This is a genomic window from Desulfurobacterium crinifex (assembly GCF_054656775.1).
This window is the reverse complement of the sequence record NZ_BAAHXO010000004.1, coordinates 1,296,445-1,354,115: the sequence shown is the minus strand read 5'-3', so window position 1 is coordinate 1,354,115 and position 57,671 is coordinate 1,296,445. Positions and strand designations below refer to the sequence as shown.

57 protein-coding genes and 2 pseudogenes (2 of these 59 only partly in view) are annotated in these 57,671 nt (G+C 39.3%); 31 read left to right on the top strand and 28 right to left on the bottom strand.

Annotated elements, in window-relative coordinates; translation table 11 throughout:
- From ACYQ3A_RS08930 to ACYQ3A_RS08905, 6 genes are all read right to left on the bottom strand, one after another.
- Positions 1–242, bottom strand: the start of a protein-coding gene (locus tag ACYQ3A_RS08930; protein WP_459896965.1) for a phosphatidate cytidylyltransferase. The gene continues 511 nt to the left of window position 1, outside the view; the window shows 242 of its 753 coding nt (coding positions 1–242); its start codon is at positions 240–242; its stop codon lies off the left edge, out of view.
- On the bottom strand, positions 239–922 hold the full coding sequence (gene uppS, locus ACYQ3A_RS08925; RefSeq protein ID WP_459896964.1) for an undecaprenyl pyrophosphate synthase: 684 nt from the start codon (positions 920–922) through the stop codon (positions 239–241). Before uppS ends, ACYQ3A_RS08930 begins: the two co-directional genes overlap by 4 nt.
- 8 nt (positions 923–930) lie before the next feature.
- Positions 931–1,818: a methylenetetrahydrofolate reductase gene (locus ACYQ3A_RS08920; RefSeq protein WP_459896963.1), complete on the bottom strand. Its 888-nt coding sequence runs from the start codon at positions 1,816–1,818 to the stop codon at positions 931–933.
- Between the two features lie 2 nt (positions 1,819–1,820).
- Entirely contained in the window at positions 1,821–2,471 is a 651-nt protein-coding gene (locus ACYQ3A_RS08915; RefSeq protein WP_459896962.1) for a methylenetetrahydrofolate reductase C-terminal domain-containing protein, read from the bottom strand.
- 126 nt (positions 2,472–2,597) lie between these two features.
- Positions 2,598–3,449: a peptidylprolyl isomerase gene (locus tag ACYQ3A_RS08910; RefSeq protein ID WP_459896961.1), complete on the bottom strand. Its 852-nt coding sequence runs from the start codon at positions 3,447–3,449 to the stop codon at positions 2,598–2,600.
- Positions 3,450–3,569: 120 nt separating this feature from the next.
- Positions 3,570–4,118 carry a SurA N-terminal domain-containing protein gene (locus ACYQ3A_RS08905; RefSeq protein ID WP_459896960.1) on the bottom strand — a complete coding sequence of 183 codons (549 nt, stop codon included), beginning with the start codon at positions 4,116–4,118 and terminating at the stop codon, positions 3,570–3,572.
- A 124-nt stretch (positions 4,119–4,242) separates the two neighbouring features.
- On the opposite strand from ACYQ3A_RS08905, the gene ACYQ3A_RS08900 reads away from it, so the two are divergent.
- The 20 genes from ACYQ3A_RS08900 (at position 4,243) to ACYQ3A_RS08805 (ending at position 23,161) form a co-directional block, all read left to right on the top strand.
- Entirely contained in the window at positions 4,243–4,761 is a 519-nt protein-coding gene (locus ACYQ3A_RS08900) for a YceD family protein (RefSeq protein ID WP_459896959.1), read from the top strand.
- A gap of 1 nt (position 4,762) precedes the next feature.
- A complete protein-coding gene (gene rpmF, locus ACYQ3A_RS08895; protein WP_459896958.1) occupies positions 4,763–4,942 on the top strand; it encodes a 50S ribosomal protein L32 in 180 nt (59 codons plus the stop codon).
- Positions 4,943–5,956, top strand: coding sequence for a phosphate acyltransferase PlsX (gene plsX / locus ACYQ3A_RS08890; protein WP_459896957.1), 1,014 nt, complete (start codon positions 4,943–4,945; stop codon positions 5,954–5,956). It abuts the gene before it with no gap.
- Positions 5,946–6,887 (top strand): beta-ketoacyl-ACP synthase III, encoded by a 942-nt coding sequence (locus ACYQ3A_RS08885; RefSeq protein ID WP_459896955.1) that lies wholly within the window; start codon positions 5,946–5,948, stop codon positions 6,885–6,887. Before plsX ends, ACYQ3A_RS08885 begins: the two co-directional genes overlap by 11 nt.
- A gap of 27 nt (positions 6,888–6,914) precedes the next feature.
- Positions 6,915–7,883 (top strand): enoyl-[acyl-carrier-protein] reductase FabK, encoded by a 969-nt coding sequence (gene fabK / locus ACYQ3A_RS08880; RefSeq protein ID WP_459896954.1) that lies wholly within the window; start codon positions 6,915–6,917, stop codon positions 7,881–7,883.
- Between the two features lie 8 nt (positions 7,884–7,891).
- Positions 7,892–8,353, top strand: coding sequence for a 6,7-dimethyl-8-ribityllumazine synthase (gene ribH, locus ACYQ3A_RS08875; RefSeq protein WP_459896952.1), 462 nt, complete (start codon positions 7,892–7,894; stop codon positions 8,351–8,353).
- A complete protein-coding gene (gene nusB, locus ACYQ3A_RS08870; protein ID WP_459896951.1) occupies positions 8,350–8,772 on the top strand; it encodes a transcription antitermination factor NusB in 423 nt (140 codons plus the stop codon). Before ribH ends, nusB begins: the two co-directional genes overlap by 4 nt.
- Positions 8,769–9,563, top strand: a complete 795-nt coding sequence (locus ACYQ3A_RS08865; RefSeq protein WP_459896950.1) for an LpxI family protein — start codon at positions 8,769–8,771, stop codon at positions 9,561–9,563. The genes nusB and ACYQ3A_RS08865 overlap by 4 nt, the downstream gene beginning before the upstream one ends.
- A 169-nt stretch (positions 9,564–9,732) precedes the next feature.
- Positions 9,733–10,776: a nitrate- and nitrite sensing domain-containing protein gene (locus ACYQ3A_RS08860; protein ID WP_459896949.1), complete on the top strand. Its 1,044-nt coding sequence runs from the start codon at positions 9,733–9,735 to the stop codon at positions 10,774–10,776.
- Between the two features lie 44 nt (positions 10,777–10,820).
- A complete protein-coding gene (locus ACYQ3A_RS08855; protein WP_459896947.1) occupies positions 10,821–12,134 on the top strand; it encodes a sigma-54-dependent transcriptional regulator in 1,314 nt (437 codons plus the stop codon).
- The gene (locus ACYQ3A_RS08850; RefSeq protein ID WP_459896946.1) at positions 12,131–13,246 is read left to right on the top strand and encodes an ATP-binding protein; all 1,116 of its coding nucleotides are present in this window, start codon (positions 12,131–12,133) and stop codon (positions 13,244–13,246) included. The genes ACYQ3A_RS08855 and ACYQ3A_RS08850 overlap by 4 nt, the downstream gene beginning before the upstream one ends.
- A gap of 163 nt (positions 13,247–13,409) precedes the next feature.
- Positions 13,410–14,462, top strand: coding sequence for a hypothetical protein (locus ACYQ3A_RS08845; protein WP_459896945.1), 1,053 nt, complete (start codon positions 13,410–13,412; stop codon positions 14,460–14,462).
- Between the two features lie 271 nt (positions 14,463–14,733).
- Positions 14,734–16,050 carry a DUF2202 domain-containing protein gene (locus tag ACYQ3A_RS08840; RefSeq protein ID WP_459896943.1) on the top strand — a complete coding sequence of 439 codons (1,317 nt, stop codon included), beginning with the start codon at positions 14,734–14,736 and terminating at the stop codon, positions 16,048–16,050.
- 11 nt (positions 16,051–16,061) lie between these two features.
- Entirely contained in the window at positions 16,062–16,868 is an 807-nt protein-coding gene (locus ACYQ3A_RS08835) for a DUF4405 domain-containing protein (protein WP_459896942.1), read from the top strand.
- Positions 16,868–17,119 (top strand): HPr-rel-A system PqqD family peptide chaperone, encoded by a 252-nt coding sequence (locus tag ACYQ3A_RS08830; RefSeq protein WP_459896940.1) that lies wholly within the window; start codon positions 16,868–16,870, stop codon positions 17,117–17,119. The genes ACYQ3A_RS08835 and ACYQ3A_RS08830 overlap by 1 nt, the downstream gene beginning before the upstream one ends.
- Positions 17,112–18,140: an ATP-grasp domain-containing protein gene (locus ACYQ3A_RS08825; protein ID WP_459896939.1), complete on the top strand. Its 1,029-nt coding sequence runs from the start codon at positions 17,112–17,114 to the stop codon at positions 18,138–18,140. The genes ACYQ3A_RS08830 and ACYQ3A_RS08825 overlap by 8 nt, the downstream gene beginning before the upstream one ends.
- A 48-nt stretch (positions 18,141–18,188) precedes the next feature.
- On the top strand, positions 18,189–19,544 hold the full coding sequence (locus ACYQ3A_RS08820) for an alanine racemase (protein WP_459896938.1): 1,356 nt from the start codon (positions 18,189–18,191) through the stop codon (positions 19,542–19,544).
- Positions 19,541–21,637 carry an urea transporter gene (locus ACYQ3A_RS08815; RefSeq protein WP_459896936.1) on the top strand — a complete coding sequence of 699 codons (2,097 nt, stop codon included), beginning with the start codon at positions 19,541–19,543 and terminating at the stop codon, positions 21,635–21,637. The genes ACYQ3A_RS08820 and ACYQ3A_RS08815 overlap by 4 nt, the downstream gene beginning before the upstream one ends.
- Complete coding sequence (locus ACYQ3A_RS08810; protein ID WP_459896935.1) at positions 21,612–22,496, top strand: hypothetical protein; 885 nt, start codon at positions 21,612–21,614, stop codon at positions 22,494–22,496. The genes ACYQ3A_RS08815 and ACYQ3A_RS08810 overlap by 26 nt, the downstream gene beginning before the upstream one ends.
- Before the next feature lie 35 nt (positions 22,497–22,531).
- A complete protein-coding gene (locus ACYQ3A_RS08805) occupies positions 22,532–23,161 on the top strand; it encodes a tetratricopeptide repeat protein (RefSeq protein WP_459896934.1) in 630 nt (209 codons plus the stop codon).
- A gap of 28 nt (positions 23,162–23,189) precedes the next feature.
- Here ACYQ3A_RS08805 and ACYQ3A_RS08800 read toward each other — a convergent pair whose 3' ends face one another.
- From ACYQ3A_RS08800 to ACYQ3A_RS08765, 8 genes are read right to left on the bottom strand one after another with little or no spacing between them, the layout of a single operon-like run.
- Positions 23,190–23,912 carry a glycerophosphodiester phosphodiesterase gene (locus ACYQ3A_RS08800; protein ID WP_459896933.1) on the bottom strand — a complete coding sequence of 241 codons (723 nt, stop codon included), beginning with the start codon at positions 23,910–23,912 and terminating at the stop codon, positions 23,190–23,192.
- 2 nt (positions 23,913–23,914) lie between these two features.
- On the bottom strand, positions 23,915–25,198 hold the full coding sequence (purD, locus tag ACYQ3A_RS08795; RefSeq protein ID WP_459896932.1) for a phosphoribosylamine--glycine ligase: 1,284 nt from the start codon (positions 25,196–25,198) through the stop codon (positions 23,915–23,917).
- Positions 25,199–25,208: 10 nt separating this feature from the next.
- Entirely contained in the window at positions 25,209–25,817 is a 609-nt protein-coding gene (locus ACYQ3A_RS08790) for a lytic transglycosylase domain-containing protein (RefSeq protein ID WP_459896930.1), read from the bottom strand.
- Positions 25,774–26,652, bottom strand: a complete 879-nt coding sequence (gene sppA / locus ACYQ3A_RS08785; protein ID WP_459896929.1) for a signal peptide peptidase SppA — start codon at positions 26,650–26,652, stop codon at positions 25,774–25,776. Before sppA ends, ACYQ3A_RS08790 begins: the two co-directional genes overlap by 44 nt.
- Positions 26,649–27,464, bottom strand: a complete 816-nt coding sequence (gene rnhC, locus ACYQ3A_RS08780; RefSeq protein WP_459896928.1) for a ribonuclease HIII — start codon at positions 27,462–27,464, stop codon at positions 26,649–26,651. The genes sppA and rnhC overlap by 4 nt, the downstream gene beginning before the upstream one ends.
- Positions 27,454–31,395, bottom strand: coding sequence for a translocation/assembly module TamB domain-containing protein (locus ACYQ3A_RS08775; RefSeq protein ID WP_459896926.1), 3,942 nt, complete (start codon positions 31,393–31,395; stop codon positions 27,454–27,456). The genes rnhC and ACYQ3A_RS08775 overlap by 11 nt, the downstream gene beginning before the upstream one ends.
- Positions 31,385–32,440, bottom strand: a complete 1,056-nt coding sequence (locus ACYQ3A_RS08770) for a tetratricopeptide repeat protein (RefSeq protein ID WP_459896925.1) — start codon at positions 32,438–32,440, stop codon at positions 31,385–31,387. The genes ACYQ3A_RS08775 and ACYQ3A_RS08770 overlap by 11 nt, the downstream gene beginning before the upstream one ends.
- A 2-nt stretch (positions 32,441–32,442) precedes the next feature.
- A complete protein-coding gene (locus ACYQ3A_RS08765; RefSeq protein ID WP_459896924.1) occupies positions 32,443–32,934 on the bottom strand; it encodes an HIT family protein in 492 nt (163 codons plus the stop codon).
- Between the two features lie 237 nt (positions 32,935–33,171).
- Here ACYQ3A_RS08765 and ACYQ3A_RS08760 point away from each other — a divergent pair, with 237 nt between their 5' ends.
- Positions 33,172–33,975 carry a motility protein A gene (locus ACYQ3A_RS08760; protein ID WP_459896923.1) on the top strand — a complete coding sequence of 268 codons (804 nt, stop codon included), beginning with the start codon at positions 33,172–33,174 and terminating at the stop codon, positions 33,973–33,975.
- Between the two features lie 502 nt (positions 33,976–34,477).
- Positions 34,478–34,978, top strand: a pseudogene (locus ACYQ3A_RS08755) (transposase); the annotation flags it as partial.
- A gap of 162 nt (positions 34,979–35,140) precedes the next feature.
- On the opposite strand, the pseudogene ACYQ3A_RS08750 reads toward ACYQ3A_RS08755, so the two are convergent.
- From ACYQ3A_RS08750 to ACYQ3A_RS08725, 6 genes and pseudogenes are all read right to left on the bottom strand, one after another.
- Positions 35,141–35,615, bottom strand: a pseudogene (locus ACYQ3A_RS08750) (AAA family ATPase); the annotation flags it as partial.
- A gap of 11 nt (positions 35,616–35,626) precedes the next feature.
- Positions 35,627–37,678 carry a CHASE2 domain-containing protein gene (locus ACYQ3A_RS08745; RefSeq protein ID WP_459896922.1) on the bottom strand — a complete coding sequence of 684 codons (2,052 nt, stop codon included), beginning with the start codon at positions 37,676–37,678 and terminating at the stop codon, positions 35,627–35,629.
- Positions 37,675–38,745 (bottom strand): FecR family protein, encoded by a 1,071-nt coding sequence (locus tag ACYQ3A_RS08740; RefSeq protein WP_459897449.1) that lies wholly within the window; start codon positions 38,743–38,745, stop codon positions 37,675–37,677. Before ACYQ3A_RS08740 ends, ACYQ3A_RS08745 begins: the two co-directional genes overlap by 4 nt.
- Positions 38,726–40,153: an SPOR domain-containing protein gene (locus ACYQ3A_RS08735; protein ID WP_459896921.1), complete on the bottom strand. Its 1,428-nt coding sequence runs from the start codon at positions 40,151–40,153 to the stop codon at positions 38,726–38,728. Before ACYQ3A_RS08735 ends, ACYQ3A_RS08740 begins: the two co-directional genes overlap by 20 nt.
- Before the next feature lie 6 nt (positions 40,154–40,159).
- Positions 40,160–40,825 (bottom strand): hypothetical protein, encoded by a 666-nt coding sequence (locus tag ACYQ3A_RS08730; protein WP_459896920.1) that lies wholly within the window; start codon positions 40,823–40,825, stop codon positions 40,160–40,162.
- Between the two features lie 304 nt (positions 40,826–41,129).
- Positions 41,130–42,653 (bottom strand): hypothetical protein, encoded by a 1,524-nt coding sequence (locus ACYQ3A_RS08725; protein ID WP_459896919.1) that lies wholly within the window; start codon positions 42,651–42,653, stop codon positions 41,130–41,132.
- Positions 42,654–42,794: 141 nt separating this feature from the next.
- On the opposite strand from ACYQ3A_RS08725, the gene ACYQ3A_RS08720 reads away from it, so the two are divergent.
- Positions 42,795–43,586 (top strand): MBL fold metallo-hydrolase, encoded by a 792-nt coding sequence (locus tag ACYQ3A_RS08720; RefSeq protein ID WP_459896918.1) that lies wholly within the window; start codon positions 42,795–42,797, stop codon positions 43,584–43,586.
- Position 43,587: 1 nt separating this feature from the next.
- Positions 43,588–44,682 (top strand): HD domain-containing phosphohydrolase, encoded by a 1,095-nt coding sequence (locus ACYQ3A_RS08715; protein WP_459896917.1) that lies wholly within the window; start codon positions 43,588–43,590, stop codon positions 44,680–44,682.
- 177 nt (positions 44,683–44,859) lie between these two features.
- On the opposite strand, the gene ACYQ3A_RS08710 is transcribed toward ACYQ3A_RS08715, so the two are convergent.
- Positions 44,860–45,048, bottom strand: a complete 189-nt coding sequence (locus ACYQ3A_RS08710) for a hypothetical protein (protein ID WP_459896916.1) — start codon at positions 45,046–45,048, stop codon at positions 44,860–44,862.
- Positions 45,049–45,134: 86 nt separating this feature from the next.
- On the opposite strand from ACYQ3A_RS08710, the gene ACYQ3A_RS08705 reads away from it, so the two are divergent.
- From ACYQ3A_RS08705 to ftsZ, 6 genes are all read left to right on the top strand, one after another.
- Positions 45,135–46,268: an IS256 family transposase gene (locus ACYQ3A_RS08705; RefSeq protein ID WP_459896914.1), complete on the top strand. Its 1,134-nt coding sequence runs from the start codon at positions 45,135–45,137 to the stop codon at positions 46,266–46,268.
- A 17-nt stretch (positions 46,269–46,285) separates the two neighbouring features.
- A complete protein-coding gene (locus ACYQ3A_RS08700) occupies positions 46,286–46,462 on the top strand; it encodes a transposase (RefSeq protein WP_459896913.1) in 177 nt (58 codons plus the stop codon).
- A gap of 67 nt (positions 46,463–46,529) precedes the next feature.
- The gene (locus ACYQ3A_RS08695) at positions 46,530–46,997 is read left to right on the top strand and encodes a hypothetical protein (protein WP_459896912.1); all 468 of its coding nucleotides are present in this window, start codon (positions 46,530–46,532) and stop codon (positions 46,995–46,997) included.
- Positions 46,998–47,271: 274 nt separating this feature from the next.
- Positions 47,272–48,090, top strand: a complete 819-nt coding sequence (locus tag ACYQ3A_RS08690; RefSeq protein ID WP_459896911.1) for a tyrosine-type recombinase/integrase — start codon at positions 47,272–47,274, stop codon at positions 48,088–48,090.
- A 30-nt stretch (positions 48,091–48,120) separates the two neighbouring features.
- Positions 48,121–49,125: a DUF1786 domain-containing protein gene (locus ACYQ3A_RS08685; RefSeq protein WP_459896910.1), complete on the top strand. Its 1,005-nt coding sequence runs from the start codon at positions 48,121–48,123 to the stop codon at positions 49,123–49,125.
- Between the two features lie 114 nt (positions 49,126–49,239).
- Positions 49,240–50,346, top strand: coding sequence for a cell division protein FtsZ (gene ftsZ / locus ACYQ3A_RS08680; RefSeq protein WP_459896908.1), 1,107 nt, complete (start codon positions 49,240–49,242; stop codon positions 50,344–50,346).
- A gap of 28 nt (positions 50,347–50,374) precedes the next feature.
- Here ftsZ and pncA read toward each other — a convergent pair whose 3' ends face one another.
- Genes pncA through murD form a run of 6 tightly spaced genes read right to left on the bottom strand, consistent with a single transcriptional unit; the run spans position 50,375 to position 55,798 of the window.
- Positions 50,375–50,956, bottom strand: coding sequence for a bifunctional nicotinamidase/pyrazinamidase (pncA, locus tag ACYQ3A_RS08675; RefSeq protein ID WP_459896907.1), 582 nt, complete (start codon positions 50,954–50,956; stop codon positions 50,375–50,377).
- A gap of 1 nt (position 50,957) precedes the next feature.
- Entirely contained in the window at positions 50,958–51,818 is an 861-nt protein-coding gene (locus ACYQ3A_RS08670) for a cytidylate kinase-like family protein (protein ID WP_459896906.1), read from the bottom strand.
- Positions 51,811–52,323: an SMC-Scp complex subunit ScpB gene (gene scpB / locus ACYQ3A_RS08665; RefSeq protein WP_459896904.1), complete on the bottom strand. Its 513-nt coding sequence runs from the start codon at positions 52,321–52,323 to the stop codon at positions 51,811–51,813. The genes ACYQ3A_RS08670 and scpB overlap by 8 nt, the downstream gene beginning before the upstream one ends.
- Positions 52,316–53,410 carry an undecaprenyldiphospho-muramoylpentapeptide beta-N-acetylglucosaminyltransferase gene (murG, locus tag ACYQ3A_RS08660; protein ID WP_459896903.1) on the bottom strand — a complete coding sequence of 365 codons (1,095 nt, stop codon included), beginning with the start codon at positions 53,408–53,410 and terminating at the stop codon, positions 52,316–52,318. Before murG ends, scpB begins: the two co-directional genes overlap by 8 nt.
- Positions 53,407–54,570, bottom strand: coding sequence for an FtsW/RodA/SpoVE family cell cycle protein (locus ACYQ3A_RS08655; RefSeq protein ID WP_459896902.1), 1,164 nt, complete (start codon positions 54,568–54,570; stop codon positions 53,407–53,409). Before ACYQ3A_RS08655 ends, murG begins: the two co-directional genes overlap by 4 nt.
- On the bottom strand, positions 54,560–55,798 hold the full coding sequence (murD, locus tag ACYQ3A_RS08650; protein WP_459896901.1) for a UDP-N-acetylmuramoyl-L-alanine--D-glutamate ligase: 1,239 nt from the start codon (positions 55,796–55,798) through the stop codon (positions 54,560–54,562). Before murD ends, ACYQ3A_RS08655 begins: the two co-directional genes overlap by 11 nt.
- Positions 55,799–55,877: 79 nt before the next feature.
- Between murD and ACYQ3A_RS08645 the strand changes: the two genes are divergently transcribed.
- A complete protein-coding gene (locus ACYQ3A_RS08645) occupies positions 55,878–57,080 on the top strand; it encodes a M16 family metallopeptidase (RefSeq protein WP_459896900.1) in 1,203 nt (400 codons plus the stop codon).
- A gap of 10 nt (positions 57,081–57,090) precedes the next feature.
- On the opposite strand, the gene ACYQ3A_RS08640 is transcribed toward ACYQ3A_RS08645, so the two are convergent.
- A protein-coding gene (locus ACYQ3A_RS08640; RefSeq protein WP_459896899.1) for a peptidyl-prolyl cis-trans isomerase crosses the window boundary here: on the bottom strand, positions 57,091–57,671 show its final stretch. Its footprint extends 703 nt past the window's final position; 581 of the gene's 1,284 nt are visible here — the last part of the coding sequence; its start codon lies off the right edge, out of view; its stop codon occupies positions 57,091–57,093.

Here is a 57,671-nt window from a genome sequence, read left to right as displayed (position 1 = left end):
ATCATGGCTGCTGTAGGGAGAAGAAATGAAAGGTGTGAAACATGAACACCAACAAAGAAAAGAATCGAGAAGATGATTATTACAGAAGTTTTGCTGTCTCTGAGCCCTGTGAAGTTACAGAGCTCCGAAACCATCCCAACGCCAAGAAGATAAACGAGAGAGACATAAAAGTTGTAGGGAGAGACAACCATGAAGATAGCGTAAAGAACGACAAGAATTGCTCCAATTATTCTTTCTCTCATTTGATACCACCAAACCGTCTTTCTCTTCTCTTAAAGTCTTCTATAGCTTTTTTAAACTCTTCTTCTGTGAAATCTGGCCACAAGGTTTCTGTGAACCAGAGCTCCGTGTATGCAGATTGCCAGAGGAGAAAGTTTGAAATTCTCAACTCTCCACTTGTCCTTATAAGGAGATCAATATCAGGTAACTCGGGTATGTAGAAATATTTCCTCAGGACTTCTTCAGTAATCTCTTTCTCTCCGGCCTTTATTGCCCTATTGACAGCATCAAGAATTTCCTGCTTTCCACCGTAGTTAACCGCAAAGACTGCGACCATTCCATCGCAATGGGCAGTCCTTTCCTCTATCTCTTTAAATCCTTCCTGAAGGTAATCAGGAAGCTCCCATAACCTCCCCATTGCTCTGAAACGTACGTTGTTTTCAAGAAAAAGAGAAAGCTTACTTTTAACGTATTCATACATAAGGTGGAATAGGAAGTTAACCTCTTCTTTGGGTCTTTTCCAGTTTTCTGTGGAAAAGGCATATAGAGAAAGGTACTTTATTCCCATTTCACTTGCAGCAATGACAATTTCCTCAGTTACTTTTGCCCCCTCTCTGTGCCCTTCTATTCTGGGAAGACCTCTCCTTTGGGCCCACCTACCATTTCCATCCATTATTATGCCAACGTGAACAGGAACGTTCATAACTTCTCCTAAAACTTGTGGTTATATGGACTATCGTTTCGTAGGTAGTCGATAAATGCTGCAAGTTCAGCAGTCTTCCCGACCAGCATAAAGTGTATGCCTCTTCCAAACTCTGCAATCGCGTGGGCAATATCTATGACATAATCCCAGCCATACTGGGCTGGATCGTTTGCCTTTTCAAGACCTTCAATCAGCTTATCAGGAACAGAGGTTGGATTAAGCTTTTTCATGAAGTTTGCCATCTTAAGACTTTTTACAGGAAGGAGACCTATTATGGGAACTGCTCCCAGAGCTTCAATTAAATCGTTTACCTCTTCTGCAACACGTATGTCGTAAACCGGCTGGGTCTGGATGAACTCTGCTCCCGCTTCCACTTTCTTTCTAAGTTTCCACTCCTGCAAAGTTTTGGGACCTGCAAAGGGATTATAGACTGCTCCTACTGTAAACTCCACACTTCCTTTAATTTCCTTACCATTGAGGAGTTTTCCACTTTCAAGTTTCTTTGCAAGCTCTATAAGTTGGACGGAATCGATGTCAAAAACAGGTTTTGCGTCTGGCTGATCTCCAAGGGTTGTAAAATCACCAGTCATCAGGCAGATATTTCTTATTCCGAGTGCTGCCGCACCGAGGAGTTCCGACTGAAGCGCAATTCTGTTTCTATCTCTGCAGGTAAGCTGAAATATCGGGTCAAACCCTGAATCGAGAAGGAGCTTCGACATTACAAGAGAAGACATCCGGACCATTGAACGCTGGTTATCTGTAACGTTAAAAGCATCAACTTTTCCTTTCAAAGGTTCAATGCCTTCAATAACAGATTTCCAGTCGGTTCCCCTTGGTGGAGCAACTTCAGCCGTTATTATGAACTTTCCGTTCCTCAGTTTCTTAGAAAAGCTCAAAGTTATTCCTCCACAACAAGACTCCTTGGATAGACAGATTTCCTGTAATCCTTAAAAGGAGCTCTAATTTTAAGCTTTCTCAGTGTTCCAATTTTCTCCATTCTATCTGCAATTAGATACCAAATACAAGGAATGGATGGATCAACTTCACACTTTCCATCTATAGCACCACCACAGGGACCATTGGTAAGAGATTTTGGACACCTTGCTATAGGACATATCCCACCAGTTTCGGATATGATACAGTCTCCACAGGCAATACAGTACTCGTCAAAGTATTTTCCTTCTCTCTCTGCACCTATAAAAAGGGTGGTAACTCCTGTCAAAACAGGTATATCAACATTCTCGGCAATAAGTTGAGTTCCAGCTCCACAGGCTAAGGAGATAATTACTTCTGAGCTCTTTTCCGCTTCTTTTACAAGCTCCCTTCCGGGAAACGAAATCCTTTCTAAGATACATGTTCCTCCAGGACTTTTGATTCCTGTTATCTCAAAGCCCTGTTCTTTTAGCTTTTTTCCAAGCTCTACTGCTTCCCACAGCCCACCGTTTTTACACCTTCCAGAGCCAAGTTCACAGCCAAAGATAAATACCTTTTTGAATCCTTCTAAAACCTTTAATATCTCTTCGAGAGGTTTGAGTTTTACTACAACCAATTTCCACCCCTGGTCTAAAAATCTAAAACCTAAAATTTATGGTGTTTGCCAATCGAAAAGAAGTTACTGCTTTGTGACAAAAATAAAGGGTGCCCACAGACCCCATTAGTTAAAAGATTAAAAATTTTAGAAATAAACTTTTACACTCGCTTTCGCTTTCAATGAATCTACGTAATCTTTAAGAGCTTTCTGGAATTTCTGTGTGTAAAGCTCTTCCCTTATTCTATTTCTATCACACCCTTCAACCTTCTCACTTTTCACATAGATGATGTAGTAACCGTTCTTTCCTTGAACGAGTTTGTAATTTCCCGGCTTTGTTGACCAGACGGCTATATCGAGGGGCTTTATGAGAACTCCCCTTGTTACTTTTCCAATATAACCTCCTTTCTCGGCAGTTGCTCTGTCTTCAGAGTACTCTTTTGCAACTTTCTCAAAAGGAACGCCGGAGTTGAGGAACTCCATAACCTTATCTGCTTTTACCTTGTCCTTAACAAATATGTAGTAAACTTCCCTGACAGGTTTGCTCTGTCTTTCTCTGCAGACTTTTTCAATCTCAATATCTGTGATATGAATCTTAGACTTAACGTTTCTTCCTATGAGTTTTGCGACAATGAGCTGTTCCTTTAGCTTCTCCTTCACGTCATCGAGAGTTAAACCTTCTTTTTCAAGGGCTTTTTCAAATTCCTCTCTCGACCTGAAACCGCTGTTCTTTATAAAGTTCTCAAGAGCAGTCTTGATCTCTTTATCTGAAACAGTTAGACCTTCAGTTTCGGCTTCTGTGAGAAGTATTTTCTTCTCTATGAGAGAATCTCTGGCAACCCTTAAATCTCTTATCCTGTTGTTTCTTGCGTACTCTAAGAGTTCGCTATAAAGGATTGGCTGACCGTTGACCACTGCAACAATATAATCAACCACCTTTCCATAAGATGGAGCAGAAAAGGAGATCAGCATCAAAATAAGGATAAGAAGCCTCTTCATCAGCTCCTCCACATTATTTTAACTTGCTACCTTTTATGTTCTCCCATTTTCAAAGGGAATTTTCAACAAACCCCTTACATTCCCCTTAAAAAGGGGAAATTTTCATAGGTGGCAAGTAAATTATTTTACTATTTCTATTTTGCTTTTCTTTCTGAGTTCATTAATATACTTGTTGAAAGCTGCCATAAAAGCTTCCTTCCTCTTCTGCTGTTCCAAGGTCTGAACTATAAACGGTTTTACAACATCAAATGGAACCTGCTTACCATTTGCATCTGTAAACTGAGCTTTGTTCTTTTCGTAAAAAGCTTTTGCTTCTTCATCTGAAACTTTTACATCTTTTGTTTTCAGGTGTTTCTCAAGGAGAGCATTGATAATTATTTGTTTTTTTGCTTCTTCAATCTGCTTCTGAACTTTTTTGTCCTTTTCTATCTTCTCTTTTTCAGCCTCCTGGTAAAGAAGCTCCTGATTTATGAGGGTGTTCAATATCTGTTCCCTGAATTGAGGATTATTCTTGACAGAGTTGTAGTTTGCTGGTAATCTGTTCAAGACTTCTTCAAGCTGGGATTCTGTGATTGACTTTTCGTTTACTTTTGCCAAGACTTTATCTGCTGCACTGGCGCAAGTAAAGGTAACTGCCACAATTGATAGAGCTAAAAGAGTTTTCTTCATAAAATCCTCCAAAGCTTTAGGTTTGAGCATAAACTTATTAGCACTCTCGACAATTTGCAAAGTGAGGATTCTCTGCATAACTTTACCAAACAAATTTTGGAGCAATCTTATCACAGGTGTTATGATGAAAAGGAGAATTAACCTTAACGAAGTTACACAGAGAGAGCCTATAAAAGTTGATACGGAGATTCAGCCGTCTATCTTAGAGCTTCCGGAAGAGGAAGTAGTGTCTTCTACTCCATTTAAGCTTCACATAGAGGTTTACAGGAAGCCAGTTGGATATGACGTCTACGGCAAGATAGAGGGTGAGGTTGAGCTCATCTGTAGTAGATGCAATAAGAAGTTTAAAGAGAAGATAAAGAAAAACTTCTATTACCAGCTGATGCCAACTTCAGAAATATCCGGTGGTGAGATAAAAGCTGCCGATCTTGATATAAAATTCTCCGACAACGATGTCCTTGACCTTGCAGAAGTGGTAAAGGAGCAGATACTTCTCAACCTTCCGGTAAAGCCTTTGTGTGACGAGCTTTGTGAGGTACCGGAAATCTCTGTTGAGAAGGAAGAAGTTATAGAGAAAAAGACAGATAAACGCTGGGAAAAGTTGAAAGCACTTAGAGATAAACTTAAAGAAAAGGAGAAGTGAGATGGCAGTTCCAAAGAGGAAAGTTTCAAGGACAAGGAGAGACAAGAGAAGAACTCACTGGAAAGCCAAGAACCCAGCTATTTCTGTATGTCCAAACTGCTTGAATCCTAAGCTTCCTCACAGGGTTTGTAAGTACTGCGGGTATTACAAAGGAGAGACTGTAGTTGAGGTAGAAGAGTAAATGAAAGTGGTTCTGGATGCTATGGGGGGAGACCATGCCCCCCATGTTCCAGTTATGGGCGCAGTTCAGGCTGCAAAAGATTATGGAATTAACGTCATTTTGGTTGGTGATGAATCCAGAATAAAAAAGGAGCTTTCAAAATACTCTTTCCCGGCTGAAAGGATTGAAGTAGTACATGCCGATGAATCGGTTTCAATGGATGAGCAGCCGTCCAGAGCTCTGAAAAAGAGAAATTCCTCCATTCACATTGGTACAAGACTTTTAAAAGAAGGATTGGCAGATGCTTTTGTAAGTGCCGGAAATACCGGTGCTGTAATGGCAATCTCTCTTTTTACCCTCGGTAGATTGAAAGGTGTTGAAAGACCTGCCATATCCACAATTCTTCCAAACCTTAAAAGTAAAACTTTCCTTCTTGATGTTGGTGCAAACGTTGACTGTAAACCCATTCACCTTCTCCAGTTTGCGATTATGGGAGAGGCTTACGCAAAATATGTTTTAAAAGAAGAAAATCCTAAGGTTGGTCTTCTCAACATTGGAGAAGAAGAAGGAAAAGGAAACGACTTAACGAAAGAGACCTATCAGCTTTTGAAAGCTGCTAAGGAAAAAGGGCTAAACTTTGTTGGAAATGCAGAAGGTAGAGACATCTACTCTGGAAAGTTTGATGTTATCGTCTGCGATGGCTTTGTTGGAAACGTTGCTCTCAAGCTCAGCGAAAGTCTTGCCAAAATCCTTGCAGAAATTTTAAAAGAGGAGATAGAGAGTCACTTTGTCTCAAGGATTGGAGCGATTACTCTAAAACCGGCCATAAAAAGTTTTAAAAAGAGAATAGATTACGCAGAGTGGGGTGGAGCTCCCCTTTTAGGTGTAAAAGCGCCTGTTATAATTTCTCACGGAAGTTCAAATGCAAAAGCAATTAAAAATGCCATAAAAGTGGCCTCACAGTTTGCTGAATCTCATCTGAATGAGCACATTGAAGAAAACATCGGAAAGTACGGGAAGATAAATGGGAATTAAAGTTGTTTCAACAGGTTCTTTTCTGCCGGATAGGGTTCTTACAAATTTTGATCTTGAAAAGATGGTAGAAACCTCTGATGAATGGATAACAACGAGGACAGGGATAAGAGAGAGGCGGATAAGCGAAGGAGAAACAACCTCAGACCTTGCAACAGAAGCAGCTGTAAGAGCCCTTGAAGGAAGAGATCCCAAAGATATAGATCTCATAGTCGTTGCCACAGCAACACCAGATGCATTTTTCCCATCAACAGCCTGCAAGGTCCAGGCAAAGATAGAGAACAAAAGGGCTATTGCTTTTGATATATCCGCTGCATGCACAGGTTTCATTTACGCTCTTTACGTTGCAGATTCCATAATGAGAGCTAAAGAAATTGACAAAGCCCTTGTTATCGGAGCTGAAAGATTTTCAAAGATAATCAACTGGAAAGATAGAACCACGTGTATCCTGTTTGGCGACGGTGCTGGTGCTGTTTTGCTGAAAAGGGAAGAGGATGAAGGTATTTTAGGTTTTGACTTGGGAGCGGATGGTTCCTATGGAGACCTTCTCTATGTTCCGTCTGTTGGTTCAAATGAGGAGTATCCTTTTTATGTGAGAATGAAGGGAAATGAAGTTTTTAAGGTGGCAGTCAGAACAATGGTTGAGTCTGCAAGGCAAGTGCTGGATAAATCGGGTATTCTTGCAGAAGAGATCAAACTTCTCATTCCTCATCAGGCAAACGTCAGGATAATAAAGGCTGTAGCAGAAAGGCTTGGAATTAATGAAGAAAAGATCTTTATCAATCTTGATAGGTATGGAAATACAAGTGCTGCTTCTATTCCGATAGCTCTGGATGAAGCGGTAAAAGAGGGCAGACTGAAAAAGGGAGATCTTGTACTTTTGGTTGCTTTTGGTGGAGGGTTTACTTGGGGTTCATGTATTTTGAGGATTTAGAAAGCTCACAGAGGGGAGGACTAACTGATGATTAAAACAAGAATCTGTGAAATACTTGGAATTGAATATCCAATACTTCAGGGTGGAATGGCATGGATAGCCGATGCAGAGCTTGCCGCTGCTGTCTCAAATGCAGGAGGACTTGGGATAATTGCAGGAGGAAATAGAAGTGCTGATGAGCTGAGAGAGGAAATAAGGAAATGCAAAGAACTAACGGACAAGCCATTTGGTGTTAACATAATGCTTATGATGCCTAACGCAGAAGAGATAATTCAGGTCTGCTTGGATGAAGAAGTTCCTGTTGTAACAACAGGTGCTGGTAATCCTGGTAAGTACATTCCTGCCTTTAAAGAAAAGGGGATAAAGGTTATTCCTGTTGTTGCAAGTGATGCCCTTGCAAAGAGAATGGAGAGGATTGGTTGTGACGCAGTAATTGCTGAAGGAATGGAAGCAGGAGGGCACATAGGAAAGCTAACAACAATGGTACTAATACCTTCAATTGTTAGAGCTGTAAACATTCCAGTTATTGCTGCTGGTGGAATTGCCCTCGGCGAGCAGGCTGCTGCTGTATTTGCTCTCGGAGCTGAAGGAATTCAGGTCGGAACAAGATTCTTAGCTGCAAAGGAGTGTAATGTTCATCCTAAGTATAAAGAGAAAATTCTGAAGGCAAGGTTCAATCAGGTAACTGTTACCGGAATCACAACAGGCCATCCTGTTAGACTTATTGAAAACAAACTTACACGTAAGTTCGCAGAGCTCGAATTCTCTGGAGCTCCAAAGGAAGAGCTCGAGGAGCTCGGAAGAGGCCGTCTAAGACTTGCAGCAGAGCAAGGAGACGTTGAGTGGGGTTCCGTAATGGCTGGTCAGGTTGTTGGATATGTTAATAAAGAGGAAACCGCTGAGGAGATTATCAAAGATATTATGGAAGGAGCTGAGAAGAGATTGAAGGAGCTCTGTGAAAAGTTTTTTGGTGGAGAAAAAGGAATAAAAGCTTGAGGTAAAAGATGAGGATTGTTGAAGGTAAGCTAAAAGCTGAAGGGATAAAGTTCGCGATAGCTGTAAGCAGGTTTAACTCTTTTATAACAGAGAGACTCCTTGAGGGAGCGATTGATTGCATCGTAAGGCATGGAGGAAGAGAAGAGGACATAACTGTAGTGAAAGTTCCAGGCGCTTTTGAACTTCCTCTTGTTGCAAAGAAGCTTGCAAAGATGGATTTTGATGCTGTTATTGCTCTCGGTGCTGTGATAAGAGGAGAAACTCCTCATTTTGACTACGTTGCTGCTGAAGTCAGCAAAGGAATTGCCAATGTCTCCCTCGAAGCTGAAAAGCCCATTGCCTTTGGTGTTCTCACAACGGACACTGTGGAGCAGGCAATAGATAGAGCCGGAACAAAGGCTGGTAATAAAGGCTGGGAAGCTGCCCTTTCTGCAATTGAAATGGTCAATCTCCTGAGGGAGATCAAATGACAAACAGGGACAAGAAAAAAGCAAGAGAACACGCCTACCTGATGATGTACCAGTATGACATCGGAGGACTTCCTCCAGAAGAGATCGCTCTCAACTACTGGGAAGATAACAAAGAGAGCGAAGAGATTAGACAGATGGCAACATACCTTCTCAAAAAGACCGTTGAAAATATTAAAAACGTTGATATGGAGATTTCAAAATACCTGAAAAAGGGGTGGCTAATCTCAAGGCTTATGCCAATGGATAGATCTATTCTACGAGTTGCCACCTACGAGATCCTGAAAGAAAATTTCTCTCCAGTAGAAGCGGTTATCAACGATGCTGTAGATCTTGCGAAAGTTTACGGTGAAGATGAAAAATCTCCAAAGTTCATAAACGCCATTCTTGACAAAGTGGCAAAGAGTAAGGAAACTTCATGAAAGTTGGACTCCTTGCCGGGAAGGGAGAGCTTCCTTTAGAATTTCTGAAATCTGCAAGAAATAAAGGTATAGAGACTGTAACCTTTGCCCTTGAAGGAATCGCAAATCCTGAAGTGGAGAAATATTCCGACAAAGTTATTTGGATAAAGCCATTCAAACTCGGTAAATTTCTAAAGGTACTAAAAAAAAAGGAGATAAGAGAAATAGCAATTCTTGGGAAAGTTGAGCACAGAAGTGCAATTTCCCTGAGTGGATTTGATTTAAAGGCTTTAACCTTTCTGGCCTCTCTAAGGGATAGAAAGCCTGAAACAATAATAAATGGGATAATCTCAGAAATTGAAAAAGTGGGAGTAAAGGTTATCGATCCAACTGAATACCTGTCCCATCTTCTTCCTGAATCTAGTGTAATCTCCGGAAAATTTACAGACGAGCTCAGGAAGGAAGCAGAATTCGGAATGAAAATAGCAAAGGAGATTGCATCTCTTGATATTGGTCAAACTGTGGTTGTAAAGGATAAAACAGTTATTGCCGTTGAAGGAATAGAAGGGACAAACAGGTGCATAGAGAGAGGTGCAGAGCTCTCTGGAAGAGGTTTTGTTGTCTGTAAAGCTGCAAGAAAAAATCAGGATATGAGAGTTGACGTTCCCACGGTTGGACCTGAGACAGTTGAACTAATTGGCAGACTTGGAGGAAAGGCTCTCTTCTTCGAGGCAGGGAAAACCTATCTCTTAAGCGAAGAACAGGTTAAAAGAATTGCCGAAAAATATAAAATAACTGTAGTGGCAGTTTAAGTTGGCTAATCTAACTTGAACTATAAACTCCTGTTGAGAGGAATAGTACTCTAAGTATCCCACTATACTATCATGTATTGAATCAGGATAATTATTGGTTAATCTAATAATCTTAAAAATTGTAAAATTTGCATTGCTCAATTTCAAAATCTCTACCAGGAGGTTGACGGTGGAATCTGCTTCAACATCTTCCTTGAGAAGAAAAGTTTTAGTTTTGTCAATTGTACCTCTAATAGCTATATGTATGTTTGCAGCTATTCTGATTATTAACAGCTATAAACAATACAAAAAGGCAGAATCTCTCGAAAGGAGCATCTACTTATCCACGAAGATTTCCGCTGTTATCCATGAGTTGCAAAAAGAAAGGGGAAGAACAGCAGGTTTTCTTGGAAGTGGTGGAAGAGAATTTAAGCGTGAGCTTCAGGAACAGAGAATTTTAACTGATAAAAAGATAGCAGACTTGGAAGATTTTGTTGGTAAAACGTATTTAGCCTCACTACCTGAAAAATCCAGAGATCTGATAAAAAATGTTATCTCGTCTGACCTGAATTCTATTATTGAAGTAAGAAATAAGGTTGATAAACTGAAAATATCTATGGATGAAGCAGTAAAGTTCTATACAAAGCTTAACGATGACCTAATTGAAGTTATAGGTTCTATTGCTAAACTCAGTTCCAAAGCGGAAATAACCAGAGAACTTACAGCATATGCTGATCTTATTCTGGCAAAGGAAAAAATGGGACTTGAAAGAGCTATTTTGTCTGTTGCTTTTGCAGAAGATAAGTTCACGAAGGAGTTATTTGAAAAATATGTTACTTTGAAAGCTGAGCAGAAAGCCTTTATAAAAGCATTTAAACTTATAGCTCCTGACAAGATTATTAGGTTCTATGATCACACATTGAAAGGACAGGTAGTGGAGGAAGTTGAAAGGATGGAAAGCATAGCTTCTAATAATCCTTTTGAAGGTGGATTTAACATCAATCCAGATTACTGGTTTAGCACGATTACGGAAAAGATTAATCTGATGAAGAAAGTAGAAGACTACATATCAAAGACTCTTATATCAGACATAGAAACTGTAAAGGCTGAGGCTAAGAAGAGCTTGATACTAACTCTAACCTTTTCTATTATTGTAATTGTTCTAATTCTGATAGTGAGCTTTGTTATTTATAGATCCGTAAACTTAAAAAATAAGGAAACTATAGTCAAGTAAAAGTTTATTGGATTTCAATGTAAAAAAATCGAGTTTATGGTTAGATGGAAAAGTGCAAAGTTTTAATAATTGAAGATGATGATATTCAGAGAGAGCTCCTAAAGGAGATACTTAAAGAGTCTGGATTTGAGGTTTTTACTTCTTCTACTGCTGAAAAGGGACTACAAACGGTTGCGAAAAATTCTCCTGCTGTTGTTGTTACAGATGTAAGACTTCCAGGTATGGATGGACTAACTTTTCTTAAAAAGCTAAAACAGGAACATTCTGAAATTGAAGTAATAGTCATAACTGCCTTTAGCAACGTTGAAGATGCTGTCAGTGCAATAAAGGCAGGAGCTTTTCACTATGTTACCAAGCCTTTTGATCCACAAGTTCTAATAAATCTTATAGATAAAGCCTGTCAGCTTGCAAGTCTGAGAAAGATTCCCAAAAAGGATGGGGAAATAATTTACGCTTCTAAGTTAATGGAGGAGCTCCTCGAAAAGGCTTCTCTCTTTGCTAAAACAGAAGCTCCTGTCTTGATATTGGGAGAAAGTGGAGTAGGTAAAGAACTGATAGCAAGATTTATCCACAAAGAAAGTGGTAGAAAAGGAAAGTTTGTTTCCGTTAACTGTGCTGCAATCCCTTCCGAACTCTTTGAAAGTGAACTTTTTGGTTATGAGAAAGGTGCTTTTACTGGAGCTCTTCGCTCGAAACCCGGACTTTTTGAAGAAGCAGACGGAGGAACAATATTTCTTGATGAAGTGGGAGAATTGCCTCTGAATTTACAGGCAAAGTTTTTAAGAGTTCTTCAGGAAAACGAAGTTCGGCGTGTTGGAGGAACGGAGACAAAAAAAGTTGATGTGAAAGTAGTTGCAGCTACAAACAGAGATTTGGGGGAGTTAGTCAAAAAAGGAGATTTTCGGGAAGACCTTTACTATCGGCTTAATGTTTTAACGTTAAGAATTCCTCCCTTAAGAGAACGTCCTGAAGATATCTTGGAACTAACTGGATTTTTTCTTCGGAAGTTTTCGAAAAAGTACAATAAAAAAGTAGAAATAACCCCAGAAGCTCTTCATATACTTCTTAGCTATTCCTTTCCTGGAAATATTAGAGAGCTTGAAAATCTCATTCACAGGCTTGTTATAACAAGTATGGATAAAATAAGACCGGAAGACCTTACAGATCTAAAAGAGAAAGAGAATCACTGCAATGAGATAGATTTCTCAAAACCTCTGCCTGAGAAATTGGCTGAATTCGAGAAAAAAATGATAGAAGAAGCTTTAAAGAGGAGTGATTACGTTCAAGTTAAAGCAGCTAAACTTCTTGGTATAGACGAAAAATCCTTGAGGTATAAAAGGAAAAAGTACGGGATATGAGAAAACTGATTTTTCCAGCCTCTTTATTAACAATTCTCTTTGTTGCCATTATTTCAAACATCTATTTTCTTCGTAATGAACTTAACGGGTTTTACTTGTTTGTAATAAAAGAAGAAACTTCTCGTGTTAAGTCTGTGGTTGAAGGAACAATAGCAGGAGGAGGTGATCCTGTAGAAGCTCTGACTTCATATATGGAAAACTCAAAATTATTGAAAGGAGCTACTTTTAAACTTGAAGGTAGAGAAATAATAATTCCTGGTTCAGATATTTCTCAAGAGTATTTTAAAGAATCCTTTAAAGTTCAACCTTTTTCCTTTACTCTATACTTTGATTTTTCTTATGTTAGAGAGTTCAACAAACATCTTTCCTACGTTTTAATATCTCTTCTTTTCTTCAGCCTTCTGTTTACAGCTGTTACAGTATGGTTGGTAAGAGAATACTTTAAGGAAAGAATTCTTTATGAAAGAGAAAAACAGGAAAAAGAAAAGCTTGAAAGTATAAATTTAGTGATACACTCTCTTATCCATGAAGTCAAAAATCGTCTTAATGTTCTAAGACTTCTGGTGTACAGATTGGGGAGCTCCTTTGACGAAACCTATCTTCAAAAGCTCCGTGAAGAAATAGACAAATTAGGAAAATACGTGGAAGAGACAGCGAACTTAAGAAAACCGATAACTCTTTCCAAGGAAAAAACAGATATCTTCTTTCTTATAAAAGATGTTGTTTCAAAGTTTGATGAACTTCTAAAAACTAAGGGAATAGATGTTGAAACAAAAGTTGAGAAAACAGAAGTTGAACTTGACCCTGAAAAATTTTCCTCTCTCCTTATAGACCTTATAAAAAATGGAATTGAAGCCCTTGAAGATAGTGAAAAGAAGGCGTTAAAAATTTTAGGAAAGAAAGAAGGAAACCATTACACCTTCTACATAATGGACAGTGGGGGGAAGTTACCTTCAACAAAGCTTTTTGAACCTTTCCGTTCAACAAAGGAAAAAGGATTTGGTCTTGGACTTTATAATGCTAAAAGAGTTGCAGAAGCTCATGGGGGAGAGATAGAAGCCTTTGTCAGAGACGGCTGGACAGTTTTCAAAGTCTCCATTCCCATCTCTTAGGATATTCGGAAACTTTTCCGACTATATAGAGTAGATTCGGAAATTTTTCCGAGTGTGTCCGAACTAAATCTGAGTTACCGAGCTTCCTTTCGTTTTCTCAAATTTGGCACATGAATTGCTTAATATCAAAGTTGAGAGAAAACTGAATGGAGGAGATTTTATTATGAAAAAGCTTTTTGCTGTAGTATCTGTTATGGCTATTTCAATTGCAATGTCAGGCTGTGGAGGTGGAGGAACCTCAGGAAGTGCAGATGTCAGTTCAGAGTATCGGAGTGTAGATGGTGGTGTTTATGCAAGCATTGTAGCCAACGCAACAGTTTGTCTTGAAGACGCAGAGGGTAATATACTAACAAATAACGATGGAGAAAAGATTTGTGCTCAGTCAGATGCCAATGGAACTTTCTCTCTCCAGGTTCCTCCAAGTATAGATCTGAGTATTACTCAAGTTGCTCTCTATGTTAAAGACCAGAATGGAGATGAGATCAAAATTGGTGAGACGGACTATAACACTGCTCTTGCCGATAATACGACGGACGTAATTGTTGTTACTCCTCTGGCTTTGGCAGATAACAATGAAACTCTTGCTGATGATATTGGGGCTTTAATTCATGCTCTTGGAGGAGATATTAACGGGAATGCTACGGAAATTGATCTTGGAAATGTAGATATTGAGAATGTTACTGTTGTTGACACAAACGGGACAGAACTATATCTCACAGATGATGATAAATCACTGGAAGAACTGATAAAAGAAAAGCACAAAATCAGGATGAGAATCCACCACGATGAAGTTGGAACTGTAGAAGTTGATATGGATCCGACAAACTCCACTGCTTCTGTTTCCTGTAAACTTGATAATGATGAAGACAACGAGTTTGAAGAAGAAAAGATAGTTTCTTATAATGCTACGGAAAAAGAAGAAGAATGGAAAGAGCATCTACAGGAGCTCTTAGAAAAGTTCAATTCCCATGAAGAGGAAAATGAACACCAAGAAGAGATAGAGAATGCTACGGAAGAAGAGCAGTTGGAATACAACGAAAATTCAACTGAACATCAAGAAACAGAAACAGAGGAGTTTGAACACAGTAGTGCTGAGAACACAACCGCCGTGGAGACGCAACAAAGTGTAGAACAAAGCGAGAATTCAACAATACACCAGGAAACAGAAGAAACAGAACAAACAGAGCATTCTGAGGAGAATGCAACGCTAACATAGTGATAGTAGAAGATGGAACAACTTGAGAACATTGGGTGTGGGCGGATTGAGCCCACCCTTTTCCGCAGGTTATTTCTAACTCTACTTGCTGGCTATACATTAGCCACATTCTTCTGAAAATTAAAAACTCTCTGTGTTTTCCTTTAAAAAGGGAAATTTGCTTGGAAAAAATTCTCAAGATGTGGGTAATGCAGACCTTACAAATGGAGAATTTATCTCGGTATTGATGTAAGTTCTTCAATTAAGGAAAACTTAATAAAGGAGGTAGAACATGAGAAAGGTACTGAAACTTTCTTCAGTATTGCTGCTTTTTCTTACTTCACCGGTAGCTGGAGCCACACCGCAAACATACGGTGCTTACTACATTCAAAACCTTCCAAAGCAGTCTCTTAGCCAGGAAGAGATAAAAGACCTGCTTTACATGAGAGAAGAGGAAAAACTTGCAAGGGATGTTTATCTAACCCTATCAAAGTACTATCCACTTCCAGTATTTAGAAACATCGCTAAATCTGAAGAGCAGCATATGAAAATGGTTGGTCTTCTTCTCAAAAAGTATAACCTTTCAGATCCTGTTTCAGAGACCGGTAATAAAGTAGGAGTGTTTAAGGATGGAAAGCTTCAGGAGCTCTACAAACAGCTTGTGGAGAAGGGAAAGAAGTCTCTGATAGACGCATTGAAAGTGGGAGCTACAATAGAAGATCTTGACATTAAAGACCTTGAAGAAGCTCTTAGAAGAACTGATAACGAGGATATCAGGGTTGTTTATCAGAACTTAATGAAAGGCTCAAGAAACCACATGAGAGCTTTTGTCAGAGTTTTAAGAAGGTACGGTAGCGACTATACCCCTCAGTACATTTCAACCTCTGAATTCAATCAGATACTTTCGGTTAAGCATGAAGCAGGATTTTACGATTCATCAGGAACTCAGATGAGTATGGGTAACGAAATATCAGGAACTGTTGTCAACGTCAGGAAAGTACCAGGATTCAGGAGACAGAACATTACCTGGTGGGCAATAGATGTTCAAACAGACAGCGGAACAGTTGAAGTAAGAATTGCTCCTACCTGGTGGTACCCAACAATAAACATAAATAAAGGGGATGAGATAAGGGTTACAGGTTTTACCCCTCCCTATTGGGTAGTGAAAGGTATAAACGGATTGATGGCGTGCAGAGTTGAGGATAAAACAACAGGAGCAGTTTACGACTTCTCAAGTTTGAGAAGATGGTGCAGGAGAATGACCATTAAGGGCAAAACTTCTTCAGCTTCTACAACTTCCAGCGTGCTTTTCAGGAAAAGTCAGGTCATGACGGGAAAAGTTATTTCTATTAACCAGGAACCAGGAATCAGAAGAAAGAACATAACCTGGTGGGTGGCCGAGCTTGAAACCCAGAACGGGAAAATTAAGGTCTATCTTGCTCCTGCTTTCAGATTTCCAGAGTTGAACATTTCAGTGGGGGACACTCTTGAAGTTACAGTATTTACCCCTCCAACCTGGAAGAGATTAAACCTTTCCAATACTTACATGGCTTGTCAGATTAAAAATCTTTCTAAAGGCTTGGAATATAAAATCAGAAGATGCCCATAAAGGAGGGAGTGATGCTACGAAAATATGTTAGCCTGTTTCTACTCTACACTCTTATAGCAATGACGATCAGTGGAATCGTTCTCTACATCATGCCCCATGGAAGGGTTGCTTACTGGACTGGCTGGAGATTCTTAGGACTGGACAAGGATCAGTGGGATAGTCTTCATACGATCTTTGGGTTCCTGATGATTTTCTTTGGTATCTGGCACGTCATTCTAAACTGGAATAGCATTGTTAACTACCTGAAAGGAAAAGTTGGAACCCTCACCTCAAGGGAGTTTTTCATAACAACCATTATTACTCTTATTGTTGTTGTCGGAACTATTGCCAACGTTCCTCCTTTCAGAACGGTTATGGATGTTGGGGATAGGATAAAGAATAGTTGGCCCAAACCAAAAACCATGCCACCAGCACCCCATGCTGAGCTATTCCCTCTTAAGAAAGTTGCTAAAGTAGTTGGATTGTCCCCCCAAAAGGCAATTGATGTTCTTAAGTCAAAAGGAATAAAGGTTGAGTCTCCAGATGAGATCCTCAAAGAAATTGCAGCAAAGAATAACACTACTCCAGCAAGGATCTACGAAATTCTTTCAGTAGCATCAAAGAAAGCAAAGGAACTCCGCTTCCAGCCCGGCTCAGGAATGGGAAGATTGACTTTGAGAGAGGTTTGTCAGGAGCTCCAGATTTCTCCTCAGGAGTGTCTTGAAATATTGAAAAAGCATGGAATTGTTGCAGACCTTAACCAGCAGTTGAGAGATATAGCCTTCAAAAACGGCAAGTATCCCTATCAAATACTTGAAATTCTTCAAGGGGGTAAATAATGGGAAAACTTGAAAGGTTAGCAATCAACGATGAAGGGTTCATATTTGATCCAGAAACGGGAAATAGTTATACAGTAAACAAAACAGGGATCTTCATAATCCAACTCCTCAAGGAAGGGAAAAACGAAGAAGAGATAGTAAAAGCGCTCACAGAAGAGTTTGAAATTGGTGAAGATGAAGCAAAAAGGGATCTGGTGGACTTTTTAGAACAGCTCAGGCTTTACGGATTGGTGGAGGCACAAAATGTATAGGGTTGCAGTTTCTGGAATAAACGCAGTCGATAATCCCGGTCCCGGAGTTGGAATTGCAAAGGGATTAAAAGAGAGTGGTCTTGAGGTTTCTATCTTTGGACTTGCCTATGATGCTATGGAGCCCGGGATATACATGAAGTGGCTTATAGATAAGAGTTTTATCATGCCCTATCCTTCTGAGGGGGAAGAGCCTTTTATCGAAAGGCTTCTCTACATAAAGACAACCTATGGTCTTGATGCTGTAATTCCAGCCCTTGATGCCGAGCTTCCCCTTTTTATTAAAGGTGCTTCACTTCTTGAAAGCTACGGAATTAAAACATTTCTTCCCACAGAGGAACAGTTTAAGCTGAGGGGAAAGGACAGATTACCTGAGATTGCAGAAAGAATAGAGGTAAAAGTCCCCGAAACGAGGATTGTTACCTCGTACGAAGAATTGACTAAAGCAGTAGAAGAGATTGGTTTTCCCGTTATGATAAAGGGAATTTTTTACAAAGCTTACAAGGCTTTTAACATTGCCCAGGCTACGTCTTACTTCAACTCGATAGTTGCTGAGTGGGGCTATCCAATAATTGTCCAGCAGGTTGTCACCGGTGAGGAGATGAACGTTGTAGGAGTAGGAGATGGAGAAGGAAGCCACTTTGGCCTTGTAGGAATAAAGAAGCTCTGGATTACAAGCCTTGGAAAAATCTGGACGGGAGTTACTGTTAGAAATGAGAGGCTTCTTTCTGCCACTGAAAGGTTTGTTTCAGAATTTAAATGGAGAGGGGCATTTGAATTTGAGTGTATAGTTAACGATAGAGACATTTACCTCATAGAAGTGAATCCAAGGTTCCCTGCATGGGTCTACTTTGCAACTGGCGTTGGAGTAAACCTTCCGGGAAGGCTTCTGAAGGTAGCACTTGGAATTGAACCTGAAAGGAATTGGGACTATGAAGCTGGAAAGCTCTATATAAGGTTTACAGACGATTTTGTAACGGACATGTCTGAATTTCAAAAGGTTGTGACAAGAGGCGAAGGGTGATGCTGGATGGTTAGAAGATTAGGAGATTGATTAATGGAGGTTAAGACAATGAAAAAAACATACGAAAAGCCTGTAATCTTTAAATTGAGAACGGGATTGATGAATAAGTTTGGAAAATTTGCGCCAGCCTACAGAAAGAAAGTGAGAAAGGAGATTGAAGGAGTACCTATTGAAGAACTCGTTGAGAGGTTTGGCTCTCCCCTCTTTGTCTTTTCTGAGAGAAAACTCCGTCAGAAGTTCAGGGAGATCAAGAATGCATTTACTCTAAGGTATCCAAACGTTGAATTTAGCTGGTCCTATAAAACAAACTACCTTGACGCAATCTGTGCAATTCTTCACAGCGAAGGAGAAACTGCAGAGGTTGTTTCAGAGTTCGAGTATGAGAAAGCAAGGAAACTAGGGGTTGAGGGAAATCAGATAATCTACAACGGTCCCTACAAGCCAATTGAGTCTCTGAGAGTTGCTGCTGCTGAAGGAGCAAGGATAAACATTGACCACTTTGAGGAGATAGCAGACCTTGAACAAGTTGCTGACGAGCTTGGGGTAAAGGTTAAGGCTGGGATAAGGCTCAATATGGATACAGGAATTCATCCTCAATGGACCAGATTTGGCTTTAATCTTGAAAACGGTCAGGCATGGGATGCTGTAAAGAGAATCGCCTCAGGTGGAAAAATTGAACTTAACGGTCTTCACTGCCACATAGGAACGTTTATTTTGGAACCGAGAGCTTATGAGAACGAAGCCAGAAAAATGGTTGAATTTGCTTACAAAATTGAAGATGAGTTTGGCTTTAAGATTGAATACATTGACATTGGAGGAGGTTTCCCTTCAAAAAACAGGCTAAAGGGAATATATCTTCCACCGGATGTTGCGGTCCCCTCAATTGATGAGTTTGCAGAAAGAGTTTGTAATGCTCTTCTTTCCAGTTTAAGACCTGGAGACTATCCAAAACTCATAATTGAAAGTGGACGGGCTATAGTTGACGAAGCTGGCTATTTGATCACAACCGTTCATGCTGCTAAGAGAATGCCAGATGGGAGGAAAGCTTATGTCCTTGATGCTGGAGTAAACATCCTCTTTACAGCCTTCTGGTACCACTTCAACATAGAGATAGACAGAGACGTTCAGGGACCAACAGAGCCGTGCATTCTCTATGGTCCTCTGTGTATGAACATAGATGTGGTTGATGATTTAGCCTACCTTCCACCTCTTCCAAGGGGAACAAGACTGATCCTTTCACCAGTTGGAGCTTACAACGTTACACAGTGGATGCAGTTCATTCGCTACAGACCTGCTGTAGTTTTGATTGGAGAAAACAGAGAGATTGACCTCATTCGTGAGGCTGAAGACCTGTCAGACATTGTTAGAAGAGAAAAACTTCCGGAGAGGCTGAAGTTGCAATGAGTGTCAAAAGGTATGCTCTTCCAATTTTAAAGAGTTACTCTGCAGTTCTGTTTAACTCAAATTTTGTGGGAGGAGCTATTCTCCTCCTGCTCACCTTTATAAATCCAAATCTTGGAATTGGTGGCTTTACGGCGGTAGTTTCAGCCTACATTTTTGCAAGGCTTATCGGTTTTAAAGATGAGTTCTTAAGGCTTGACTACTATATTTACAATCCACTTCTTGTAGGACTTTCTCTTGGTTATCTATTTAAGGTTAACCTCTTGAGCCTTTTCTTCTTTTCAATAGCCGGAATTCTTACCTTCCTGCTTACCTACACTCTCTCGAGTCTATTCTCTTACTACCTAAAACTCCCTGTTCTTAGCGTTCCTTTCGTCATAGTAAGTTCTCTTCTTTACTTAGCTTCTTTGAAATTTTCTAACCTTTTTGTAGGTAGTCTCTATCCACACTATCCACACTTTCAAAGTCTAATTTCTGTAAACCTACCTTTAGTGCTTGATGGTTACTTTAAATCGTTGGGTGCTATTTTCTTTATGCCTACTGCATTTGAAGGAATTGTCATTTTCCTTCTTCTACTTTCAGTTTCAAGGATTCTCGCTCTTCTTTCAGTAATGGGTTATCTATCTGGAGTTATAACTAAAGCTCTTTTCTCTGGGTCTCTCTATCAGGCTTTTACCGACACTGCTGCTTTTAACTACATTCTAACATCAATGGCGATAGGTGGAGTTTTTCTCATTCCCTCTTTGAGAAGTTATAAGTTTGCCATCATTTCAGCAGTTCTTTCAGTTCCTGTTGTTGAGGGAGCAAAAGTCTTCTGGGAAAGCTATGGACTTCCAGTTTTTGCACTTCCATTCAATGCAACAACACATCTTCTTCTCTATGTTCTCCTTTCGGTAAGTTACTTTTACGTTACAAAGATTTATAAGGGGACGCCTGAAAGGACTCTTGACTACTATCTGACGGTTTCTAAAAGGTTTCCCTTCACTGGAAGAGAGATAAATCTTCCTTTCTCCGGGAAATGGACAGTCTGGCAGTCCCTTGATGGAGAATGGACCCATAAGGGAGCATGGAAATATGCAGTTGACTTTGTGATAACAGACGAAAAAGGGAAAACCCACAAGAACAATGGTTACTATCTCACAGACTACTATGCCTTTGGGAAACCGGTTCTTTCTCCCGTTGAGGGTCAGGTTGTGGCAGTAGTTAACTCTCTTCCAGATAATCCCCCTGGCCTGGCAGATAGAGAAAATAACTGGGGGAATTACGTTCTCATCTATGATAAGAGAGGCTTTTACGTACTTCTGTGCCACTTTAAGCAGAATTCAATAAAGGTAAAAGCTGGAGATTATGTTGTTAAGGGAACTCTTTTAGGACTTTGCGGAAACTCTGGTTATTCTCCTCAACCTCACATCCATGTTCACGTTCAGCTTCTTCCAAATATTGGAGCTCCCACAGTTCCTTTTAGTTTCTCCTCTTACATTTCCAGGAATCTATTCAAGGACGTTGGAACCCCGAGAGAGAAAGAGATAGTTGAACCTGTTTTTCCTGATAAAAGCCTTTACAACAGGCTAAACCTTCTTATAGATCAGAGTATGGAATTTGTAGTGAGAGAAGGAGAAAAAGTAAAAGAGCTAAAAACTGTTGTAAAGATGGCATCAGATGGAACTTTCTACCTGACGGATGGAAGTGCAAAGCTGTACTTTGGGATAAAGAATTCCACTTTCTACTTCTATCACTTGGAAGGAGATCTAAACTCTCCTCTGAAGTACATTTTCTTTGCAGCTCCAAAGATTCCTCTTATTTGCAGGGAAAATATTTTCTGGGAAGACTATCTACCATTGATAACAGTTTCTTCTAAGTTGAAAAGGGAAATTTACCTCTTTTTATCCTCTTTTAATCATGATCTCTTCGAGGTAAAAGTAAAAAGCATGTGTACCTCTCAGGAAATAATTAAATCTGATATAGTTTTGCCTTCAAAAAAGTTAAGAGCTTGGGTAAAGATTTCAAACGATTTTGGATTTGAGAAAATATTCTTAGGAGAAAAGATAATTATTGAAAGGAGGAGGAATCATGAAAAAACTGCTTCTGGTGTGTAGTGTCTTTGCTCTTGGTACCTTAGGAGCTGAGGCTCAAGATTTAAAAGTCACCGGTTATGAAGCTCTCTACGGAAGCTACATCAACTATAGCGGTTCAGATGTTAAGGACTACGGTTATTCAACAACAGGTTACCTTAGCATTGGTGATGGGATTGAAAACAACGTACAGCTCGGAGTGGGCTACACATACATAAAGTACAAGAATAAGTCTAACCTCAATCAGACCGATTTTACAGCAGTCTATTCCAACACAAATGGAATCGTGAAAAACCACACGTTTACCTTTGGTGGTCACTACATAAATAGTGATGACGACTTAACAGATGGTGGTTATACCCTCTTTTTTGATGGAACTTATTTCCAGACAGAAAAGCACTATCCTTATGCTCTTAAGTGGAATGCAGGTATTGGTGTTTACTATTCAGACTATGACAATACTATAGACTTTTACGTTCTCCAGTTAAATCCCCACACTACAGTTAAGCTTTTCTCAGACTCTCAAAACGGTGCCCTCTACTGCGATGTTACGGGTTACTACATCCACGTTGATGAAGCAGATAAGATCGGAATCGGAAACGATAACTATTACTCCTTAGATGCAGCTCTCAGATACTACTACGGTAACTATGATGTCAAAGTTGGTGGATGGGCAGGGCAACAGATTTTTGCAGTTAAAAACGGAGGTTTTGTAGTCTATAACCTGGCGGAGAAGTACAAAGGGGGTGTTTACGGAGAAGTCGGTTATACTTTCAACAACGGTTTAAGAGTAGCCTTAGATGTTAGCGTAAACAAGTACAGCGAAGAAGGGGATGACGTTACTCAAACTGTTGGAACAATATCCATCGGTTATAGATTTTAGTTTTAATGGGGCTTCTGCCCCATTTAGGAGGGAATATGAAGCATATCGTATTTTTAATTCTATTAGCATTTTCTTTTACCTCTTTTGCCCATTCTATGACTTACAAGGAAATAAAGGAAGCTTACGAAAAATCCTACCTTTATGAAAAGAGTAGAGATTACGAAGATGCTATAAAGGCCTTAATGCCTGTTTATCAAAACTACCCTGATGGCTATACAGTTAATCTGAGATTGGGCTGGCTTTATTATCTGATGCAAAAGTATGCAAATTCAGAATACCACTATGAGAAAGCTCTTAAAGCTATACCTTCATCTGTTGAAGCAATGCTGGGGTTATCTCTTCCTTTTATGGCACAGAATAGATGGAGTGATGTTGAACCGCTGATGTATCGAGTATTAAAGATTGACTACTATAATTACTATGGTAATCTGAGACTTTGCATCGCTTTGAGAAACCTGAAGAAATTTTCCATTTCAGAAGCTGTGGCAAGAAAGATGCTCTCGATCTACCCAACGGATGTTAACTTTCTGAATGAACTTGCAATTTCGCTTTATTATCAGGACAAAAAATCCTATGCCAAATCGTTGTTTGAAGATGTTCTCATTCTCGATCCAGAAAATACAGTTGCCAAAAATTATCTAAAATTAATTGAAAGTACAAAATGACCTGTAGATTCGATGTTGTTTTGACTGACTACTGAATTAAGGATTTTCTAAACTCAACAAGCAAATCTGGAAGATCTGTTGCCATTGCGTCAGCTTTTCTTGAAAGAACTTCCTTAGCTGTTTTTTCGTCGTTTATCACCCAGGATACAACCTTTAAACCCAGTTTGTGGGCAAAGGCTATGGCTTTTTCTGTACCCAGTTTCCACTGAGGAAGAACTATTTGGCTTCTTAGCTTCTTTGCTTCAACAATCTTTCCGTGCGGTCTCACATAGATGAGTCCGGTAACAGCGTCGGGAAGGAACGATTTAATTTTAACCAAGGCTTCTTCATAAAAACTGACAAAGGCTATCCAGTAGTAATTCCCGAAATTTTTAACTGTTTCTGCTATCTTTTCAGAAATTTCAGGTTCTTTTATTTCGATGAAGAGACCTACTCTTCCATTTGTGAGTTCTATAACTTCTTCAAGCGTTGGGACCTCCTCAGTTCCCCCAACCCTCACCTCTTTTTTTATCTCCTCAAGTGTCATTTCTGATGGAGATTTCTTTATCCCTGCAACCCTTTTAAAGTCCTTATCGTGAAGAACAATTGGCTTTCCATCCTTTGTTCTTCTTACATCACACTCTACAACATCGGCTCCAGCTTCTATAGCAAACTGAAAAGCCCGTAGAGTATTTTCGGGCAGCCTGCCCGCTGCCCCTCTGTGACCAACAATAGAAAAGGGCTTTATCGAAAGCTTTTCAAGGATTTCCACAATTAATTACCGCTATTTAGTCTCTTCAATGCTTTGAGTCCTATATCCTTTCTGTAGTGCATTCCGTCGAAGTGAATCTTTTCTATGGCTTTATAGACGTTTTCTCTTGCTTTAACAATATCTTTGCCAAGTGCTGTAACGTTAAGAACTCTTCCACCGTTTGTTACAAGTTTTCCATCTTTTATTGCCGTTCCAGCGTGGAAGACAACAACGTTATCGATTTTCTCAGCTTCTTCTATGCCGGTTATGACTTTACCTTTTTCATACTTTCCGGGATATCCTTTTGATGCAAGAACAACACAGATTGCTGTTTCAGGTATCCACTCAAGGCTATCAATTAACTTTCCTTCAATAACGCTCTGGCAGACGTCCACAAGATCTGTTTTAAGCCTTCTCAGGATAATCTGAGCTTCTGGATCTCCAAATCTCACATTAAACTCGAGAACCTTTGGACCTTCTTCCGTTATCATAAGACCAGCATAAAGAATTCCTTTGAAAGGATGACCTTCCTCTCTCATTCCTCTAAGTATCGGTTTTATAACCTTTTCTTGAACCTCTTTCTCCATCTCTTCCGAAAGAACCGGTGCTGGTGAATAGGCTCCCATTCCTCCTGTATTTGGACCCTTATCTCCGTCAAACACTGCTTTGTGATCCTGAGCAGTTGCAAGGGGGATAAAGTTTTCTCCGTCTGTCACAACCAGATAGGAAGCTTCCTCTCCAACTAAACAGTCTTCTACAACCACCCTGTTTCCAGCATCTCCAAAAACTTTCTCTATCATTATCTTGTCAATGGCTTCAAGTGCCTCTTCAACGTTCTGCGCAACAACGACTCCCTTTCCAGCTGCAAGACCATCGGCTTTTACGACTATTGGAGCCCCCTTCTCTTTTATGTACTCTTTTGCTTTTTCTGGATTGTCAAAAACTTCAAAATCTGCAGTTGGAACTCCATACTTTTTCATCATCTCTTTTGAGAAGGCCTTGCTACCCTCGAGCTTTGCTGCCTCTTTTGAAGGTCCAAAGATTTTGAGACCTCTACTTTCAAATTCATCAACTATTCCGACGACAAGGGGAGCTTCCGGTCCCACAACCGTAAGATCAATCCCTTCTTTTTCTGCAAAGTCGACAAGTCCTTTTATGTCAGTAGGAGATATATTAACGCACTCACCAATTTGGGCTATTCCTGGGTTGCCAGGAGCACCGTAGACCTTTTCAACTTTTGGACTCTGTGCAAGTTTCCATACGAGGGCGTGTTCTCTTCCACCTGAACCTATAACAAGGACTTTCATCTTTCATCTCCTACTCTATGTATTGCTGGGAAATTATAACAGTATTGCCAACTTTTTTCATGACGATTCTGTATTTTTTCCTGATTCTGTTGTAGTTCTCTCTCTTTTCAAGAATTCTCCTGACGTAATTCTGAGTTTCCTTGTACGGGGGGACTGAGCCGTATCTATCAACAGCTCCTGAACCTGCATTGTAGGCTGCAAGAGCAAGTTTCCAGTCTTTGTACTTTTCGTACAACATTCTGAGGTATCTTGCTCCGGCTTCAAGATTTTCATCTACATCAAAAACATTCTTTACACCAAGCATTCTGGCTGTATCTGGCATGAGCTGGCAAAGCCCTTTGGCTCCTTTGGAAGAAACAGCCTTTGGATTGAAGTTGGACTCAGCTTTAACAAGTTTTAGGAAGAGATTTTCAGGAATTCCATACTTTCTGGCGTAGTAGCGAGCTCTCTCTTTTATATAGTTAACTTCTTTTACTTTTGGCTTCTTAAATCTTTTTTCTCCCTCCCCAACAATATAGACAATTCCATTCTTCTCATAGACCTTTATCCATCCAAATGCTGGCAGAGAAAAGAGGTTAATCAAGGAGATACATAACGTAAAAACTTTCCACTTCTCCATTTATTACTCGCGATAAGTTGTTTAACAACTCTTCTGTTCGTTCACCGAAAAGTTTTTGAATAAAAGTTTTCCTTGGTTTTGCTTCAAAAATCCTCGCATCAGGGGATTTTGAAAGTTCCCTTGCAACTTCAATTGCTCTATCAAAGTTACCCAGTTCATCAACAAGGCCGAGCTCCTTTGCCTGTCTTCCTGTAAAGATCCTTCCATCTGCAAATTTCTTAACCTTTTCAACGGAAAGTTTTCTGCCTTCTGCAACTGCTTCAACAAATTGGTTGTACGAATCATCTATAAGAGTCTGAAGAATCTGAAGAGTTTTTTTGTCCGGTTCTCTAAAAGGATTCAGCAGATCCTTAAACTTCCCGCTTTTTACAGTTATTACTTTTATTCCTATCTTGTCAGCGAGCTGTTTGACGTTGTAGGATTGAAGTATAACTCCTATGCTGCCAGTTATCGTTCCAGGGTTTGCAACAATCTTTGTTGCAGGAACCGATATGTACAGTCCTCCAGAAGCTGCAATAGATCCCATTGAAACAACCACAGGCTTCTTTTGTGAAATCTCTTTAATCTTATCGTGAATTTCCTGACAGGCACCTACAACTCCTCCAGGAGAATCAACCCTTAAAACTATTGCCTTAACATCTTCGTCCCCTTCCAATTTATCCAGAAGCTTCAGGTAGGTATCAGAACTTTTTATAACTCCCTCGACCTTTACAAGTCCTATTTTATCCCCGGGGACTGAAACCTCAGGCAAGAAGATACCTTTTAAAATAGAAATAACTATCAGGAAGAAAAAGACCACCCCCAATGCTGTAAAGAAAGTTTTGAGTTTTTTCATCTCTTACTCCTATCTGTTTTAAAGTGCATCTTTACAAATTTATGACGAAATTCTGAAGGTATTAGTTGAAGGATCTTCTGGTTATCCAGGTTCCCTTCTGGGAGTTCAACTCCCAACTCCTTTCTCAACTTATCCATAGCTTTTAGCCTTTCCGCTTTTGCAACGATTGAAGCAGCAGCTACCACAGGATCCCTTTCTGCTTTGGGAACAATTTCGAACTGGGTTTCTTTAAATCTTTCTTCAAGAATTTCTTCAAGCTTAGAACTAAACTTATCGACAATTACTTTTTCTGGATGATACTTTTCTATCAACTTCTCCAGTATTTCAACGTAAACGGCTTCTAAAAGCCTGTTGAGATTTTTGTACTTCTCATACAGTCTGTTGTACTGAGATGGCATAATAACCTTTACCTGTCCACGGCAATGTTTCTTTATTTCTTCTGTCATTTTCAGGATTCTCGCTTTTGAGAGGTTTTTTGAATCTTTTACTCCTAACTCTACAAGTTTTTTTAAGCACTTTTCATCAGCGTACACGCAGGCAACCACTAAAGGTCCTATAAACTCCCCTTTCCCAGCTTCATCACAACCTATTCTGAGAGTTTTACCTATGTTTTGCAAATAGAACTTCACCACTTCTTCTTTGAAAAATGATGGATCCTTACCTCCAAAGGTTATGCTGCCCGTTTTATAAATGGTCAGAATCCCTTTGTCCTTTTTCAATTTGTAAAGGGCATATGCAGGAGGTGCTTCTTCTTTTGCTCCTTTTCCTTTCAATTTCTTTACCAGAAGTTCAATCTGTTCTCTACTTAACATTTAATTCAAACCCCACACCAAATTCTGGTCCATAATAGCTGTTGTACTTTGTCTCAAAATAGGATCTATTTGTCAGGAAGTACTGGATACTTCCTCCGTATTCTGGTCTTTGTCCGGTTGTCTCATATCCTATTATTCTAATCCTTCCTGAAAGTCTCTTCACAAGCGTTATCTTTGCAACAGTTTCACCGTATTTCGTGATGTATGGCTCTATTGAAAAGTTTTCGAGTCTCAAGACTTCCCTGAACTGCTTTTCTATCGGCTTGAATAGGTACGCTGTTGCATAGTATGCAACCTGAACAGCTGGAAAGAGTTCCGAACTCTCCTCCACCTGCTCTGGAGATGCTCCAGTCATTATAAGGTTCAAAATCTGCTCCCTGGTTAGAGGAGGATCAGAAGAGAGGTAGAGCTTAGGAGACTTGAAAGGACCTTTTATGTGCATGTAGATGTAGTATCCTGAAATGTAAGAACTTGCCAGTATGTCAATAGTTCCTCTTTGTTCAATGATATTATCAATGACTCCTGTACCGTAGAGGATTTTAAATTTTTTACCCATATAGTCTATTTCTCCATCTACAACGTAGAAGCTGCCAGAGATAACCAATTTTTCATTTATAGACTGAAGCTTCAATTTGGGCAGGATTCTCAAGGAGAAGAGAGATCCCTTTATTGTGACAGTATCGGTGAAGTAAAGGTCAAGAGAAAGATCAACAGGAATTTTACCCAGTTCCTGTTTTTCTTCTTTTTCTTTCTTTTCGTTAAAGAAAAGTCTTGTTTTTGCAAGATTTAGTTTTCCGGTTAATCTGTTTTCTTTGAAGATAGCATTTCCTGAGATAATGCTCTTCCACGATCCAGACTGACCCACAGGAATCTCTGAAATTGAAATAACGATCTCCTTTTCGTTGCCATTAACGACAACATTGCCATCTCCTGCATTTATTTCAGCAAAGAGAGAAGTTAATTTTCCGTTCTCGAACTTTCCTTTTAAATTGATAACAGAAATTTTCTCCAGAATGTAATTAACACGTGCATCGATTCCAGTGGAAGAGAACGTTAATGAATAACTTAATTCCTTTCCATAATCAAAAGAACCAGAAATTTCTGTATTGCCTCTCACATACCTTACTTCCTTTTTAAAATCAGTAAGATAGATAAGTCCTTTTACTCCAGCCAGTGCAAGGAAGTTACCCTTTAAGCTGTTCTCTTTAACTTTTAGACCATTGAATTCAATCCAGCCATCTATATAGGAAAATCTACAACCAGAAATCTCTGGTTTACCCCTATTTAGTTTAATGTAGAGACCGGAAACTGAATAGAGTTTGTAGAATCTATCCGGCTTAACGTCAAAAGCAGGAATGGTTATATCTCCGGAGAGACTTTTAAGGTCAAGATTTACAAAAGCCATCTTTATGTGAACCGTTCCGTCCGGAAACTTGAGATTAGCGTGCCTGAGGACTCCTACCAGATTTATCCTATCACCAAAGAGGAGTATTCTTACTGTATTGCCACCCCTCCTTAGAGCTATGTTACCTATATTCTTTGGTTCTTCTATGGTTCCAGATATTTTGAAATCCAGTGGTTTTTCAAGGTAGGAATAGTTAATGGTAAGGTTACCACCAACTTTGACCATCAAGGACTCAAAATTTCCATCTATATTGAGATTCAATTTAAGTTTTGACGTGATTTCGCCTTTCTCAAAAGTGCCATCTACTTTTACGTTTCCGCTAATTTCCCTTTCATTGAGATCAACGTTAAAGCTTCCAGAGATATCACTCTTCTTTAACATTTCAGAAGAAAGACCGGTAAACAACAAGAGAAGTTTTTTATCTTTCAGAATTAGCTTGAATCCTCCATCTTTTAGAGATAATTCCCCTACTTTTAGGGTCTTTCCACTTCCTGAAAGCTCAAAGTTCAGTTTGTCATAACTGTTGTAAATTATAGATCCTGCAACGTCTTTAACAGTTCCAGATATTCTATCTATGGAAAATTCTCCGTTATAAGAGGATACATTTACAGAGACAGATAGATCTTTTAGCTTTTTTATATCTGAAGAGTAAATTAAAAAGTTTCCTGTTATGTCTCCCGTAAGGGTAGTTGGAATTTCAACCTTAAGGCTTTTCAGTATCTTTTCTACTGACGCCACATCTATTGATTCTACTTTTCCATCAAGGAGGAATTCCATAGGTTTTCTTAGGTGCAGACGAAGACTATTAAGTACGACATTCTCTTTCTTCGTTTTACCGGTTATTGAAAGATAGAAGTTTTGAAGATCTACATTTCCTCTGACACTTCCTAAGTTTACACCTCTAAATGAAAGGTTTTCCGAACTATAAACGAATGCCCCTTCAGGATTTTTAAGCTTTCCCCACAGTTTTCCTCCTCCAATTACTCTTCCTTCAAGTCCTATCTTCTTAAGGAAGTCTAAGGAAGAAACTTCAAGATTTTCTCCTGAAAAAGAGGCGTTTATAGTGAACTGCTTCAGATCAATAATTCCTTTGGAGATTAGTCTTTCTTTATCTGAAGAGAGAAGAAGAGAGTAAGAAACGTTTTTTGGAGTTCCTTTCAGTGTTAGAGCTCCAGAGGATGAAAATCCTCTGAAGAAAAATTTGCCAACTGTAAAGCTGCCAGAATAAGAAACAAGTTTAAGGTCTTCAAGTTTGAATTTTCCATCACCTGATATAGTGACTGAAGGAATCCATCTACCGTATTTTTTCCTCTTTAAGGAAACAGGTTTCAAGTTATCGATGTTGAACTTCTTGAGTTTAAAACTGCCCTTTCCTTCCTTTTCGTTAAGGTTCAAGAATAGATCTATTGAATCAGACCTTGCCACAAGGTTTAGCTTACGCTTTTGGAAATCTCCAGAGAGGGAAAGGTTTTTAAGAGAGATAATTGAGGATTCCAGTTCTTTTCCGTTAAGATTCCACTTCAGAAGAGGTTCCTTGTAACTTCCTTCAACACTGAAGGTTCCTGAAATTGCCCTAACCAAAACAATATCCTTCTTAAACTCTTTCCCCTGTACTTTTCCTTCAATAGAAAAGTCCTGAAGATTAAACCTTCCAGAAAAATCTGCTTTTATGTCCTGATAGATCACTTTTCCCTTGGAAACCTTCAGTTCTTTTCCCAGTTCCCCTCTGAGTGAGTAATCAATCTTTCCGATTTTTTCAATTCCAGTCGTTCCTTTCGATTCCAGATTTCTGTTTGACTTCTTTAGATTAAATAAAACCTGAAATCCTTTTCCCTTAAAGGAACCATCAAAAGTTGCAAAGGAAAGGTCCTTTCTCAGCCTTCCCCTTCCTGATAATTCATAGGAGCCAAAAGAAAACTCCAGACCGGAAAATAGAAGTTCGTTGTTTACCACTCTTCCTTTTAATGGTTTAAGGTGAATTTCTGTGCCTTTAATAGTTCCATCTAAACCGCCTATCTGAAACTTCTCCTTCCCGATATAGATGGAGTCTCCATCTAATTTAACTTCAGGAGTAGAGTATTTGAATCTTCCGATAGAAACGGTTTCTGCATAGAAGGGTAGCTTTAGAGTAAGCTCAGGCAGATACTTTTTTTTCTTTATCAAATACTGGTTAACTTCTATTTCTTTGGCCTTTATCAGTGAAAAGTCAGGTTTAAAATCCTTTATTGATTTCCAGACTTTAAGAGAAATTTCTACTCCGGATGTTTTTATTTGTAACTCGGGTTTCTTGAAGAGAAACTCCCCAGCCTTGAAAATTAGATTTCCATCTCTATAAGATAGAGATATGTCTTTATATTGGATTTTCGTTACTTTTTTCTGTTCTAAGTAAAAAGAAATGAGATCTTTTCCTACTAAGAAGGAGAAGTAGAGAAAAGCAACTATGAAAATGAGTTTCAGGAATTTATGAATTCTTCCGTGTTTTGCGGATTTTAGAAAGGCTTTCCAGAATTCCCGGTCAGTCCTCACAGCTCATCTCCAGAGTTTCCCACTGCCTGCACCTTGGGCATATCCAGTCGAAAGTGTTGGTTTCGTAACCACAGTTTTCGCATTTAAAATTTTTTTTCTTCTGCTTCAGAATAAAAAGGAAATTTCCAATCTCATCAACAACCTGCTTTCTCTTTCCTGCTTCCCACAGACTTTTAAGGTAGAGTTCCTTAATCTCTGGATCAGAAGGAAATTTCTTGTTGAGCTCCGTAAGTAGATTGAGTAATTCCTCACGTTCTCCAGATTCGATAAGTTTATTGGCAAGCAGTTTTCCAAGCTTAGGAGATAATCCTATTTCCTTTATTATCTTTTTAAGCTTCTCTATTGAAAGTCCTTCAAACTCTTCTATAACCTTCAAAAACGGCACTTGATGCTTTGGAGAGAGCTTCATGCCCTGAAGAGCTCTTCTATATCCCCGTTCTATCTCCCCGACAGAGTAGTATAGTTTTGAAAGAACGTAGTAGAAGAGAGGAATAGGTATTTTTACTTCAAGTTTCCTAAGAATTCTGAAGGCTTTGTCTGTTCTTCCTTTTTCAATGTAGCTATCAGCAAGGTAAAGTCTGGTATGAATAAGCTCATCTTCAAACTCTTTTTTAAGTTCAACAGCTTTCTCAAGGAGCTCTACTGCTTCTTCTAACTTCCCCGAGATCTTCTTTATCCGAGCCAGTTCGTAGTAAAAGAAACTCTCCGATGGGAATAGAGAAATTCCCTCTTTTAAAGCTTCCTCAGCTCTATCTATGAAACCAGCAGATTTGTAGACAAGTGCAAGGTTAAGATAAACGAGCTTTCTCTCACTTTCAGAAAGGTTCTCTTTCTTAAGTTTCTCAAGAATCTTTAAGCTCTTGTAGAACTCTCCTTTTTCTTTCAACAGGATAGCAAGTGTCACATACGCGTTAACCGGATTTTCCACATCAATCTCAGGGACCTGCTCAATCAGATCCTGTCTATTTATTGAAAGCTTTTTGAGATAACCTGTAACGGAAGGTTTCTCTCTCTTATTAAAAATTCTAATCAAGTGATCTATCATCTCTATTCCCAGAACTTTTTGAGAATATCATAAGTCTCTTCAAGGGATTGGGGAATTACTTTTGCTCCTCCAACAACAGGCATGAAATTGGTATCTCCCAGCCATCTTGGAACAACGTGGTAATGGATATGAGTATCAACGCTTCCTCCTGAAACCTTTCCTAGATTCAGACCGATATTGAAACCATCTGGATTGTAAGCTCTCTTTATTGCCCTTATAGAACGTTTCAGGAGTTCATCAATTTCTGCCATTTCCTCTGGAAGAAGAGAAAGGAAATCTCCAGTGTGTCTCACAGGACAGACCATAAGGTGTGCAGTGTTGTAAGGAAATCTGTTGAAAATCACTATCGCTTTTTTTCCTCTATAAAGAAGCAGATTCTCTCTATCCTTTGCTGGATCATCCTCTATAGCATTACAGATAAAGCAACCTCTCTTCTCTCCCTTAGTAACTTTACTCACGTAGGAAAGCCTCCACGGTGCCCAAATGACTTCCAATTGAACCCCCTGAGCTCAAAGTTTAATATCATCCAAGATTTTACCAGACTTTATGTTAATCCTAAGGTTCACAGTGCAGCAAAAAAATTTGGCGTCATACTTGTGAAGTAATTCAAGGATCTTCTAACCATTTTCCCCCAATGTGGTTTTCATAGATAAGTTGGACTCTGGATATAGTAAAAATTTAGATATAAATTGTTCAATCCTTTACTAAATTTCCAGGGTAAGGGAGAGAGAATGTTTGGAGTCCTTTCTGTTCTTATCCTTCTTTCTCCATTTGCTGTTTTAGTGACAACCTTAGCAGTGGGAGGAAATCCAAAGCTCTTTTTTGAAATCTCTTCAATTCTCTTTGTTATTGTTGGAACATTTGCGGCTGGTTTAGCTTCCCTTCCTCTTGACGTAATCGAAAGAATCGTTACTCCTGTTTTAAGAGCAATTGTTAGTAGAAGGATAGATATGTTGGAATTCATTAACTTCTTAAATGAACTCAGTATAGCTTTTGGAAAGGAAGGATTATTTGGGCTTGAGAGAGTTGTTAATTCAAGAGAAGTACCTTATCCAGGAATAAAAAGGGCTGTTCAACTCGCAATGGAAATATCAGATGTTAAGCAAATAAAAGAAATCTTTGAAATTGAAAAGAAGACATACCTTGAAGACATAGATAACGCCATAAGCTTTATGGAGATTCTTGGAACTTATGCTCCAGCTTTTGGACTTCTTGGGACAGTAATAGGACTGGTATATATGCTTGCAAATCTCAAAGACCCATCAACAATAGGACAAGGACTTGCTTTGGCTTTGTTAACCACTTTTTATGGATTGATAATTTCGAACATGATATTTACTCCTATAGCTTCAAGGCTTCGATATTTGAGATCCAAAGAGGAAGTTCTCCTCAACCTTACAGAAAAAGCTATCATCTTCATCCTGGAAGGACTTTCTCCGAGAGTTATTAAAGACTCCCTTATGGAATCTCTGATAGGCAAAAACAATGACATTACCGTAAAGAAGACCGAGAAGAAACCGGACATAGAAGGATGATAGATATTCAGATATTTTTATTTCAAGCTTGAGCTTTTCCTTTTTGTAGATGTATGCTGGGAATCAAGGAGTCTCTCCTGTACTTCTGCTGGGAAGAGTTGAACTTCATGTTGTTATAGTGGTTCCATTTTCTATTTCCTGAGCTTCTGCTTACACAAGATATCGTACATATATCGTAGATTCTATTACAATAGCTGAAAACATTGTCAAACATAAGTTTTTTTACTTTAAGCTATCATATCTGGAACTATAACAAATGAGGGTGTTTAAAAATTGCCAAGACAAATAAAAAAGCCTATCCTTTCTCTCTATGAGACCGAAAAAACTAAACCCCAAGAAAATACTCAAAATAGTCAAAGCATACCTCCAGAGAAATTGAAGACTTTGAAAAAGCTATCTTTGGAGAAGAAAGTATTCCAGACCATTCAACGTACTACTATGTCTAAAACAACTTCCTTTCCTACTCCTTGAAGACCTGATTGACTACCTGTTCTAGAGGTGTATAAAGGGAAAAGAGAAAAACATCTCTTACTTCATCATTGACGGAACAGGCTTTAAGTATGAGGAGCTTTACCCTCTCAAAATACTGAGAGGAACAGAGATAGAGAAGATAAGGAATCACGTGAAAGTGGTAGCTCTCTCCGTTCATTTCAAAAGTGGTAAAAGAGTTGTTGTCGGTGCAGTAGTTGGTAAAGGGTATTCAAATGAGCCCAAGCTTGAAGTACAGGTTCTTCAATGGATAAGCCTTGAGGAAGCTTTCAGAAGAATAGTAGAAGGTAAAACTCTTTTAGCTGATAAGGGTTATGACAGTGAAGATTTTATCTGCCAGGTTCTTTCTGCTGGTTTTAAACCTTATGTGAAGATTAGGAATCAGGGAATTGTCAGGAGTGAGTTTAGGAAGGTTGCTCAGCAACTTGTTGATTCTGATGGTCTTTACAAACAGAGAGGCAGGATTGAGGCTCTGTTTGGAGAGGAGAAGCAGGCTCTTTGCATTTATGAGAGAACTAAGAGTTTTCATATTGCTATGTTGTTTGTTCTTGCAAAGTTTGTTCTGTTTAATCTATGTGCTGTGTTTATTGTAGTGATTTTTCAAACACTCTCATCTCTTTCTGGCAAATTTCTTTCAAAGTTTCTACCATCAACTCAGAATCTTCCTGAAGACAAACTTCTCTATCTCAGTTGTTGCAAGAATGAAAACAACATGCTCTGGGGGTTCTTCAAGTGTTTTGAGAAGAGCATTAAAAGCTTCTTTGATAAGCATATGGAATTCATCAATGATATAGACCTTTTTCTTCCCTTAATAGTTAACAGACTCTCGGAGCTCCCTTATTTGGTCAATTTCCTTGTTTGTTGTAGCATCAATTTCTATAACATCGAGGAAAGAGCTTTTTGAGATTGCAAGACAGTTTGGATACTGGTTGCAAGGGGTTCTCCATCCAGTGGATTTTCACAGTTAAGAGCTTTAGCAACGATCCTCGCAGTTGTGGTTTTATCTACACATCTAGGACCAGCGAAGATGTAGGCTTGAGCAAACCTTCCAGTCCTGATTGCGTTCTTGAAGGTCTCGGTTATGAACTCCTGTCGGTAACTTCAGAAAACTTCTTTGGTCTGTATTTCCTCGGTATAGCAACGTAAGCCATCTTACTCCCTTTCATTTGGTCTTTGCAGTGTAAACACCATCCCATTCTTCAGGTGGATTCTGGAGGAGCTCTCTACACCTTTCAGCCATTACTTTTGCAGGATTAAATTCGATCTTCGAAAATAGTTTAAGTGCCTCTTTAAACTGCACTTCTCTGTAAAGTGAAAGAGCCTTTTCATACACTTCTTTAATCTCTTCCGTTTTATCTCCTTTTTCAAGGAGAGTGAATATCCTCACGGGCTTCTTCTTGCCTTTAACTCTTACCATATCAACTTCGATGATGAGGAATGGAAAATCTTTATCCTTAACTGGTAAAGCTGTAAACTCCGATGTAAGCACTCCTGTTTCACCCATCATGTAAAGTTTATTAAGACCTTCAAGCCTTGATGCAAGGTTAACTGTATCGCCTATGGCAGTGTATTCAAACCTCTTTTCAGAACCCATATTTCCAACAACGGCTTCTCCGGTATTTATTCCTATTCCTATTTTTATCTCTGGGAAGTCCTCTTGTTTCAGGATTTTGTTAACTTCGTTTAGCTTCTTAATCATCTCGAAACCGGTTATGAGTGCTTTCTCCCTATGGTCTTCTATCTCCATAGGAGCATTCCAGATAGCCATTATGGCATCACCAATATATTTGTCAAGCATTCCCCTATTCTTCAGGACAATATCGGTCATTGGTGTCAGATAAGTATTCAGAAGCTTTACGAGTCTATCCGGAGAAAGCTTCTCCGAAAGGGAAGTGAAACCTCTTATATCAGAGAAAAGAACTGTTATCTCCCTTTTTTCCCCTCCAAGCTTCAACTTTTCTGGATTTTCAACTATCTCTTCCAATACTTCAGGCGAAACATAGGTGCTGAAAACCCCTTTGTAAAACTTTGCCTGTTTGTGTTTTAAAAAGGAGTCGTAAGCTTCAAACCCAACTGAAAGGAGAAGGAGGTCTATGTAAATAAATAGGTCATAGATAACTGTGTTCATGTAGAGATAAAAGAAGCAAGCTATAACAAATACAAGAGCAAAAAGAAAGAAATAGAGTGGAATTCTTATACCCGGTTGAAGAAGAAAGTAGAAGAGGGAAAGTAAGAGTGAAGAAAAGAAAAGGAACAGAATTGTGAGGGGTATCGAGTCAACAAGGAGTTCTCCCTGAAGTGCATTTGAGACAAAGGTAACGTGGAGATAAGGACCTGGAACAAGCCCAATAGGTGTAGCTCTAATATCTGTAACCCCTGCTTCGGAAATTCCAACAATGACGACTTTGCCACTTATTCTATCCATAGGGACTTTTCCCTCATAGAGATCAACAAAGGAAAATGAGTTTTTCTGGTAGTCTCTAAGTGGATAGAAGTTGAGTATGACCGTTCCATCATCTCTCATCGGGATGGTGTAATTCCCGACTTGCAGGGAATTTCCTTTAAAAACCACATCTCTTCCAGTGTAAGCCCTTAAAACCTGAACTCCTACAGAAGGATAGACGTTTCCTCCAAAGACAAATCCAAGAGGATACCTTCTGAAGTTTCCGTCGGGATCGGATATTGCGTTAAAAGTTCCAGAGAGGAGACAACTTTCCGTTATTTCAGGAATGTTCACCTCAACGTAGTCAACGTTGGGAAACGGAACAACTTCCGGAACTCTAAAAAGCGCAGAATCTGAAAGAATGTCGATCAGTTCCTCAGGTGGATTTTCCGTAGCCTTCTTCCTGATGAAAAAACCGCAGACAACAATTTCCATTCCTTCTATCGTTTTTGCAAGGTAGGCATCATCTTTCTCATTCGTTTTTTCAGAGAACACCATATCAAGTGCTACTACCTTAGCACTCTTTAATTTCTCAAGCCCCTTTGCAAATATTTCCCTGTTCCATGGCCATCTTCCAAACCTATTTATGCTCTTTTCATCAACAAGAATAAGAATAACATCATCGGAAAGTTTTTCACTATGGATGGAGTAATTAAAGTCAGAGACTCTGAGGGAAAGAGAGTAAAAAGGTTCAACTCTCTTAAGAAGAAAGACGGAAAGTAGAATACCCATTAAAACAGTAATAGAACAGGCAAGGAGCAACTTTTTCACTTTGGAGTATCCGTTGAAGGTATTGCAACATTTAGTTTCACTATTCCGTTTTCAAGTTTCACGTTAGCTATCGCTTCTGTAATAACTTCTTCAGTTACTTCTTCCTGAGTTATTTCCTGGGTTGTTTCCTGAGTTACTATCTCTGTATAATCTTCTGTAGAGGAGGTATCAACTGTAACTGTTTCTTCAGGAATAGATACTTCTTCAGTTGGGATAACTTCTTCAGCCGGCATTGGAGCAGTTACCACTGGAGATGAAATCTCCTGGGCTGGTGGCGGAACTTCTGTTATGGGTTGTTCCTGGGGTGAAGGAGCTGCTGCTGGGGATTGTTCTCTTGAGAGTTCAGTAGGTTTTTCCTTAGATGAAGCAGATGGAGTAGTTGCCTGGGCAGGAGATTCCTGGATAGGAGACTCTTTTTTTGCAGATTGTTTTTCCTCTGACTTCTTTTCAGGTTTTTTTTCTTGTTTTTCCTCCGATTTTGTTTCTTCCTTCTTAGGCTTTGCACCCTTAAATACTTTTTCGATAACGGTTTTGCTGACAATAACCGGTTTTGCAGGGGGTTTTCCCGGTTTTACAACTGTTGCCATATTCCTCTTTACCACTACTCGGTATTGGGGCAGTTCCGGATTCACAACTTCAACTGCTCCTTCTTTTACAACCACTACAGAAATTCCACTGTCAACTATTGTTGCGAGTTCTGTCCCCTTTACTCCAATCAATGCTGTTGGCGTTTTTATCCTATAAGCACCACGGGTGACTTTTACCACTCTATAGACAACTTTTCCTGAAGGAGAACTAACAGTTACTTCCTTTCCAGGTATGTATTTTTCAACAATAAGACGAGAGCTCTCTTCAAGGTGAACTCTCGTTTTGTCTATGAAGGAAATATCTGCAAAACTCTTTCTCTTTGTTCTTACAATATCTCCAACCTCTATTTTTCCTTTTACCCTTTTGTAATTAATACCCCTAAAACTTCCCTTTTTAAGTATAGAAACTCTCCCTTTCGCTTTCTCAATCTTTCCAACAGTCATAGATAGAGCAGGAAGGCTAAAAACTATACTTAACACCAAGCTCAACAAAATGCCTCTTATAATCCCACTCCATTCCTTCATCATGGGCGTAGTTTTTCTCATATCCACCCCTTAAATAGGCTTCTCCTCCTTTGACCTTCAATGAAAGCTTTCCTGAAACTCCCGGTCTTACTGATCTTGTTGAGTGCATGTATTTTGTAACCTTCACTTTAGGTGAAACTAAAAGATTTATTTTTTCTGAAATAGTTAGCTTTAAATTCTTACTCAATGTGATGTAGAACTTATCATTTGCATCTGAGTAGTTTCTATATAAAAGGAAGATATTAAAACCTCTAGAAGAGATAAGTCCTTCGGCTAACAGGTTATCTCTATCCTGGTTTATAAAGTTCCTTTCACATCCTAACAGGAAGGACAGGAAAATGGAAGAAAACCTTCTCCGGACTCCAGATTTTAAAGTTAGAGAGTAATTCCTGTTCATTGTATAGATATAAGAAGCGGATGGAAAAACTAAGTTGAATCCAGAGAGTTTTGTTTCTTTCTCGAAGTTCAAAACAACAATATCAAGATCGCTGTTATTCCTGTCTTCAAACCGTTTTCCAAGAACTGAAAATGAATAACTTCGGAATACGTTTGAGTTGATAATAGAGAAAGAAAATTTTTTATACCAGTCGTTTCTACTCCTCTTTTCGAGGGGAGTATCCTCCGGGACAAGATAGATGTTTGAATCATAACCATAGCTGAAGCTGGTCTTTGCAGATGTTCTCTTTTGAAAAATTCTATCTTTAACTTTTTCATCCTTAATTGTATTTATCAATTTTTTCAACTTTTCCAATTTCCCCATTTTTAAATAGCCGATGGCGACGTAATAGAGAACAGAATCGGGAAGCTTTTTGTCTGAACTTTCGTAAAAAGAAACAAGTTTTTCGTAATTACCTTCAGCATAGTATAGTTTTACAAGAACTGGAATAGCTTTTTTTTCTCCTTTTTTCAATGCAACTGTAAGTACCTCTTCTGCTTCTTTAACTTTTCCAATCTTTGAATAGGAAACTCCGATTGCATAAACAACCGACGGAGGAAGTGTTTCAATGTTGATGTTAGAGAAGAGATTTAGAAATTCTTCATAATCCTCATCGTAAAAGAGGTAAAGGAGTTTTTTCGGAAGGGTCTTAACAACGATTCCATTTAAACCAAATTTAGTCCTTAACTCCTCCCTTTCTTTCTCTGCCTTTTCCTTTTTTTGGAAGAGCCCTGCTCTGACGGTATAGTAGTTTTTAGACCTATAGAGAAACAGTTTAACATTGTAAGGCAGAGTGTTGAAGAAATTGTAAGCACTCTTGTATGTCTTAAAACTACCAAGTTGAACAGAAAATAACTCTTCTCCCTCCGAAGAGAGAGGGAGGAAGAGGAAGGCAAGGATCAGGGAAATCTGCTTAAGGAATTTCATCATACCTTAACCTGGAGTTGAAGTATCTGGAATGTTTGTATCAGTATTCAGAGTTCCATTACTTCCAGTTCCACTTGTCTGTGCCGGTTCAGCAATATCAAACCTCTTATAATAGACAGTTCCTCCATCACTTGTAGGACAAAGCTTATAGATATATATAATGGAGTTTGCAGTCGTTGTAACTACCTCTTCTCCATCGTTGTCTGTTGTGAGTGGTGCTGTTTCTTGAAGGAGTTCTAAGTTGGAACTACATTGAGAAAAATTACTCGTATCCCAGGTCAGATCAGCAGTTCCATCCGGATTTAGAGTAACCGTTTCCCCACTCTCTGCCTGCTGGAAAGAAAGAACCCCCTTTCTATAAGTTCCTCCTTTGTAGTTTGTTACGTAGACCGTGAAAATACCTTCAGTTTCTCCTTCATCTCCCATTCGATCGAGGAAGGATTTTATGGCTTCAGAAGCAACTATGTAGTTGTTGCTTGGATCATTGGTATAGCTGGAATATTCAGTGTAGGTATCTCCTATTCTCGAGAATAAGAAGAGTTTTGCAGATGAATCGATTGCAGTGGCATAATGAGCAGTAATATATCCTGATGTGTTATCTACGAATGATAATGTTTCTGACTGAGTATAGGTAGAAGGGTAGTCAAATGCTGCCTGAATTGGACTTCCCATGTGGAAGTATTTACGAATTTTATAGGTTCCATTTTCGTTTTTACACTCAATGGCTATGCTGTTAACAGAAGAAGCAGTACTGGGAAGTTTTACAAACAGTTTGTCTGGTGGAAGATCCTTAAAAATGTAGAGAGGTAGAAATGCATCAGGTTTGAATAGTTCTCTTATATCAAGTGGAGAATCGTCAGAAATGGACTTTCTGTTGAATGCGATGACGCAGCTCGTAAAATCACTGGCATCAGAACCTGTCAGTTCAAAAAGGTATCTTCCACTGGTGTCACTTGAACCCGCAATAGAAACATCTTTAAGTGTAACGGAATCTGTATCTGAAACATCTACAACATGGAAGTTTCCGCCACTGGCAAGAACCAGTACGTATTTTCCGTTCCATCCAGATACAATGGGTAAGGTAAAGATTGGTAGAAGATGTTTGCCCTTCTGGAGAAAGAGCTTTTACAAATGATAGTTTTTGATAATCCATCATTTCTTCAAAGTTCAAGCCGAAAGAGAACTTATCCTCCCACCCCGGTAGGTAATCATGATCAACGGGAGTTGGAATCTCCATATTAGAAAAAACTTCAACGTAGTACTGTCCAGCAGGAACAGTATAAGTTTCGTATGTTGGGCTAACAGTAATATTTCCTTCTGGCGTTGAAGGAATGTTTATTTTCACACCTACATCTTTTTCTATTCTATCCTGAGGGTAAGTAACTTCGTGAAAGTGCTCAACCACATAACTTAGGTTTGACGAAACCTGAAGTGTATCAGGAATGGGAGAAAGAGAAAAATAGTACGGGAGATAAACATCACTACCATTTACAGTTCCTGTTTTATAAAAGAGGTAAACATCTCCGCTTGGTTTTCCGGGCGCACTTACATTAAAACTTTTTGTTGCTTGATATTGACAGTTCTGAAGCTCCGACCATGTTCCTTCCGAATATGTAACCTCACACTCTTCCAGCTGGAATCCTGCATAAAAATCGAAATCTATCCCTGGAACTTTGAAGTAACCCTCTTCAGGAATCAGATTCCACGAAAAACCACTACCGAGGTTAAAAGGAGTTGGTGTGGAAGGGAAAACCGAAGGAATTCCTGAATCGTAGAAAAATGAATAAAAGTTGTAGAGGGTTTCAGGAATAGGATTATTTAAATAGGTATATACAATCTGCGAACTCCACCCATCGTAAGGTGTTCCATTGAGAGAGTTGAAAGATTCGTAGACAGCATAGCTTTTGATTGGAAGCTTTGCACCATTGGAGTATTCGGTGGACGGCGCATAATCGATATCCGCAAAGTACCTTCCGTTTACATCTATATCTGCAGTTTCCTCACTCATATCTCCAAAGAACTTTTTCTTATCCACTCCAGGATAGTAGTTATTCCCTCCAGACTTGTAAAAAGAGAGATTCATTACAACATTGAGTGTTGTTGTTTCATTTTCGCTCATGTCAAAAGAGGCATCACCATAGTAGAGAGGATATTCGATACCGCCGTTGTCGAACTTTGAGATTATAACTGTCATAAACCTCTTTTCGCCAACAGGAATATTGACTGTAAAAGAGTGTTCTCCAGGAGAAAGATTGTCAAAAACCTGAGGAGTTGTTGAAATGTCTAAACCGTTTACGAGAAATACAACTTTGTAAGTGCCATCTTCACTCCTTGTATTCTCTATTCCCTCCGGAAAAACGAGGTTAACCTTTACAGGAACTGTTCTTAACTGGGCTACCTGCTGCAGAACTTCATTACTTTCCATGGATAAATCTTCTCCACCTCCTCCCCCGCAGCCAAGGAGAAAGAATGGAAGGGCTAGTGCAAGTTTTTTTCTCATAATTCCCCCGTAATTACGGTTAGCCACTTATGATAAAATTTTATTATATTAAAGAATAAGCTGTAAATAGAATCTTTCATGTTTCCATCAAAATTAATGGGAAACTTGGGTTTTCACTTTGTAGAGGAAAATGGAGGAGGTGTGGACTCTTCAAATGCTCTCACTGTAAAGAATGTAAAAATGAAATTTAAAGTTCTTGGAGCTTTTGGAGGGAAAGATAGAGAACGGAAAACAACCTCTTTTCTGTTTAGGGATTTTGTTATAGATGCTGGAAATCTCTTTTCAGCAGTTAACCACTCTTATCAGCTTCTGAACCTTTTTCTAACCCATTCTCATCTTGACCATATAATAGACCTTCCACTCTTTCTCGATTTTGCATTTACGAAAATGGAGAAGAGTTTAAAAGTATATGCGAGCAGCGAAACGATAGATGCACTCAGGAAAAATATATTCAACGAAACCATCTGGCCTGACTTTTCAAAGCTCTACCTCACTTCCGGAAAACCCGCAGTTGAATTCATTGAGATAAAAGAATTTGAGAATATAACGGTAGGAGAGTTTACAGTTACACCTCTACCAGCAGCTCACACAGTTAAAACCTTTGGTTTTAGAGTTGAGAGTAACGGTAAAGCAATAGTGTTGAGTGGGGATACAAAGAGCAATCTTCTCCTTTGGGAAATTATAAATAGCGATAGAAAGATAAAAGCTGTTCTCGTTGATGTCTCGTTTCCATCGAGGTTACAGAGAATTGCAGATGTATCTGGACATTTTACTCCGTCTTCCTTGGCTTCCGATTTAAAGAACTTAAAAAGGAATGTTGACATATACATCTATCACATAAAACCTGCTTACTACAACGAAGTAAAAAAGGAGATTGAGGAAAAACTTCCGTTTGTAAGAATACTTGAAGATAACATGCTTGTAGAGGTTTGAATTGGTACAGGAAAAGCTGAAGCTTCTTTTACAGGCTGCTGAGAGGATCACAAGGGAACAATCTCTGAATACCCTTCTTATAATACTTTCTGACCTTGCAAGGGAAATCCTTGATGTTGACAGGTGCAGTCTTTTTCTTGTAGATAAGAACAAGAGAACCCTCTGGACTATAGTTGCTCATGGGGTTGACAAGATTGAAGTTCCTTGGGATAAAGGAATAGTTGGTAGTGTTTTCCACAGAGGAGTGGCGGAAATAGTTCCCGATGCTTATTCAGATCCAAGATTTAACAGGGAGGTCGATAAGAAAACAGGATACAGAACAAGGAATATACTTGCAGTTCCTCTCTACAACAAAAAAGGAGAAGTAATAGGTGTTTTCCAGGCAATAAACAGGCTAACGGGAAATTTCTCTCAAGAAGACATAGAAATTCTTACACTTCTTGGGGGATACGCTGCCTCCGCCATAGAGAACTTCCAACTTTACGCTGAGCTTAAAAAGGCCCACAAAGAGGCGATTTTTAGACTTTCGTATGCTGCTGAGTACAAGGATAAGGAAACAAAAAATCACATTTTGAGAACTGGAATATTTGCAAGAGAGATAGCCAAGGAATTGGGATTCAGCGATGAAGAGTGTGAGATTATATTCCTTGCCGTTCAGATGCACGATATCGGGAAAATAGGCATTCCTGATAAGATACTCTTAAAGCCTGGTCCTCTTACTTTGGAAGAATGGGAAATAATGAAGAAACACACGATAATCGGCTACAACATCTTAAAGGATAGCAACAGTAAAATGCTCCATGTTGCAGCCCTTGTTGCACTTGAACACCATGAGAAAATGGATGGTTCAGGTTACCCTTACGGTAAAGTTGGAGAGCAAATATCTTTTTACGGAAGACTTGCGGCCGTCGTTGACATATTTGATGCACTTACATCAAAAAGATCATACAAAAAACCCTGGTCAGTTGAACAGGTTGTAGGACTATTCAGACATGAAGTTCAGAATGGAAGACTTGACGGTGAAATTGTTGAAATACTTTTAAAAAAAGTTGATGACTTCATGGAGATAAAAAGAAGATTTCCCGACGAAGAGTAGAGAAAGTTTTTCCGACTAAGTTTACTCTCTCAATAGAGTTTTTCTTAAAACGTTAATAGCCCTATATGGGTCGCCGTAAAATAGCATCTCCTATGAGATCAACAGAATTCATCCCGCTCCAGATAGGTGGAAAAAACTTTGAAAGTTCTTCCTAAACTGGTTCTATATCTGCAAGCTCTAAGAAACGTAATTTGAAGCTAAAGCTCCAGGTCCTCCAGCGTTCGTGATAATAAGAACCCTATCTCCCTTCAATCTTCCATAGGCAGAGAGAAACTGACAGCAGTCAAAAGCCTCTTCTATAGTATCAACGACAATTCCCCCTTTTGTTTCAATTGTATCTTTGGAAATTTTAAAGTCACAAGCCAAGGTAGTGTACGATATTTTGTGTAAGCTTGAGAAATGGGATAACCTCCTGGGGAACACCCCACAAATACCAACCCCAGGAGGCAAAAATGGAACTACAGAAGATTTTACCAGACCTCGTTAAAGAAGTGGTAAAACAAACCTTAGAGTCAATCATGACAGCTGAAAGAGAAGTGTTTCTTAAAGAACATGGAGGAACAAAGAACGGTTTTTACGTCAGAAACCTTGATACTGTTGTAGGAAAACTAAAAAACCTGAAAATCCCAAGGGACAGGGAAGGAAGATTTAGAACTAAGCTGATAGAACCTTACAAAAGGAGAGACATCAACCTTGAGGACTTAATCCTTGGAATGTTTGCCTCTGGCATGAGTGCAAGAACAATAGCCCAAGCTCTTGAGAGCGTGTTTGAGCTTAAATACTCGCCTTCAACTATAAGTAAGATATCGCAGGTGACCTTAGAGGAAATAAGCAAGTGGAAACAAAGAAAGCTCAAGAGGAGATACTCAGTCATAATGCTTGACGGAATGTGGCTATCTGTCAGGAGAGATACTGTTGAGAAAGAAGTTGTTCTTTTTGCTCTTGGTATAGATGAGGAAGGATACAGAGAAATACTTGATTTTGAAGTTAATCCTTCGGAAGGAGCTGAGAGCTGGCTGGAAATGATAAAGAGGCTTTATGACCGTGGTGTGAGAGAAGTTCTCCTTTTCGTAGCTGATGGAGTTACTGGACTTGAGGAAAGGATAAAGGAGTACTTTCCAAAAGCAGACTTTCAATCCTGTGTGGTTCACAAAGTGAGAAATACTCTGAACAAGGTAAGAGCTAAAGACAGGAAGAAGATAGCGAAGGACTTAAAGAGGATATATCAAGCCTCTACGGAAGAAGAGGCTCTGAGGGGTTTTGAGAAGTTCAAAGAGAAGTGGGGATCAAAGTATCCTAAGGTTGTAAAGTCCTGGGAACAGGAGCTTTATAAGTTCCTTACGTTCCTCAAGTATCCTGAGTCCATTCAGAGAGTGATATACACGACAAATCTGATAGAAAGGACGATAAAGGAGATAAGGAAGAGGGTTAAGGTAATAGGAGCTTTACCGTCGGTTAGTGCTGTTGAGAAGTTCGTTTATCTCAGGGTAGCAGTGCTTAATGATAGATGGTCTGACAGGGTAATTAATGGCTTTTTAGAAGCCAGGGAGGAACTTAAGGAGATGTTTTTCAGGAGGTACTCCTAATAGCTTACACAAAATTATTGACACAACCCAAGCCAAAGGCTGATTTTCAATCCTGCTTGGTTCACAAAGTCAAGAACACGTTCAACAAGGTTAGAGCAAAAGACAGGAAAAAGATAGCTAATGATTTAAAAAGGATATATCAGGCTTCTAACGAAGAGGAAGCTTTAAAGGCTTTTGACAGAAGGTGCTCCTAATGGCTTATACAAATGACACAACCATTCCAGAAGGCTACAAAAAGTATGTTCATTCTTTTTTGAGAGAGTGGGGCTGGATGTAAAAGAAAGTTCTTATGGAAATACAGAAGAAGTGAAAAGTTCCAATATGCATACAGGTAAACTTCCAATAGGCATACAGAATAGTAGTCAAGGAAACTCGGGAAAAGATAAGTACAACACTTCTACAGATTCAAGAAAATCCATTTACTACATCATAGTTACTACATCTAAAAGGAATACTACATCTAACGCCGACATATATAATGGTGGCGACAAAAATTTAAATGCGTTTTCTTTAGAAAAGACCGAAAACAAAAGGGGGAACACATCTAACGTAGATTCAATGATTATTTGCTGTTCCCTATACAAGCCCTTACAGGCTAAAGATAAAGGTTTTGTAAAATCAGATATTGAGAATAATGAGAATAGATGCAAGTCTAATAATTCTTATGTCTCTCCTGTCAGAGGGATTCAGGACGACACTTTTTTATACCCCATGACTATAACAAATTGACATTTGTTATAGTCGCCGGTAAAAAGGAAGAGTAAAAGGATAAGGACTAATAGGAGTGGCAGGATGAATCAGGAAAATGAGGGTAATTTTCTTAACCATAAAAATTTAAGGGTAACCAGCAAGTTTCCTTTTCCTCTGTGCGAAAAGGGAAAAAGCAAAACATCAATATATTTGCCCAAATTCATCTACTATAATACATCATACTACTGAAATCAAAATAGAGGAAATATATCGATGTAGCTGGGATTAACCATAAAATTTTAAGGGTAACCAAATGGAGTTGAGTCAGGCAATAGAACTCTTCCTCAAGTTTAAGTCAAAAGAACTTTCGGAAAGAACACTAAAAGAGTATAGGAATGACTTAGAGCTGTTCAAAAAGATAGTTGGTGATAAGGATGTTGAATTTATTAAAACTGCTGACATAATGATTTTTAGGACATCCATGGAATGCAGTCCATCTCTTATAAATCGCAGAATCTCTGCCCTTAATACGTTTTTTAACTTTCTTGTTGACATGGAAATAATCAGAAATAATCCGGTAAAGCCATCACTCAGAATCAGAAAAGTTAAACAGAAAGTTCCTGAGGCTTTAACAAACGAAGAAGTTGAAAAAGTTTTAGCTGTGGCAAGAGAAAGATCCTATAGAGATTACCTGATGATCAAAACAATTCTCTACTGCGGTTTGAGGATTTCTGAACTTCTCTCTCTTACAAAAGAGAGTCTCGTAGAAGTAAAAGACAGAAAGGTTTTAAGGGTGATAGGAAAAGGAGGAAAAGAAAGGTTTATCCCCCTGCCGGAAAAGTTCAGCAGAGAACTGGAAGAGTACATAAAGACAATAAAAACCGAAAAGCTCTTTTCTCTTACCTATCAGGGAGCCAAGTACATATTTGACAGAATAAAGAAAAAAAGTGGTGTTAACCTTCATCCCCACAAGCTCCGCCACACCTTTGCAACAATTCTTGTTGATAAAGGAGTTGATATAAGGATTATTCAGGCTTTTCTGGGGCATGCTTCTCCCAATACGACAGCTCGTTATGCTAAAGTTAGAGATGATGTAATGTTCAGGGTTTCTGATAAGGTTTTCAATGATTAACTATAAAATTTTATAGTTAACGAGGGTAAGATGGAAGTATTCATGGTAGATATTGGCAAAGGAACTCAGGACATTCTCTACAGTGATGAAAAACTCAACACAGAGAACTGGATAAAAGCCATTCTTCCTTCTCCAACGACACTTCTTGCCCAAAAAGTTAAGGAGCTAAACAAAGATCTCAAAATTGACGGTTACATAATGGGAGGAGGGCCTGTAAAAAAGGCGATCCTTGAACATTTAAAAAAAGGGTTCAGAGTAACCATCTCTAAAAAGGCTGCAAGGACAATCAGAGATGATCTGGAAGAGGTTAAGAGGTTAGGAATAGAGATAGTGGAAAAAGTCGAAGATCCAGACCTCGTTTTGAGAGATCTCGATTTTGAAATGTACGGAAAACTTTTAGAGCTTGCTGGAAAAGAGTTTGCTCCAGATTTTGTCGCCGTTGCCTGTCAGGATCACGGCTTTGTAAAGGGACAGAGCGATAGAGTAACCCGATTCAAATACTTTGAGGAAAAATTAGAAGAGACAAAAGACCCCCATGAGTTTTTCTTCACAGAGAAAACAGGATTCTTTTCTCGATTTGATTCAATTCTTGACCAATTGAAAGAAAAGGGATACAGCGGTTTTGTCATGGATAGCAAGGTTGCTTCAATTTGCGGAATACTTGCGTATGCTAACAAACAGGGAATCAAGGAGTTCGTTGGTCTTGACATCGGAAATGGACATACCCTTGGTGTTTCGATAAAAAAAGGAGAAATCTGTGGACTTTTTGAACATCACACTAAATACCTGACACCTGAAAAGTTGAAGGAGCTGGTGAATAAGCTATCGGAAGCTACTCTTACTTTTGAAGAAGTTTTCAACGATAATGGACATGGAGCTGTTGTTTTTGAAAAAATCAATCCAGAAAAAGTACTGATAGCAGGTCCCAACAGAGCATTATTTAAAGAGTACGGAGATTTTGCCTATCCTGGTGGTGATGTAATGATTACAGGATGCATAGGTCTATATGAAACATCCAGGAGAACAAAAGTTTAACCATAAAATATTACAGTTAACTTTATTCCTTGAAGAGATCCCTTCTTCAACTTTAAAAATCTTTATATATTTAACCTGACAACAATAGCATCTATAAAAACGGCTGGAGGAAGTATGTTCGACATAGCGGATGAAGGCTTTCAGGGCCCTGTAATAAAGGTCATTGGCGTAGGCGGTGGCGGCGGAAATGCCGTCGCAAGAATGCTCGAAAAAGGTATCGAGGGCGTAGAATTCGTTGCAGTTAACACCGATGCCCAGGTTCTTTCTAAGCTCTCTATCCCTATAAAAGTCCAGATCGGTGAGAAGCTCACAAAGGGTCTTGGCGCCGGCGGTAAACCTGAAATTGGTGAACAGGCTGCCCTTGAAGATGAACCCAAAATCAGAGAAGTCCTCGAAGGTTCCGATATGGTCTTTATCACTGCCGGTATGGGAGGTGGTACAGGTACTGGAGCTGCCCCTATTGTAGCCAAGATTGCCAAGGATATGGGTATCCTGACTGTCGGTGTTGTTACAAGACCTTTCGATTTTGAAGGTAGAAAAAGACATGAGTTTGCAGAAGCTGGTATCAGAAGACTGAAAGAGTTTGTAGATACTCTTATGGTTGTTCCTAACCAGAAGCTTCTTACTGTCGCTCCAAAGGATATGAGTATTCTTAATGCCTTTAAGCTTGCTGATAATGTTCTTTATCAGGCTGTTAAGGGAATAAGTGAGGTTATTACAAGACCTGGTCTTATTAACCTTGACTTTGCCGATGTAAAGTCAGTTATGCATAGTGGTGGATATGCTCTTATGGGTACAGGAGAGGCGAGTGGAGAAGATAGGGCTCTTACTGCTGCAAGGAAGGCTATTGATAATCCTCTTCTTGAGAATGTTCAGGTTGAGGGGGCAAGTAGGATTTTAGTAAACATTACTGGAGGAAATGATTTAACTCTTGATGAGGCTTATGCTGCTGCGGGGCTTATTAAGGAGAGGGCTAAGAGGGATGATACTAACTTCTTCTTTGGCGTGAGCATTGATGAATCCTTAGAGAATGCTATTCAGGTTACAGTGATTGCTACTGGTTTTGATGAGAAGGGAAGACCTATGAGATTTACAACTGGATTTACCGAAGAGAGAAGTTACTCCTCTTCAGTAACCCCTCCATTCAGTGGTCAGGAAGCGGTAGAAGAGTTAGATATTGATATATCCAAACTACTGGAAAGTTTGAAAGATGAGGATTAACCCTTCCAGGTGCTGGAAGGGTTTTCTTTTATTCGATTATGTTTTCCAAATTTATCTTTATTGCGCCTCTTATTAGCATTTCCTCAATAGCCCTTTCTGTATCACCGGGCTTAACGTCAACACCTCTCGAAGCATCTTCAAGGAAAAATGTGACATATCCTAAATTTAGGGCTCCTAAAACTGTGTTTTTAACACAGTAATCTGTTGCAAGGCCACCAATGAAAACTCTTTTTATTCCTCTTTCTTTAAGAAGATCATTGAGAAGTGTTCCCTGGAATCCGGAGTATGCTTCAAGTTCTGGTTTATCTCCTTTGTTTATTATGAAAGCGTCTGGGGGAAGTTTTAACGTTGGTGCAAACTGAGCGCCTTTACTCCATTGAACACAATGTTTTGGCCAGAGTCCACCATTTTCTTTAAAGGAGATGTGATTTTCTGGATGCCAGTCTCTGGTTGCAAACACTGGTTGACCTTTTGAAACAAAGAGTTCTATGTATCGATTAAGCGGTTCTATTACTTCATTTCCCTTAGGAACCGGGAGAGCACCTCCCGGCAGGAAATCATTTTGAACATCGACAACAATGAGAGCGTCGCAGGGAGTTATCATTACCATGTTATCCCTCAACAACCAGCTCAAAAGCTTTAAGTGCTAATTCTGTAGCTTTTTCAACCGAGAGCTTAGAAGTGTTCAGCTTGAGATGGAAAAGATCGATCTTTGTAATATCAGCATCACAGAGATCTCTGTAGAACTCTTTTTCCTTATCGTCAATCTTTCTAAGTTGCTTTTCTGCTTCGTCAAGAGAAACGCCTGTTTTCTCAGCATAGACTTTTACTCTGTCTGAAAAAGGAGCTTCTACTTTTATGTGGAGAGAGTTTGGATACTCTCTAAGAATACATGCCGCCGCATGTCCAACAATTACAATGTTGTTTGAAACTGCAAAAGCTATAACTGTCTTTGTAAGAGCCTCTCTAAACTGTTCAAAAGTGATTTCCTCTTTCCCTTTTCCTCCCAAAATTGCACTGAAGTCTATAAAACTTCTATCGAGCTGGAAAAGGTCAAATAGAGAAAGCTTTGAAGGAACATACTTGAATTCGTTGAAATCCTCTATTTCCCACTCAGGAACGTTGAGTCGCCTTGCAGTTTCAGTTAGAATCTCTCCAAAAACAACTCTGTATCCCAGTTTCTCTCCAATAGCTTTCGCTACATCCAGCCCAAGGGAGCCAAGCTCAAAAGTTACCGTAACTATACCCATTTTCCCCTCCAGCAGTTTCTCTTTTAAGGTTCTATTTCCCGAGAGAAGTTCATTTCTAATTTTATCAACTAATTCGATAAAAAAGTCTGAATTAACATAGAAAGGTAGAATTTTATCCAGCTGCATAAGAAACTTTTCTATTGCAGGCAGAACATCTTCACAGCAGATAGTTAGTTCTTCATCTTCGTAAATAATCTCAATGGCTTCTTCAGCCCTATTCATTTAAAACTTCCTCTAACTGGATTTCAGGAAGATCATTGAGGCTGTCAATGCCGAAGTGATAAAGGAATGCTTTGGTTGTCCTGTAAAGCTTAGGTCTTCCAGGAGAGTCTGCTCTTCCTGCAACCTCTATCAGTCCCTTTTCAAGAAGGGATTTCAGAGCTCCATCAGGGTTCTGTCCCCTGATCTGCGCTATCTCTCTCTTTGTTATAGGCTGCTTGTATGCCACTATTGCAAGGACTTCCAGAAGGTGCTTTGACAGCTTTACCGGTCTATCTTCCACAAACTGTTTTATAGTTTCAGAGAGATCGTAAGCTGTGAAGAACTTGTACCCTCCACCAATTTTCCTGATAATAATTCCCCTGTCCCTATACTCTTCAATCAGCTGATTAATTGCCTCTTCAACTTCCTCAACTTCTAAACCAAGTTTTTCAGAGAGCTTTTCAACGGAAACAGGCTCCTGAGAAAGGAAGATAGCCGCTTCAACAATCCTCTTAACTCTATCCATCGCTCAAAATCTCTTTAACAATTTTCTCTACAGAATCTTCTATTCCAAATTTTTTAATGTTTTCTGAAAGTTCCCTTGTTACGATTATATCAAAGAGGAGTTTCTCAATTAACTCTACAAACAAATCGGGAGTAATCTCTTTCTGTTTCCGCAAAAAACATCCACCCTGCTCTTCAATTTCTTTTGCATTGTAGTACTGATGGTCATCAACAGCATAGGGAAAAGGAACAAAGAGAGCTGGAATGCCAAAAAGCGCAATTTCTGAAACAGCCAGAGCTCCAGACCTTGAAACTACACCATCTGCAACAGCGTAGAGCTTCCACACTTCTTCAAAGAAAGGAAAAACTCTTGCGTCAATGTTTGCCTTTCTGTAGATGGATTGGAGTTCAGGAGACTTCCCCTCACCTGAAACGTGGACAACCTGGAGCTTATCTCTGTACCTTTTAAGAAGAGGAGCAGTTTTCTCCATAATTTCGTTGAGCCAGAGAGCTCCCTGACTTCCGCCAATCACAAGAAGCGTCTTTTTATCAGGATTGAGCTGGAGCTCATTTAAAGCCTTTTGTCTTACCTTTTCCCTTTCCTTCGTTGCCAGAATGATCTCTTTCCTGACAGGATTCCCCGTGAAAATTGCCTTTTCTCCAAAGAATCTCTCTCCACTTCTGTAACCAACCAGAACCTTCTTTGAAAACCGTGAAAGAAATCTGTTTGTCTTACCCGGGATACTGTTCTGCTCATGAAGGATGAGAGGAACTCCTGACAACCAGGCTGAAATCCCCAGAGGAAAAGAGACATAACCACCAAAGAGAACGACCTTATCTGGCTTAAAGTCTCTGATTATCCTCAGTGCCTCTCCCGTTGATCTAAGAACTGTAAAAAGGTTTAAAACACTCTTGATTCCCTTTCCTCTGACTCCTTTTACGTTTAAGAGCACACGATCCTGGGGTAAAAGTTCCTGTTTCCTTCTTTCAATACCGTTTATTGTTCCCACATAAAGAATCTTAGCCCCGAGCTCTGAAAGCCTGTCTGCGACAGCTAAGCATGGGAAAAGGTGACCTCCTGTGCCTCCTCCGCCCAACAAGATTTTCAAGCGTACCTCCCCCTCTCCATCATTCTCAAGTTGATTTTTTCCTCTTTTGGTAAGAGCTTTGCAATATTCATGAGGAAACCAACGGCAATAAACATCGATATGAGAGATGTCCCACCGAGGCTCATAAATGGTAGTGTTATTCCTGTGGTTGGGACAAGCCCGAGGTTAACACCCATGTGAACCATGCCTTGAAGGAAGATATAGAGTGTAAGTCCTAAAGCCATAAACTTTCCAAGTTTTTCATCGGTTCTATCAGCTATAGAAAGCCCTAAGTAGAGAATTGCAAGGAATGCAAGGAGAACCAAACCAGCACCTATTGCTCCCACTTCTTCGGCAACGTGGGCGTACATGAAATCACTGAAAGAGAATGTAAGGAAGAGAAGCTTTGATTGTTCTCCCTGTCCTATTCCCATTCCCGTTAATCCACCTTTTGCAAAAGCAACGAACGCCTGAACGAGCTGATAGCTGTTGTACTTTCCAGGAGCATGGAAATACCCGGCTGGATCAAGAAGCATTTTTATCCTTGCTATCCTGTAGGGTGCTGTAATAACAGCAACCACAAACATTACTGCACCTAAGATTGAAGGATAGAGAACGTACTTGATATTAAGTCCTGTAATGAAAAGAATTGCGAAAATGACGATGGAGAGAATCATCGCAGAGCCAAGGTCTTTCTCAAGAAGAATAAGGAAAACCGGGAAAAAGGAGAGAACAACAAAGCCAGCAAATATCCTTGGATAGGACTGGATTTCGTACCACTTATACTTTACGTAACCAGAAACAAAAAGAATTACCAATACCTTTGCAATTTCAGCAGGCTGGACAGAAAAGCCCCCAATGAATATCCAGCTTTTGGAATTGTTCACCTCCTTTCCAAAGATGAGAACTATAATGAGGAGAAATATTGCTGCTCCATAGAGACTCCAGAGATATTTCTTGTCAGCTAACTTCCTATAGTCTAAGTATTTGTAAATCAAAACGGAAATTACCACTCCAATGAAAAAGGCAATTCCCTGTTTAAGTGCGAAAAGATGGGGAGCAACACCGTGTTTTATACAGTAGAAGTAACTGCCAGTATAGACAAAAATTATTCCAGCAATGGAAAGAGCTATAGAGATAAGAAATATCAGAAAAGCAAACCTTCTTCTATTACTCTGCAAGTTTTTCCTCCAGCAGTTTCACAGCTTCTTTAAATTTCTCTCCTCTATCTTCAAAGTTTTTAAACATGTCAAAGCTGGCACATCCTGGAGAAAGTAAAACTGTATCCTCTACGGATGCAAACTCGTAAGCAGTTTCAACTGCTTGAAAGATATTATCCTCTACCTCTACATCAACTATATCAGAGAAAGTCTTCCTGAACTGTTCTGCTGTCTCCCCGATTGCAACTATCCTTTTTACTCTCTCTCTGACAAGCTCCCGTAAAGGAGAAAAATCCAGTCCTTTATCACTTCCGCCGGCTATAAGGATAACATTCCTGAAGCTTTCAAGGGCTTTCTTCAGAGAGTCAACATTTGTGGATTTTGAATCGTTTATAAACCTGACACCGTTAATTTCAGCTACAAGCTCAGTCCTGTGAGGAAGTCCACGGAAAGTTCTAAATCCATTTAGAATTTCTTCATCTGGAACATCTAAGTTCTTGAGAATCAGAAGGGCCGCCATGTAGTTCTCTACATTATGAACCCCTTTAAGAGGCAGTGAATCCACCTCTATTTCAAGACTTCCACACAAGATCTTTCCGTCTTTAAAGAAAGCATCTGCTTTCTCCTTTCTGCTGAAGAAGTTAAACTTATCTCCTTTTAATTCTTTTAAAGCCGGATCATCAAGGTTCAAAACAAGGATTTCTGAATGGTCTAAGAGCTTAAGCTTTGCCTCTACATACTCATCAAAACTTTTATACCTGTTCATGTGGTCTGGAGTGATATTGAGGATAACAGAAATAGAAGAATGGAAATCTTTCAGATCTTCAATCTGAAAACTTGAAAGTTCCAGAACTGTTATAGAATCATTTGTTGTCTCTTCAGCAAAAGAGGAAAAAGGTATCCCGAAGTTCCCACCTACAAACGCTTTATAGCCGGCTTCTTTAAGAACGTGGTAGATCAGAGCTGTTGTTGTGCTCTTTCCGTTTGTACCGGTTATGGAAATGATCTTCCCTTCAGAGTAACGGTAAGCAAGCTCAATCTCTCCAATTACCTCAATACCTCTTTCTCTGTAGGAGACAACAATCGGATGGTACGGCGGAATTCCGGGAGACTTGACTACAAGATCTGGAAACTCAGGAAGTTCAACCGGTTCTTTATCGTCATAAAAAGTTATATTGAATCCTTTTTTCTCAAGAAGCTCCGCAGCAGCTTTTCCACTCTTTCCTTTTCCGAGAACAACAGCGTTCATAGCATCTCCTGTTCATTTTGAAGCCTGCAAGGTCTAAATTAGGTTAAAATTCTCGCCATATCCACATCTGGGGAGGAAAATGTTTATAAAAAGACTTTCAAACGGTGTTACCTGTTCTATTAGAGAGAGAAACGACCTTAACTCTATAACTGTTAGCGTCTGGATAAGGGCAGGAGCAGCTTACGAAGATGACAGGACAAGAGGAATCGCCCATTTCTTGGAACACATGATGTTTAACGGAACAGAGAACTTCCCTCCCGGTTATATCGATAGGGAAGTTGAATTCTTGGGTGGAGAGATAAATGCTGCAACTTCCTATGATTTTACTTACTACTACATAAACCTCCCATACGAACATGGAGAAAGAGCTGTTGAACTGCTTTCAGAACTTGTACTTCATCCCCTCTTCTCCGAAGAAATGGTTGAAAAAGAAAGACCGATTGTCCTTGAGGAAATAGCAAGAAGCAAAGACAACCCACAGGAAATATTTATAGAGACCTTCATGGAAAAGCTTTACAGGAAAGCCCCCTACAGGTATCCAATTTTAGGTTTTGAAGAGACCGTTAGTGCATTCACATCTGAAGATGTTAAGGGCTTTTATGAGAAGTTCTACACTCCAGATAGGATAACCGTTTCAATTGCAGGAAAAGTAAATACTGAAGCAATGTTTGAATTAGTTGAGGAGAAGTTTGGAACATTTGAGAGGAGCTCTAAGGTTGATGAACCAGAGGTTGAGGAAGCAATAACTCCAGCAGAAAAGTTTGAAGTCAAGCACCCTGCAGTTGCTGTTCCAAACCTCATCTTCGGCTGGAGATTACCACCGTGCAGCAGAGAAGACGTCTATTTCGAAATACTTGATTCCCTTCTCTCTTCTGGAAGAAGCAGCATTCTTTATCAGAGGTTAAGAGAGACCGGAATAGCCTACGCAGCATACTCAAACTATCAAAACCTTCTCTTTGGCTCAAACTTCTTCATAGCAGTAATAACCGACAAGCTCAAAGAGAGCGAAAAAGCTGTCAGAAAGGTAGTGGAAGAAGTCGTTTCAATTTCTGAAGAGGAATTTGAGTTTGCTAAAGCTAAACTCCTTAAAGGAGAGATATTTGGCAGAGAGAGCGGTGAAGCTGAGGCTGACGCCATAGGTTATGCTTTGACAGTCATGAGAGATCCAGACTACTACAGAAAGTTCTTTGAAGATCTAAAAAAAGCTAACTTTAAAATATTTAGAGAAAGAATCTCTTTTCTCTTAGAAAAGCCTCTCATTGGAGTTCTTAAAACCGAGTAAGCCGTCAGGCTTACTCGACACACTTGAGGTTTTCTTTGAACACTTTTACCTCATACTTTTCTTTAAGCTTTTCTATCTCTTCTTCTGCCAGTTTTCTCGCCTTTTCTGTTGTAAGCATTCTCTTTATCTTCGAGTATGCGTCTCCATAGAGAAGAGTCTTTGATGGATATCTCTTCTTAACGATCACCAGGAGAGTTCTTCCATCTGGCATTACAAGGATATTGGCATCTTTGTTCTTCTCCTTAAAAACGAGAGCAGAAACTGGATTTCTATCAACGTCTGCTGCTGTTACTTTCCACTTTTTGAGAGTGGAGTAGATATTTTTCGGTATTGCCTCTTTCAGAGACTTCCCTTTCTCAATGGCAGAAAGGGCTTTCTTTGCTTCATTCTCATCTGGAAACTCAAAGATCTCTATGTCTGCTCTCTCCGGAGTTCTGAGCTCAGATTTGTGTTTTTCATAGTACTCTTTTATCTCCTTATCAGTAACTTTGACTTTTGAAAGAATTCTCTTTTCAAAGTCTTTCACAGCAAGGTCTTCCATTAGCCTATTGTACGCTACTAAAAAAACCTCTTTTTTATTAAGACCTTCTT

Coding starts and splice junctions, on each gene's coding strand:
- ACYQ3A_RS08805 (WP_459896934.1), top strand. CDS start 22,532: ATGAAGCATATCGTATTTTTAATTCTATTAGCATTTTCTTTTACCTCT.
- ACYQ3A_RS08725 (WP_459896919.1), bottom strand. CDS start 42,653: ATGAGAAAAAAACTTGCACTAGCCCTTCCATTCTTTCTCCTTGGCTGC.
- scpB (WP_459896904.1), bottom strand. CDS start 52,323: ATGGATAGAGTTAAGAGGATTGTTGAAGCGGCTATCTTCCTTTCTCAG.
- rnhC (WP_459896928.1), bottom strand. CDS start 27,464: ATGTTAAGTAGAGAACAGATTGAACTTCTGGTAAAGAAATTGAAAGGA.
- ACYQ3A_RS08845 (WP_459896945.1), top strand. CDS start 13,410: ATGAAAAAGCTTTTTGCTGTAGTATCTGTTATGGCTATTTCAATTGCA.
- ftsZ (WP_459896908.1), top strand. CDS start 49,240: ATGTTCGACATAGCGGATGAAGGCTTTCAGGGCCCTGTAATAAAGGTC.
- ACYQ3A_RS08910 (WP_459896961.1), bottom strand. CDS start 3,449: ATGAAGAGGCTTCTTATCCTTATTTTGATGCTGATCTCCTTTTCTGCT.
- uppS (WP_459896964.1), bottom strand. CDS start 922: ATGAACGTTCCTGTTCACGTTGGCATAATAATGGATGGAAATGGTAGG.
- ACYQ3A_RS08810 (WP_459896935.1), top strand. CDS start 21,612: ATGAAAAAACTGCTTCTGGTGTGTAGTGTCTTTGCTCTTGGTACCTTA.
- rpmF (WP_459896958.1), top strand. CDS start 4,763: ATGGCAGTTCCAAAGAGGAAAGTTTCAAGGACAAGGAGAGACAAGAGA.
- ACYQ3A_RS08645 (WP_459896900.1), top strand. CDS start 55,878: ATGTTTATAAAAAGACTTTCAAACGGTGTTACCTGTTCTATTAGAGAG.
- ACYQ3A_RS08690 (WP_459896911.1), top strand. CDS start 47,272: ATGGAGTTGAGTCAGGCAATAGAACTCTTCCTCAAGTTTAAGTCAAAA.
- ribH (WP_459896952.1), top strand. CDS start 7,892: ATGAGGATTGTTGAAGGTAAGCTAAAAGCTGAAGGGATAAAGTTCGCG.
- ACYQ3A_RS08705 (WP_459896914.1), top strand. CDS start 45,135: ATGGAACTACAGAAGATTTTACCAGACCTCGTTAAAGAAGTGGTAAAA.
- ACYQ3A_RS08685 (WP_459896910.1), top strand. CDS start 48,121: ATGGAAGTATTCATGGTAGATATTGGCAAAGGAACTCAGGACATTCTC.
- ACYQ3A_RS08670 (WP_459896906.1), bottom strand. CDS start 51,818: ATGAATAGGGCTGAAGAAGCCATTGAGATTATTTACGAAGATGAAGAA.
- ACYQ3A_RS08905 (WP_459896960.1), bottom strand. CDS start 4,118: ATGAAGAAAACTCTTTTAGCTCTATCAATTGTGGCAGTTACCTTTACT.
- murD (WP_459896901.1), bottom strand. CDS start 55,798: ATGAACGCTGTTGTTCTCGGAAAAGGAAAGAGTGGAAAAGCTGCTGCG.
- ACYQ3A_RS08835 (WP_459896942.1), top strand. CDS start 16,062: ATGCTACGAAAATATGTTAGCCTGTTTCTACTCTACACTCTTATAGCA.
- ACYQ3A_RS08825 (WP_459896939.1), top strand. CDS start 17,112: ATGTATAGGGTTGCAGTTTCTGGAATAAACGCAGTCGATAATCCCGGT.
- fabK (WP_459896954.1), top strand. CDS start 6,915: ATGATTAAAACAAGAATCTGTGAAATACTTGGAATTGAATATCCAATA.
- plsX (WP_459896957.1), top strand. CDS start 4,943: ATGAAAGTGGTTCTGGATGCTATGGGGGGAGACCATGCCCCCCATGTT.
- ACYQ3A_RS08760 (WP_459896923.1), top strand. CDS start 33,172: ATGTTTGGAGTCCTTTCTGTTCTTATCCTTCTTTCTCCATTTGCTGTT.
- ACYQ3A_RS08885 (WP_459896955.1), top strand. CDS start 5,946: ATGGGAATTAAAGTTGTTTCAACAGGTTCTTTTCTGCCGGATAGGGTT.
- purD (WP_459896932.1), bottom strand. CDS start 25,198: ATGAAAGTCCTTGTTATAGGTTCAGGTGGAAGAGAACACGCCCTCGTA.
- ACYQ3A_RS08850 (WP_459896946.1), top strand. CDS start 12,131: ATGAGAAAACTGATTTTTCCAGCCTCTTTATTAACAATTCTCTTTGTT.
- ACYQ3A_RS08735 (WP_459896921.1), bottom strand. CDS start 40,153: ATGAAATTCCTTAAGCAGATTTCCCTGATCCTTGCCTTCCTCTTCCTC.
- ACYQ3A_RS08730 (WP_459896920.1), bottom strand. CDS start 40,825: ATGGGAAGTCCAATTCAGGCAGCATTTGACTACCCTTCTACCTATACT.
- ACYQ3A_RS08900 (WP_459896959.1), top strand. CDS start 4,243: ATGAAAAGGAGAATTAACCTTAACGAAGTTACACAGAGAGAGCCTATA.
- ACYQ3A_RS08770 (WP_459896925.1), bottom strand. CDS start 32,440: ATGATAGATCACTTGATTAGAATTTTTAATAAGAGAGAGAAACCTTCC.
- ACYQ3A_RS08790 (WP_459896930.1), bottom strand. CDS start 25,817: ATGGAGAAGTGGAAAGTTTTTACGTTATGTATCTCCTTGATTAACCTC.
- pncA (WP_459896907.1), bottom strand. CDS start 50,956: ATGGTAATGATAACTCCCTGCGACGCTCTCATTGTTGTCGATGTTCAA.
- ACYQ3A_RS08840 (WP_459896943.1), top strand. CDS start 14,734: ATGAGAAAGGTACTGAAACTTTCTTCAGTATTGCTGCTTTTTCTTACT.
- ACYQ3A_RS08855 (WP_459896947.1), top strand. CDS start 10,821: ATGGAAAAGTGCAAAGTTTTAATAATTGAAGATGATGATATTCAGAGA.
- ACYQ3A_RS08865 (WP_459896950.1), top strand. CDS start 8,769: ATGAAAGTTGGACTCCTTGCCGGGAAGGGAGAGCTTCCTTTAGAATTT.
- ACYQ3A_RS08830 (WP_459896940.1), top strand. CDS start 16,868: ATGGGAAAACTTGAAAGGTTAGCAATCAACGATGAAGGGTTCATATTT.
- nusB (WP_459896951.1), top strand. CDS start 8,350: ATGACAAACAGGGACAAGAAAAAAGCAAGAGAACACGCCTACCTGATG.
- sppA (WP_459896929.1), bottom strand. CDS start 26,652: ATGAAAAAACTCAAAACTTTCTTTACAGCATTGGGGGTGGTCTTTTTC.
- ACYQ3A_RS08815 (WP_459896936.1), top strand. CDS start 19,541: ATGAGTGTCAAAAGGTATGCTCTTCCAATTTTAAAGAGTTACTCTGCA.
- ACYQ3A_RS08820 (WP_459896938.1), top strand. CDS start 18,189: ATGAAAAAAACATACGAAAAGCCTGTAATCTTTAAATTGAGAACGGGA.